The 56419-nt window shown below is 67.0% G+C and carries 49 protein-coding genes and 1 pseudogene (1 of these 50 cut by a window edge); 17 read left to right on the top strand and 33 right to left on the bottom strand.

Features of this window, described 5'->3' with window-relative positions:
• Positions 1 to 3 precede the first annotated feature (3 nt).
• Both VPH47_RS14545 and smrA read left to right on the top strand, forming a co-directional pair.
• Positions 4 to 1563: a serine hydrolase gene (locus VPH47_RS14545; protein ID WP_368851103.1), complete on the top strand. Its 1560-nt coding sequence runs from the start codon at positions 4 to 6 to the stop codon at positions 1561 to 1563.
• Positions 1564 to 1762: 199 nt separating this feature from the next.
• Positions 1763 to 3595: a multidrug efflux ABC transporter SmrA gene (gene smrA / locus VPH47_RS14540; RefSeq protein ID WP_197610370.1), complete on the top strand. Its 1833-nt coding sequence runs from the start codon at positions 1763 to 1765 to the stop codon at positions 3593 to 3595.
• 51 nt (positions 3596 to 3646) lie between these two features.
• On the opposite strand, the gene VPH47_RS14535 is transcribed toward smrA, so the two are convergent.
• The gene (locus VPH47_RS14535; protein ID WP_368851102.1) at positions 3647 to 4429 is read right to left on the bottom strand and encodes a hypothetical protein; all 783 of its coding nucleotides are present in this window, start codon (positions 4427 to 4429) and stop codon (positions 3647 to 3649) included.
• A 124-nt stretch (positions 4430 to 4553) separates the two neighbouring features.
• On the opposite strand from VPH47_RS14535, the gene agp reads away from it, so the two are divergent.
• The gene (agp, locus tag VPH47_RS14530; RefSeq protein ID WP_368851101.1) at positions 4554 to 5774 is read left to right on the top strand and encodes a bifunctional glucose-1-phosphatase/inositol phosphatase; all 1221 of its coding nucleotides are present in this window, start codon (positions 4554 to 4556) and stop codon (positions 5772 to 5774) included.
• Positions 5775 to 5783: 9 nt separating this feature from the next.
• Here agp and VPH47_RS14525 read toward each other — a convergent pair whose 3' ends face one another.
• Positions 5784 to 6782 (bottom strand): polysaccharide lyase, encoded by a 999-nt coding sequence (locus VPH47_RS14525; protein ID WP_368851100.1) that lies wholly within the window; start codon positions 6780 to 6782, stop codon positions 5784 to 5786.
• A gap of 164 nt (positions 6783 to 6946) precedes the next feature.
• Between VPH47_RS14525 and VPH47_RS14520 the strand changes: the two genes are divergently transcribed.
• Positions 6947 to 7183 (top strand): hypothetical protein, encoded by a 237-nt coding sequence (locus VPH47_RS14520; RefSeq protein WP_049399572.1) that lies wholly within the window; start codon positions 6947 to 6949, stop codon positions 7181 to 7183.
• Positions 7184 to 7267: 84 nt separating this feature from the next.
• Here the strand turns inward: VPH47_RS14520 and VPH47_RS14515 are convergent, their stop codons facing one another.
• Positions 7268 to 9076 carry a DUF885 domain-containing protein gene (locus VPH47_RS14515; RefSeq protein ID WP_014036483.1) on the bottom strand — a complete coding sequence of 603 codons (1809 nt, stop codon included), beginning with the start codon at positions 9074 to 9076 and terminating at the stop codon, positions 7268 to 7270.
• A gap of 112 nt (positions 9077 to 9188) precedes the next feature.
• On the opposite strand from VPH47_RS14515, the gene VPH47_RS14510 reads away from it, so the two are divergent.
• Positions 9189 to 9545 (top strand): GFA family protein, encoded by a 357-nt coding sequence (locus tag VPH47_RS14510; RefSeq protein ID WP_110711692.1) that lies wholly within the window; start codon positions 9189 to 9191, stop codon positions 9543 to 9545.
• Between the two features lie 32 nt (positions 9546 to 9577).
• Positions 9578 to 10357 (top strand): DUF4349 domain-containing protein, encoded by a 780-nt coding sequence (locus VPH47_RS14505; RefSeq protein ID WP_180860184.1) that lies wholly within the window; start codon positions 9578 to 9580, stop codon positions 10355 to 10357.
• Positions 10358 to 10388: 31 nt separating this feature from the next.
• Here VPH47_RS14505 and VPH47_RS14500 read toward each other — a convergent pair whose 3' ends face one another.
• Both VPH47_RS14500 and VPH47_RS14495 read right to left on the bottom strand, forming a co-directional pair.
• Complete coding sequence (locus tag VPH47_RS14500) at positions 10389 to 10682, bottom strand: hypothetical protein (RefSeq protein WP_005408721.1); 294 nt, start codon at positions 10680 to 10682, stop codon at positions 10389 to 10391.
• A 68-nt stretch (positions 10683 to 10750) separates the two neighbouring features.
• On the bottom strand, positions 10751 to 11695 hold the full coding sequence (locus VPH47_RS14495) for a LysR substrate-binding domain-containing protein (RefSeq protein WP_110711693.1): 945 nt from the start codon (positions 11693 to 11695) through the stop codon (positions 10751 to 10753).
• A 115-nt stretch (positions 11696 to 11810) separates the two neighbouring features.
• Between VPH47_RS14495 and VPH47_RS14490 the strand changes: the two genes are divergently transcribed.
• Positions 11811 to 12683 carry a DMT family transporter gene (locus VPH47_RS14490; protein ID WP_049461770.1) on the top strand — a complete coding sequence of 291 codons (873 nt, stop codon included), beginning with the start codon at positions 11811 to 11813 and terminating at the stop codon, positions 12681 to 12683.
• A gap of 590 nt (positions 12684 to 13273) precedes the next feature.
• Here the strand turns inward: VPH47_RS14490 and VPH47_RS14485 are convergent.
• A complete protein-coding gene (locus VPH47_RS14485) occupies positions 13274 to 14176 on the bottom strand; it encodes a peptidylprolyl isomerase (RefSeq protein WP_197610380.1) in 903 nt (300 codons plus the stop codon).
• A 136-nt stretch (positions 14177 to 14312) separates the two neighbouring features.
• Between VPH47_RS14485 and VPH47_RS14480 the strand changes: the two genes are divergently transcribed.
• Together VPH47_RS14480 and VPH47_RS14475 are read left to right on the top strand one after the other, a co-directional pair.
• Positions 14313 to 14678, top strand: coding sequence for a PadR family transcriptional regulator (locus VPH47_RS14480; RefSeq protein ID WP_014036489.1), 366 nt, complete (start codon positions 14313 to 14315; stop codon positions 14676 to 14678).
• Entirely contained in the window at positions 14675 to 15664 is a 990-nt protein-coding gene (locus tag VPH47_RS14475) for a sensor domain-containing protein (RefSeq protein WP_197610382.1), read from the top strand. The genes VPH47_RS14480 and VPH47_RS14475 overlap by 4 nt, the downstream gene beginning before the upstream one ends.
• A gap of 168 nt (positions 15665 to 15832) precedes the next feature.
• Here the strand turns inward: VPH47_RS14475 and VPH47_RS14470 are convergent, their stop codons facing one another.
• Together VPH47_RS14470 and VPH47_RS14465 are read right to left on the bottom strand one after the other, a co-directional pair.
• A complete protein-coding gene (locus VPH47_RS14470; RefSeq protein WP_368851099.1) occupies positions 15833 to 17140 on the bottom strand; it encodes a polyhydroxyalkanoate depolymerase in 1308 nt (435 codons plus the stop codon).
• A gap of 93 nt (positions 17141 to 17233) precedes the next feature.
• A complete protein-coding gene (locus VPH47_RS14465) occupies positions 17234 to 17824 on the bottom strand; it encodes a class I SAM-dependent methyltransferase (protein ID WP_019337630.1) in 591 nt (196 codons plus the stop codon).
• A gap of 153 nt (positions 17825 to 17977) precedes the next feature.
• Between VPH47_RS14465 and VPH47_RS14460 the strand changes: the two genes are divergently transcribed.
• Complete coding sequence (locus VPH47_RS14460; RefSeq protein ID WP_014036492.1) at positions 17978 to 18433, top strand: CopD family protein; 456 nt, start codon at positions 17978 to 17980, stop codon at positions 18431 to 18433.
• A gap of 139 nt (positions 18434 to 18572) precedes the next feature.
• Here VPH47_RS14460 and VPH47_RS14455 read toward each other — a convergent pair whose 3' ends face one another.
• The 24 genes and pseudogenes from VPH47_RS14455 to VPH47_RS14340 all read right to left on the bottom strand — a co-directional run bounded on the left by VPH47_RS14455 (position 18573) and on the right by VPH47_RS14340 (position 46743).
• Positions 18573 to 19532 (bottom strand): acetyl-CoA carboxylase carboxyltransferase subunit alpha, encoded by a 960-nt coding sequence (locus VPH47_RS14455; RefSeq protein ID WP_110711700.1) that lies wholly within the window; start codon positions 19530 to 19532, stop codon positions 18573 to 18575.
• Positions 19533 to 19645: 113 nt separating this feature from the next.
• A complete protein-coding gene (locus VPH47_RS14450; RefSeq protein WP_368851098.1) occupies positions 19646 to 20515 on the bottom strand; it encodes a hypothetical protein in 870 nt (289 codons plus the stop codon).
• Between the two features lie 55 nt (positions 20516 to 20570).
• Complete coding sequence (gene dnaE / locus VPH47_RS14445; protein ID WP_110711702.1) at positions 20571 to 24161, bottom strand: DNA polymerase III subunit alpha; 3591 nt, start codon at positions 24159 to 24161, stop codon at positions 20571 to 20573.
• Between the two features lie 268 nt (positions 24162 to 24429).
• On the bottom strand, positions 24430 to 25095 hold the full coding sequence (locus VPH47_RS14440; RefSeq protein ID WP_248859801.1) for a ribonuclease HII: 666 nt from the start codon (positions 25093 to 25095) through the stop codon (positions 24430 to 24432).
• A pseudogene (gene lpxB / locus VPH47_RS14435) lies at positions 25092 to 26255 on the bottom strand (lipid-A-disaccharide synthase); the annotation flags it as partial. The gene VPH47_RS14440 and the pseudogene lpxB, both read right to left, overlap by 4 nt.
• Before the next feature lie 92 nt (positions 26256 to 26347).
• On the bottom strand, positions 26348 to 27139 hold the full coding sequence (gene lpxA / locus VPH47_RS14430; protein WP_110711704.1) for an acyl-ACP--UDP-N-acetylglucosamine O-acyltransferase: 792 nt from the start codon (positions 27137 to 27139) through the stop codon (positions 26348 to 26350).
• 16 nt (positions 27140 to 27155) lie between these two features.
• The gene (gene fabZ, locus VPH47_RS14425; protein ID WP_005408737.1) at positions 27156 to 27614 is read right to left on the bottom strand and encodes a 3-hydroxyacyl-ACP dehydratase FabZ; all 459 of its coding nucleotides are present in this window, start codon (positions 27612 to 27614) and stop codon (positions 27156 to 27158) included.
• Entirely contained in the window at positions 27611 to 28633 is a 1023-nt protein-coding gene (gene lpxD / locus VPH47_RS14420; RefSeq protein ID WP_049455670.1) for a UDP-3-O-(3-hydroxymyristoyl)glucosamine N-acyltransferase, read from the bottom strand. Before lpxD ends, fabZ begins: the two co-directional genes overlap by 4 nt.
• Before the next feature lie 381 nt (positions 28634 to 29014).
• A complete protein-coding gene (bamA, locus tag VPH47_RS14415; protein ID WP_197610388.1) occupies positions 29015 to 31378 on the bottom strand; it encodes an outer membrane protein assembly factor BamA in 2364 nt (787 codons plus the stop codon).
• 74 nt (positions 31379 to 31452) lie between these two features.
• Positions 31453 to 32811 carry an RIP metalloprotease RseP gene (gene rseP, locus VPH47_RS14410; protein ID WP_164161655.1) on the bottom strand — a complete coding sequence of 453 codons (1359 nt, stop codon included), beginning with the start codon at positions 32809 to 32811 and terminating at the stop codon, positions 31453 to 31455.
• Positions 32812 to 32866: 55 nt separating this feature from the next.
• Positions 32867 to 34057, bottom strand: a complete 1191-nt coding sequence (locus tag VPH47_RS14405) for a 1-deoxy-D-xylulose-5-phosphate reductoisomerase (protein ID WP_368851096.1) — start codon at positions 34055 to 34057, stop codon at positions 32867 to 32869.
• A 2-nt stretch (positions 34058 to 34059) separates the two neighbouring features.
• Positions 34060 to 34896 (bottom strand): phosphatidate cytidylyltransferase, encoded by an 837-nt coding sequence (locus tag VPH47_RS14400; protein WP_110711707.1) that lies wholly within the window; start codon positions 34894 to 34896, stop codon positions 34060 to 34062.
• Entirely contained in the window at positions 34893 to 35660 is a 768-nt protein-coding gene (gene uppS / locus VPH47_RS14395; protein ID WP_110711708.1) for a polyprenyl diphosphate synthase, read from the bottom strand. Before uppS ends, VPH47_RS14400 begins: the two co-directional genes overlap by 4 nt.
• A 5-nt stretch (positions 35661 to 35665) precedes the next feature.
• On the bottom strand, positions 35666 to 36220 hold the full coding sequence (frr, locus tag VPH47_RS14390; RefSeq protein ID WP_014036506.1) for a ribosome recycling factor: 555 nt from the start codon (positions 36218 to 36220) through the stop codon (positions 35666 to 35668).
• Between the two features lie 96 nt (positions 36221 to 36316).
• Positions 36317 to 37045: a UMP kinase gene (gene pyrH / locus VPH47_RS14385; protein ID WP_005415854.1), complete on the bottom strand. Its 729-nt coding sequence runs from the start codon at positions 37043 to 37045 to the stop codon at positions 36317 to 36319.
• 121 nt (positions 37046 to 37166) lie between these two features.
• Positions 37167 to 38705, bottom strand: coding sequence for a GGDEF domain-containing protein (locus VPH47_RS14380; RefSeq protein ID WP_110711709.1), 1539 nt, complete (start codon positions 38703 to 38705; stop codon positions 37167 to 37169).
• Between the two features lie 236 nt (positions 38706 to 38941).
• Entirely contained in the window at positions 38942 to 39817 is an 876-nt protein-coding gene (gene tsf / locus VPH47_RS14375; RefSeq protein WP_088025411.1) for a translation elongation factor Ts, read from the bottom strand.
• A gap of 126 nt (positions 39818 to 39943) precedes the next feature.
• Positions 39944 to 40750, bottom strand: a complete 807-nt coding sequence (gene rpsB / locus VPH47_RS14370) for a 30S ribosomal protein S2 (RefSeq protein ID WP_005408748.1) — start codon at positions 40748 to 40750, stop codon at positions 39944 to 39946.
• 220 nt (positions 40751 to 40970) lie between these two features.
• The gene (locus VPH47_RS14365) at positions 40971 to 41669 is read right to left on the bottom strand and encodes a molecular chaperone (RefSeq protein WP_368851095.1); all 699 of its coding nucleotides are present in this window, start codon (positions 41667 to 41669) and stop codon (positions 40971 to 40973) included.
• Complete coding sequence (locus VPH47_RS14360; protein ID WP_110711712.1) at positions 41669 to 41887, bottom strand: hypothetical protein; 219 nt, start codon at positions 41885 to 41887, stop codon at positions 41669 to 41671. Before VPH47_RS14360 ends, VPH47_RS14365 begins: the two co-directional genes overlap by 1 nt.
• A 201-nt stretch (positions 41888 to 42088) precedes the next feature.
• Positions 42089 to 43126 (bottom strand): spore coat protein U domain-containing protein, encoded by a 1038-nt coding sequence (locus VPH47_RS14355; protein ID WP_368851094.1) that lies wholly within the window; start codon positions 43124 to 43126, stop codon positions 42089 to 42091.
• Entirely contained in the window at positions 43123 to 45501 is a 2379-nt protein-coding gene (locus VPH47_RS14350; RefSeq protein WP_368851092.1) for a fimbria/pilus outer membrane usher protein, read from the bottom strand. The genes VPH47_RS14355 and VPH47_RS14350 overlap by 4 nt, the downstream gene beginning before the upstream one ends.
• Before the next feature lie 7 nt (positions 45502 to 45508).
• Complete coding sequence (locus VPH47_RS14345; RefSeq protein ID WP_368851091.1) at positions 45509 to 46258, bottom strand: molecular chaperone; 750 nt, start codon at positions 46256 to 46258, stop codon at positions 45509 to 45511.
• Complete coding sequence (locus tag VPH47_RS14340; RefSeq protein ID WP_263469109.1) at positions 46258 to 46743, bottom strand: spore coat U domain-containing protein; 486 nt, start codon at positions 46741 to 46743, stop codon at positions 46258 to 46260. The genes VPH47_RS14345 and VPH47_RS14340 overlap by 1 nt, the downstream gene beginning before the upstream one ends.
• A 223-nt stretch (positions 46744 to 46966) precedes the next feature.
• Here VPH47_RS14340 and map point away from each other — a divergent pair, with 223 nt between their 5' ends.
• Genes map through dapE form a run of 6 tightly spaced genes read left to right on the top strand, consistent with a single transcriptional unit; the run spans position 46967 to position 53923 of the window.
• Entirely contained in the window at positions 46967 to 47809 is an 843-nt protein-coding gene (gene map, locus VPH47_RS14335; protein WP_368851090.1) for a type I methionyl aminopeptidase, read from the top strand.
• Positions 47810 to 47811: 2 nt separating this feature from the next.
• Positions 47812 to 50439, top strand: coding sequence for a [protein-PII] uridylyltransferase (locus VPH47_RS14330; RefSeq protein WP_197610398.1), 2628 nt, complete (start codon positions 47812 to 47814; stop codon positions 50437 to 50439).
• Positions 50439 to 51527 carry a 2,3,4,5-tetrahydropyridine-2,6-dicarboxylate N-succinyltransferase gene (dapD, locus tag VPH47_RS14325; protein WP_368851089.1) on the top strand — a complete coding sequence of 363 codons (1089 nt, stop codon included), beginning with the start codon at positions 50439 to 50441 and terminating at the stop codon, positions 51525 to 51527. The genes VPH47_RS14330 and dapD overlap by 1 nt, the downstream gene beginning before the upstream one ends.
• A gap of 2 nt (positions 51528 to 51529) precedes the next feature.
• Positions 51530 to 52396: a hypothetical protein gene (locus VPH47_RS14320; protein WP_368851088.1), complete on the top strand. Its 867-nt coding sequence runs from the start codon at positions 51530 to 51532 to the stop codon at positions 52394 to 52396.
• Between the two features lie 31 nt (positions 52397 to 52427).
• Positions 52428 to 52799 (top strand): arsenate reductase, encoded by a 372-nt coding sequence (locus VPH47_RS14315; protein WP_180847611.1) that lies wholly within the window; start codon positions 52428 to 52430, stop codon positions 52797 to 52799.
• The gene (dapE, locus tag VPH47_RS14310) at positions 52796 to 53923 is read left to right on the top strand and encodes a succinyl-diaminopimelate desuccinylase (RefSeq protein ID WP_368851087.1); all 1128 of its coding nucleotides are present in this window, start codon (positions 52796 to 52798) and stop codon (positions 53921 to 53923) included. The genes VPH47_RS14315 and dapE overlap by 4 nt, the downstream gene beginning before the upstream one ends.
• A gap of 49 nt (positions 53924 to 53972) precedes the next feature.
• Here the strand turns inward: dapE and VPH47_RS14305 are convergent, their stop codons facing one another.
• The gene (locus tag VPH47_RS14305; RefSeq protein ID WP_368851592.1) at positions 53973 to 54851 is read right to left on the bottom strand and encodes a tetratricopeptide repeat protein; all 879 of its coding nucleotides are present in this window, start codon (positions 54849 to 54851) and stop codon (positions 53973 to 53975) included.
• A gap of 339 nt (positions 54852 to 55190) precedes the next feature.
• Here VPH47_RS14305 and asnB point away from each other — a divergent pair, with 339 nt between their 5' ends.
• Positions 55191 to 56419, top strand: partial view of an asparagine synthase B gene (gene asnB / locus VPH47_RS14300; protein ID WP_368851086.1) — the 5' portion only. 463 nt of this gene lie beyond the right edge of the window; the window shows 1229 of its 1692 coding nt (coding positions 1-1229); it begins with the start codon at positions 55191 to 55193; its stop codon lies beyond the right edge, outside the window.

Raw genomic sequence — 56419 nt, 5'->3', positions numbered from 1 at the left:
TGGATGAAAACCTGGATTGGAGGAGCCGTGCTGCTGGCATGCACGACCATGGCAAGCGCGGCGACCCCGGCGCAGCTGCAGGACCTGGATGCGACCGTCGAGCGCGTGCGCGCGCAGTTCGACGTGCCCGGCGTCGCCGTGGCCGTGGTCAAGGACGGCCAGGTGGTGCTGGAACGCGGCTGGGGCGTGCGCGAGCAGGGCAAGCCGGAGCCGGTGCAGGCCGATACGCTGTTCGCGATCGCCTCCAATACCAAGGCATTCACCGCCACTTCGCTGAACCTGCTGGCCGAAGACGGCAAGCTGAAGATGGACGACAAGGTGATCGACCACCTGCCGTCGTTCCGCATGTCCGATCCGTTCGTGACCGGGCAGATGACGATCCGCGACCTGCTGTCGCATCGCAGCGGGCTGAGCCTGGGTGCCGGTGACCTGCTGTTCTGGCCGACCACCTCGTACAGCAATGCCGAAGTGGTGGAGCGGCTGGGCCAGGTGCCGCTGAAGGGTGGTTTCCGCGAGAGCTATGCCTACGACAACATCCTGTACGCGGTCGCCCAGCAGGTGATCGAGCACGTTTCCGGCATGAGCTACCAGCAGTTCCTGCAGACCCGCATCTTTGACAAGGTGGGCATGGTTGGCACGCGCTACAACGCCGACCACCTGAAGCCGGGCGACAAGGCGGCGGTCGGCCACGCCAAGTACGATTTCAAGGACCTGCGCACTGTCGCGCCGCTGACCTGGTCGAACAATGCCGGCGCTGGTGGCATCTATTCAAGTGCGCACGACATGGCACGCTGGATGCAGGTGCAGCTGGCCGAAGGAAAGCTGGCCGGCGGCACTGCGCTGTTCAGCGAAAAGAGCCAGCAGCAGATGTGGCGGATGATCACCCCGCAGTCGATCCCGGCGCCGAGCGTGCCGGAGCTGGCACCGGCGCGGGCCAACTTTGCCGGTTACGGCGAAGGCTGGAGCCTGAGCGATTACCGCGGGCAGAAACTGGTCTGGCACACCGGTGGCTGGCCTGGCATGGTTTCGCGGCTGACCCTGATGCCGGGCGAGAAGCTGGGCGTGGTGGTGCTGACCAACCAGGAAGTGGGCGCGGCGTTCAACGCGATCACCCTGAGCGTGCTTGATGCCTATCTGGGCGGCGAGAAGCACGACTGGGTGGACGCCTATGCCAAGGCCGTGGCCAAGGGCCAGGACAAGGCCGACGAGGCCTGGGCCAAGCACCAGAACGCGCGCGACAAGGGCAGCAAGCCATCGCTGGCACTGGCCGGCTACACCGGCACGTTCCGCGACCGCTGGTATGGCGACATGCAGATCAGCGCCCAGGGCAAGGGCCTGCGCCTGCGCTTCATGAAGACCGCACAGCTGAGCGGTCGGCTGGAGCACTGGCAGCACGACACCTTCATCGTGCGCTGGGACGACCGTTCGCTCAACGCCGACGCGTTCGTGAACTTCAGCCTGGATCCGGACGGCAAGGTGCGTGAGGTGCGCATGCAGTCGATCTCCGACCTGACCGATTTCAGCTTTGATTTCCAGGACCTGCTGTTCACCCCCGTGAAATGACGCCGCCGGGCGTGGCCCGGCGCTGCCGTTTGACGAATCCCATCGGTAGTGCCGGCCGCTGGCCGGCAACCTGATGATCCCCGGAAGCGTCGCGAGGGGGCCGGCCAGCGGCCGGCACTACCGGAACCGCGGCGATCATCGGCTGGCGTACACATCCGGCGTGGGATACTCCGCCGCTTGCAAGAGGCGAGGGAATGCGATGTTCCGTTGGTTTGAATCCCTGATTCCGGTGTTCCCGCCCGTGGATGGGCGCATGCCGCCGCGCAAGGTGCTGCCGTTCTACCTGCACTACCTGCGCCCGGTGTGGCCGGTGCTGCTGGCGACCCTGATCGCCGGCCTGCTGCTGGCGCTGGTGGAAGTGGCGATGTTCGACTACCTGGGCCGCATCGTCGACATGGTCGCCGAGCAGCCGGGGGCCGATTTCTTCAAGCGCCATGCCAATGAACTGGGCTGGATGCTGTTCATCACGGTCATCGCGCGGCCGATCCTGGTCGGCCTGCACAACCTGCTGGTCAACCAGGCCATCGTGCCCGGCCTGAGCAACCGCTCGCGCTGGCTGATGCACAACTATGTTGTGAGGCAGAGCCTGAGCTTCTTTCAGAACGACTTTGCCGGCAGCGTCGCCAACCGGGTGATGCAGACCGGTACCTCGCTGCGCGAATCGGCGGTGCAGATGGTCGATTCGCTCTGGTACATCGTGGTCTACACCGGCACGGCGCTGTACCTGTTCGCGCAGGCCGACTGGCGGCTGATGGTGCCGCTGATCCTGTGGCTGCTGGCCTACGCGGTGATCCTGGTCTACTTCGTGCCGCGCGCGAAGGAACGGGCCTGGATTGCGTCCGAAGCGCGTTCCAAGGCGATGGGCCGCATCGTCGATGGCTACACCAACATTCCCACGTTGAAGCTGTTCGCCCATGGCGGGCGCGAGCAGGCCTACGTGGCCGAGTCGATCCAGGAACTGGCGGTCAAGCACCGCGCGCAGACCCGGGTGACCACCGGCATGGACCTGACCATCGCCATCGTCAACGGTTTCCTGATTGCCGGTACCTGTGGGCTGGCGCTGTGGCTGTGGAATGGCGGCCACATCACCGTCGGTGCGATCACCCTGGCCACCGGCCTGGTGATCCGCATCCACAACATGTCCGGATGGATCATGTGGACCATCAACGGCATCTTCGAGGACATCGGCACGGTGCAGGACGGCATCACCACCATCGCGCAGCCGCTGACGGTGCAGGATCGCGAGGATGCGGTCCCGTTGCAGGTGACCCGTGGTGGCGTGCATTTCCAGGACATCCACTTCCACTACGGCAAGAAGGGCGGCGTGATCGCAGGCCTGGACCTGGTGGTGAAGCCGGGCGAGAAGATCGGCCTGGTCGGTCCCTCGGGTGCCGGCAAGTCGACCCTGGTCAACGTGCTGCTGCGCCTGTACGACCTGGAAAGCGGCCGCATCCTGATCGACGGCCAGGACATTGCCTACGTCACCCAGGAAAGCCTGCGCCAGCAGATCGGCGTGGTCACCCAGGACACCTCGCTGCTGCATCGCTCGATCCGCGACAACCTGCTGTACGGTCGCCCCGACGCGACCGATGCGCAGTTGCGCGCTGCCGTGGCCAAGGCGCGTGCCGAAGCCTTCATCGATACGCTGGTGGACGGGCAGGGGCGTCGTGGCTACGACGCACATGTCGGCGAGCGTGGCGTGAAGCTGTCCGGTGGCCAGCGCCAGCGCATCGCCATTGCCCGCGTGCTGCTGAAGGACGCACCGATCCTGGTGCTGGACGAAGCGACCTCGGCACTGGACTCGGAAGTGGAAGCGGCGATCCAGGACAGCCTCGACCAGCTGATGGGCGGCAAGACGGTGATCGCGATCGCACACCGGTTGTCGACCATCGCGCGCATGGACCGGTTGGTGGTGATGGACCAGGGGCGCATCGTCGAGACCGGCAGCCACGCCGAATTGATTGCGGCCGGTGGCCTGTACGCACGGTTGTGGGCGCGGCAGACCGGTGGCTTCGTGGCTGCCGATCAATGAGGGTTTGCGGGCGGATCCTTTCCGCAGGAGAGGATCCGCTCCGCTGCGGCGTTATCGACCTTCCTGCTCGGGTTCGATGCTGACCTTGATCAGAGCCACGCACTTCGACGCTGGCTCGCGCCGTTGTTCGACAACGTCCCCCTGCAACTGGACGCGAATGCTGCGGTCGTCCCGGGTGAACACGTAGGAGAGCCCGTCCTCAATGAACGCGTACTGCGCTGGCGGCGGCTCTTCCCCAATAATCTCCTGTGCGTAGCCGGCCTGAAGCAGGCGTTGTTGCAGTGCACCGGCACGCAGGGGGCAATGCGCGCCAACATCCTCGTACACGAGTGGGTTGTCACGGGGCCGCTCCTCGCCCAGTGGTCTGATCTTCATCACCGTATAGCTCAGGTAGACCGCTGCGGGGTAGTAGGTGACGTCGAGGTGCTGGCTGAACTGGTTTCCTTTGGGAAGGTTCATTGCGGAGACCTGCAATGCACGTTCCGGCGCCGGGTCGGGGTTCCAGGGCTCGGCGCGCGGCTGTGGCATCGGCGACTGGTTCAGGTGCAGTCGCAGGCCGTCGCAGAGCGCCGGCAATCGCAGCGCGTGCAGATCGGTTGGCTTGCCTTGCAAAGACAACAGCAGGTTCACCACCCTGTCGGAGACATCCTGCGGGTCGCGTACGTCGAACAGCGTGTTCGGTTGCGACAATGCCGAATGTGGCATTGGGCAGCTGCCCGGTGCCGCCCATTGCTGGAAGTCATAGTCATCGGCGGCAAAGGCCGTGGCTGACACCAGAGTGGCGGCAAGTACTGTTGCGATGGCGAAGAGGGTACTGTGCCTTTCCCTGGGCATGATCCGGATCCTTGTGTTGGCCAGTGGCCGATATCGGCACTGTAGCGCGGCAGCCTGCGGCTCGCTTGCAGCAAGGGCCAGAGCTTATGCTGCCTGCGCCCTGTCCACCCCACAAGGTGCTTCCATGTTCCTGTCCGCGCGTTGCGCCCTGTTGCTGGCCCTGCTGTCTCCCTGCACGGTGTGTCCCGCCGCCGGGGATACCGGCGACCAGCTCGAGCAGGTCGTCCTGCTCAGCCGTCATAACCTGCGCGCGCCGGTGGTGGCGTCGGGCGCGCTGGCCAATGCCACTCCGGAGCGCTGGCCAGGCTGGGACGTAGGCGCAGGCGAGCTGACCACCAAGGGCGGCGTGCTGGAGGCCTACATGGGCCGTTACATGGGCCAGTGGCTGCGCCAGGCGCAGCTGTTGCCGGCCTCGGGTTGCCCCCGGCCGGCTGACTTCCATGCCCATGCCAACAGCCTGCAGCGCACCCAGGCCACCGCGCAGTTCTTCGTTGCCGGTGCCTTCCCGGGCTGCCATGTTGCGGTCGAGCAACGCATGCCGCTGGGCGCGATGGACCCGCTGTTCAATCCGGTGATCCACCGCGATGACGCGGCGTTCCGCGCACGTGCGGCATCGGCGATGCAGCAGGCGCTGTCCGCATCCGATCTGGCACCGGCACTGTCCGTGGTGGAGGAGATCACCCGCTATCCGCAGTCGGCGGCATGCAAGGGGCACAGCGACTGCCATCTGGCGCTGTCCGACACCAGCTTCAGTGCAGCCGCGGGCAAAGAGCCACGCGTCTCCGGATCACTGGCCCTGGCCAGCGGGCTGGTCGATGCCTTGTTGATGGAGCACTACCAGGGCAGTGGCATCCCCCGCGAAGGCTGGGGCCGGTTGACCACCGAGGCGCAATGGCAGGCGCTGGCGCAGATCCGCAACCGCTACCAGGACATCCTGTTCGGAACGCCCGAGGTGGCGCGGGATGTGGCCGGACCGCTGCTGGCACGCGTGGATGCGTTGTTGGAAGATCCCGCATCGCCGAAGGTGAGCCTGCTGGTCGGTCACGATTCCAATATCGGTTCGGTGCTGGCGGCGTTGGGAATCACGGACTACACGTTGCCGGGCCAGTACGAGAAGACGCCGATCGGCGGCCTGCTGCAGTTCGAGCGCTGGCGTGATCGCCACAGTGGGGTGGAACGGATCCGCCTGGCCTACGTCTACCCGACCACCGCGCAGCTGCGCGATGCGCTGCCGCTGGCCAACGCGCAGCCGCCGGGCCGCGTCGCGCTTCGTGTGCCGGGGTGCGCGGCACAGGGCTGCACCGTCGCCGAGTTCCAACGTCTGCTGCATCCGGCAGCCCGCTGAGGCACGCCGCTAACGCAGCGGCGCGCGCACGATGCCATGCGTGGCCATCAGCGTAAGGTCGCCGCCCAGCCGTGGCGAGTGGAACGGGCCGCGTGCATGCGCGGCATCAAACAGGCCGCCATCCGGTGATCGCAACCGGTAGAACTCGACCCAGCCGCTGGCCTGCAGGGGCAGCTGTGCAACGCCGGTGTGTTCGTTGAACCATGCAGGGTCCTTGCTGCCTTCGATGACGCGGCGGGCAAGGCGGTCGATGGCGTGATCCCCGCTGGCGTACCCGTCCTGGCCGTGCAGCCGTGCCAGCTCAGCCATCATCACCAGCGGCGCCAATGCGTAGTCGTGGTAGTGCAGGGCACGCTGTCCACGGGTCATCTCCAGCGGCAGGCTGCCATCGTCCTGGATGTCATCGATGCCCTTCTGGAAGGCGGCGTGGCCGGCCTGCCACAAGGCCTCGTCGTCGGTGGCCAGGCCGGTGGCCAGTACGCCCAGACCGCCCCAGTAGTAGTGGTTGTTGCGGCGCCGTTTCGGGTTGTCCCAGTACGCCAGGTTGGCCCGTGCCAGCTTCTGCAGCCACGGATCGATACGCGCGCGCTGCTGCAGGTTGGCCTGGTCATGCACCTTCAGGTAGGCCATGGCTACCGCATCAAGCATCCACTGCCGCATGTAGAACGACTGATCGTTGTTGACCCGGATCATCTGCCCGAGCATGGCGCCATCGTCGGCCCACGCACCCAGCCAGCTCAGCGTGCACTGTGCCGCTGCCGGGTCACCGGTGCGCAGGTAGTCGTCGCTCATGCGCGCCACGTCGGCGGCATAGCGGTCCAGCGGCGCAGTGGCGTCCTTGTTCTGCTGTTGCAGTACCGGGTCGATCACCGAACCGGCCTTGTCGGTGTAGTAGCCCAGGGCGCGGATGTCGGGCTGTCCCGCCGGTGGCGAGGGGCAGGCGGCGTAGGCAGGGGCGGCCGCCAAGGCAGCGGAGAGGAGGCCAAGGCGTAGCACCAGGGAGGGCATGGGAACCTGCAGGGACGGGGAGGCGATGCGAACGATGCGCCCGGAGTCGTTTGCCAGTTGTGAGGCCGCACAGGCCCGGTTTGCAGGTGTTCAGGACCGGAGTGGCGCCTGAAGCTCAAGAGTCGGCTAGTCTGTCGTCATCAATTCAGCCGGAGGGAGTGGCGATGAGAATCACGGATTTTCTCGTGATGGACGGTGAGGGTGACGAGATCCCTGCTGATCCGCATGGCAATCATGTGGCTTTCAACTGTTTCGAGTGCGGATACCCGGTAGTGGCTGGCTCATTGGAAAACGAGCGGGGCAGCGATGAGGATTGCCCTGCAGCCTGTCGTGGCTGTGGTGCCGAGTACTTCGTGGATCTGCGGCTGGGCTCAAAGAAAATGTACATCCATCTGCTCTGACCCGGCAGTAGCCCAAGCAGGGGCGAATAAATAAAGCGGCCCGGGTTTCCCCGGGCCGCTCCGCTTCATCTCACACCTGCGCGATCACTCGATCGGCTGGTCCAGCATCAGCTGGCGTGCGAAACGCACCGGAGGGGCGCCGTAGGACAGTACCTGGTCGTGGTAGGCCTTCAGGTTGAACTTGTCGCCCAGCTTCTCCTGCACCGCCTTGCGGGTGTCGAAGTGTTCCTGCGCACCGACGAAGTAGGTCGGCAGCTGCGCCGACGTCAGCTGCGCGCGCACCCACTTGCCGGCGGCTTCGCTTTCCTGCTGGAACGCGTCGTGGGTCATCAGGTGCATCGCCTTCTCGCGATCCCAGTTGTCCACGTGCACGCCCTGGTCGAGGATCGCGTTGGAGATCGTGCGCAGGTAGAACTTCAGCTGCACCAGGTGGAACAGCGGGTCGTTGTTGAGGTAACCCTGCTCCTGCATCATGCGCTCGGTGTAGACCGCCCAGCCTTCGGCGAACAGGCCCGAACGCAGCACCGCACGCAGGGTCGAGGGGAACTTGGCCGAGTGCCAGCCTTCCAGGTAGTGGCCCGGGGTGCCTTCGTGGATGCTCAGCAGGTGGATCATGCGCGAGTTGTATTCACGCAGGAACGAGTCGACCTGCTTCTCGTTCCAGTCGTCCGGAATCGGCGACACGGCGTAGAAGGTCTTCAGGTTCTTGTCCAGCGGGCCCGGCGAATCGCAGTAGGCCACGGCCACGCCACGCTGGAATTCCGGCATCAGGATGATGTCCACCGGCGCATCGGGCAGGGTCACCAGGTCGTGCTCGCGCACGAACGCGGTGGACTGCTCCAGCGCGGCCTTGGCGTCGTCGACCACCTTGTCGCGCGCCGGCTTGTCGGCGTAGGCCAGTTCCAGTGCCGCCTCGATCGCCTTCTGCTGCTGCTCGTCGGTCGGCTGGGCCGGCATTTCCGGCGCACCGGGCTTGTCCTTCAGCACGGTCTGCGCGATGCCGTACATGTCTTCGCGCACGCGCTTGAGTTCGGCGCGTGCACGCTCACCGATCTCCTGGCGCGACAGCGAGGAGCTCAGCGCGAACTTCAGCTTCTGATCGTACTTTTCCGCACCGATGCGGAAGTCGCCCTTGGCATTCGGCACCAGGGTCTTGTCCAGCCAGGTCTGCTGCTCGTCCACCGCCTTCTTCAGGCCATCGATGGCGGCCTGCAGGCGCTGCTGGTCGGCCTGCGGCAGTTCACCGATGTGCGGGGTGATGAAGGTATCGACGATGCTGAGGATGCCCTTGTTCTGCTTGGCCACCGTCTCGGCGTGGATCTTCGGCACGCGGGCCGGATCCAGGTTCTCGCGTGCCTGGGCGAAGATCGCCGGCAGCTTTTCCATACGCGCGGTGGCCGACTTCAGGCGCTCCGGCAGCGGCGCGAACTCGCGCGCCATCAGGCCGTAAATCGCGCTGCCGGCGATGCCGTTGTACAACTGCGGGTCCCACTTGCCGGACTGCAGCACTTCGGCATTCCAGATTTCCGACTGCAGCTGGTTGCGCAGGATCGCTGCGTCCACCTGGTTCTCGCGGCCCAGCTTGGCCACCTCGATCTTGTCCAGCTCGCCCAGCAATGCCTTGTAGGCGGCCACGGTCTTCTGCTGGCCGGCGGCGCTCAGGTCGTCCAGCTCGCTGTCGTAGCGGTGGTCACCGATCTGGGTGGCGCTGACCGGCGAAAGCTGCATCCAGGTGTCCAGGGCGCGCTTGGACAGGTCGGCGAAGGCGGCATCGACCGCCGCGTCACCGGCCTGCTGGCTGGCGGCCGGGGTGGAACCGTTGGTCGGGGCGTCGGCCGGCTGGCAACCGGCCAGGGCGGCGACCAGGGCGAGGGCAAGGAGATGCGGGCGCATCGGCGTTCCTGTACAGGGTCAAACCCCGAGCATAGGGCCCCGGGGCTGCTTTGTCCCCGTGCCATAGGATTACCATGGGCGCAGACAGGGACTCTCCAGCGGAGCGCAGGACATGGAATACCAGGGAAGCTGCCATTGCGGCAGGATCGCATTCACCGTACAGGCCGAGGCGCCAATCAGCGATGTCATCGACTGCAACTGCTCGATGTGCCGCCGCCGCGGCAGCCTGCTGTGGTTCGCCCCGCGCGAGGCGTTCCAGCTGACCACCGATCCGGCGGACGTGGCCACCTATCATTTCAACAAGGCGCATATCGATCACCACCACTGCCGCGAGTGTGGCGTCGCGCCGTACAGTGAAGCGGTGGATCCGCGCACCGGCACGCCGATGGTGGCGGTGAACGTGCGCTGCGTACCGCAGGTGGATCTGGCCACATTGGCCGTCATGTCCTACGACGGAGCGGCACTGTGAGGCCGCTGCACGCGTGGACGCGCGTGGTGGCGATGCCGGTGCTGCTGCTTGCATTGGCAGCCTGCGCCAAACACGGCGATGTGGCGGCCGATGCAGGCGCTACGGCCGCCGAAGCGGCCGTTGCTTCACCGGAGGGCGCATTCCTCGCCTACGAACACGACGTGCAGGTGCAGCTGGAAGCGGCGCAGATCGCACCCCGCATCCAGCAGGTGGCACAGGCCTGCCAGAGCGCGAAGTTCGGTGACTGCGCGGTGCTGCAGGTCGACCAGCGCAGTGGCGAGCAGCCCAGCGGCGAGGTCAAGGTACGCATCGCGCCGAAGGGCGCCGAGCCGTTGATCGCGATGGCCGGTGAAGGTGGCAAACTGCAGTCGCGCAACACGCGTGCCGAGGACCTCGCGCAGGCGGTGGCCGATACGGCACTGACCAAGGCGCGGCTCGAGAAGGAACACGCGCGGCTGCTGTCCTACCAGGACCGCAAGGACCTGAAGATCGAAGACCTGATGGCGATCACCACGCGGCTGTCGGAGATCGAGGCGGGTGTCGAGCAGGCCAACAAGGATGCCGCGCAGCAGCGCCGGCGCATCGATACCCAGCTGGTGACGATCCACTTCGATACCACCTCCGGCCAGCGCAGTCGCAGCGAGATCGGTGAGGCGCTGAGCGAGTCGGGCAGCATCCTCAGCACCAGCGTTGCGTTCCTGATCCGCGCGGTCGCAGCGTTGCTGCCGGTGGGCGTGCTGGCCCTGGTCGTGGCCTGGGGTATCCGGGCGTGGTGGCGTCGCCGCCGTCGCACGCTGCCGCCCACCCTTTGAGGAAAAGGTCGATGCCGGCAGCCCGCCGGCATCAGCCCTCGTCGGTCTCGTACTCGACGAACACATCCAGCTCCAGCGCCAGTTCCTGCACCGCATCGCGCACCTTCTGCGCGGTACTTTCGTTGCCGACTTCCACTTCCAGTTCGTGGATGCCCGGGCCGATGTCATCGGACAGCCCGGCCGAACTGGAATCGTCGTCGTCCATGTGCGGCATCAGGTCGTCGGTTTCCTCGACATGTTCGATGCCCTCCAGGCCGAGCAGCAGGTCGCTGATCGCGCGGGCGTCGTCTTCGGTTCCGGTGATGCGCAGTCGCAGCATGGCCATGGCGTTGATACGGTGTGGGGTTGCCTGCAGCCTAGCCAGCGTGAAGCAAAGAGCGGGTGAGGGCGCAGTCAGCCGTGCGTGGCCGGGCGCCCGAGCAGGCTTTCCGGCAATGCGGGAATCGGCGTGCGTTCGTCCTGCGCCTGTTCCAGCAACCAGTCGATGAACAGGCGCGCGGCGTGGCTCGGCGGTTGCCCTTCGGCGTGCACTACGTGATACGCATAGCGCGCTTTCAGTGCCGGGCCGGGCAGGCGTACCACTTCGTAGCGCTGCAGGTAGGGCTGCGCGATGTGGGTGCGTGCCAGCACCGCGCCCATGCCGTACACCGCAGCACGCATCGCATCGGTACTGTCGGCGAAGGTGTGCATCGGCGGCAGTGGCGACGGCGGGCGCACGCCGGCATGGCGGAACCAGTCACGCCAGCCCTGCGGCGACAGATCGGTCAGCAGCGGCAGGTCGGCGATGCGCGCCGGATCGACCAGCGCTTCGACTCCGGCCAGTGCCGGTGAGGCCACCGGGAACAGGTAGTCGTCCATCAGGTGCTGCGCACGCAGGCCCGGCCATTGGCCCAGGCCATAGCGGATACCGACTTCCGGACCGTTGTCGTCGTAGCGGTCCAGCCCGCTGCCGGTGTGCAGTTCGATGCGGATGTGCGGATAGGCCTGGGTGAAGCGTGGTAGCCGTGGCAGCAACCAGCAGTAGGACAGCGAGCGCAGCGTGGTGATCCGCAACGGCACGCTGTCGGCATCCGGTTGCAGGTGATGGGCGACGGCCGCGACATCGGAGAAGGCGGCGCTGGCGGCGTCGGCCAGCTGCCGGCCCTCGGCAGTCAGGCGCACGCCACGGGCGTGGCGCAGGAACAGCCGGGTCTCCAGCACCTCCTCCAGGCGGCGCACATGGTGGCTGACCGCGCTGGCGGTCAGGTGCAGTTCCTGCGCGGCCTGGGCGAAGTTCTGGTGGCGCGCGGCGACCGCGAACACGGCCAGTGCGGGGAGCAGGGAAGGGCGTAGCTGCATGTCGAGCCTCAAACCATATTTGTGGCTGGCAGCGATACTACGCGCTTGTGCGGCGGGCGTCTGCGCCCGATCCTGTCTGCCTTGGCGAGGAACAGACGATGGACGGAGGCAGGGCATGAATGCGGTCCCACAGGTGGCCGAGCGCGACTGGCGCACGCCGCTGGAATTGACCCTGCTGGGCGCCATCTGGGGCTGCTCGTTCCTGTTCATGCGGGTGGCGGTGCCGTCATTCGGCCCGTTCGCGCTGGTCGAGGTGCGGCTGGTGCTGGGTGCGCTGGTGCTGCTGCCGTTCCTGTGGCGGGCGCGTGCGCAGTTTCCGCCGCGGCGCTGGCTGTGGCTGGCACCGATCGGCTTGATCAACTCGGCGCTGCCGTTCGTGCTGTTCGCCTATGCCGCCGAACAGGCACCGGCCGCGATCGGTGCGATCTGCAATGCGATGACGGTGCTGTTCGCCGCGCTGATCGCCTTCCTGTTCTTCGGTGAGAAGATCGGCATGCGCCGTGCTGGCGCGTTGCTGGTCGGATTCGCCGGCGTGGTGGTACTGGCCACGGCCAAGGTCTCTGGCCTGAGTATCGGCACCGCGGTGCTGGCCGGTGCGGCGGCCTCGCTGCTGTACGGTCTGGGCGTGAACCTGGTGAAGCGGCACATGACCGGGCTGCCGTCGGCGGCTGCTGCGGCGGCAACGCTGTCCTGCGCTTCGCTGTGGATGCTGCCGATGGCGGTCAGCCACTGGCCGCAGGCGGCGATTCCGGCCAAGGCGTGGGGCGCGGCGATTGCCCTGGGCGTGGCCTGTACCGGCCTGGCGTTCCTGATGTTCTATCGTTTGATCGGCCGTATCGGCCCGTCGCGTGCGTCGACGGTGACCTACCTGATTCCGCTGTTCGGCGCGGCGTTTGCGTGGTTGTTCCTCGGGGAAGCGGTGACGGTGCAGATGCTGATTGCGGGTGCGTTGATCCTGGGGAGCGTGGCGGTGAGCCAGAAGGGCTGAGGGTGCCGAAGCGCTGGTAGTGCCGGGCGCTGCCCGGCAGGCCTTTTCCGCGCCTGCGGAGAGGTGTCACTTTCTTTGCTCGTGCAAAGAAAGTAACCAAAGAAACACGCCGCCAGGTCGCGAGCCGGTGCTGCGCACCGGTACCCTGCGCTTCTCGGTGAATCAGGGGACGGTGCGCAGAAGTCAGCCGACTAACAGTCGGCTCTACAGGACATCGGTACCTCTTCGCCCCTGATTCCCCTGCGATGCTCGGCTCACGCAAGGCGGACCCAGATCAAAGGCCACAGCCGCGAGTGCGGGCAGCGACAGTGCCGGACCATGCACGGCGAATGATGCGGCCGCTTTGGACGTTGGGTCCGCCTTGAGCGAGCCGAGCACCGCAGGTCCGGCGAGGGCGAAGAGGCGCGGGTGTCTGAGCGCAGCGAGTTCCCGCGCCGTCCCTCGACGGGCCGAGGAGCGCAGGGCACCGGTGCGTAGCACCGGCTCGCGGCCGGCGGAACGTTTCTTTTGGTTACTTTTCTTTGCGTACAAAGAAAAGTAACGCCCATGAACGATGAAGCGCCTTCAGCACGCGTAACGTGCGGAAACCATCACCGCACCGGCACCGGAATATTGCAGAGATCGATATGCCCCGCCGGGCGCTTGTAGAAATCATCCACGCGATTGCGGCGCGCCTCCACCGTATCGGCGAAGGTCTTCGAATCGGTGCGCAGCACCTGGATCGGCGTGCGCTCGGCTGCCGGCACGTCGCTGGCACGGCGGATCGACACGATCGGCGTGCGCAGCTTCGGGTCGGTGTAGAAGCCCATCGGCGCCGGGCCGCGCGGGATCGCGCTGAGCAGTTCCATGCCCTTCAATACGCGACCGACCAGGGTGATGTTGCGGTCCAGCTGGCGCGGCGACTGGCCGGTTACCACATAGAGTTCGGCGCCGATGCTGCTGTCTTCCTCGTTGCTGCGGCCCGCGCCGAGCATGCCGTAGCAATGCGCCAGCCAGGCCTTGCCGGCCTGCGGGTCCTGGCCGACCGGGAAGCCGTCGACGAATCCAGTCTGCGCCGCCCAGCCATCGCGGTCCGGCAGCACGTTCACCTTCAGTCCGGTGCTGGCGCGTTCGAATTCGGCCGGCAGCTTGCGCGCGGCGCTGCCGAACGGTTTGGCCCTGGTCGCGTCATCGGCGTCGGCATCGCCGAACTGCACCACGAAATTATCCTGCGAGCGGTAGATGCTGGTGCCGTCCCAGAAGTGCTCGTGGGCGAAGGTCTGGATGTTGGCGACATGGCGCGGGGCGAACTGCGGCGCCAGCTCGATGATCACCCGCCCGGCCGGCAGGTCCATGTACAGCAGGTTGGCCGGGTCCGGGGTGCGCCAGTCGCTGGCCGCCGAAGCATCAAGAATCTGCTGCGGGCTGCGGTAGGGCGTGGCCGAACTGGCCATGGCGGGCAGCAGGCAGGACAGGGCGAGGGCGGTCAGGGCAAGGCGACGGCGGTGCGGCATGGGATCCCCGGAACATGAACGAGGCTTCGATTCTGCGTGAGCGGCCCGGCCACGCCAACCGGCACGATGACTAACGACACATTCGCTATACCGAACTTCGCACTACTGTGGACTTCAACGTAGTGGAGGGCCGGTCATGTCCGAGGACGATGTCCAGCTGAAGAAGTTCCAGAAGGAGCTCAGCGCCGGGACGGTGTCGCTGGCCCTGCTGGCGGTGCTGGCCCGGGCCGGCGAGCCGCTGTACGGCTACCTCATTGCCAAGGAGCTGGAGCGGGTGGGCGAGGGGGTGCTGAGCGGCAAGCAGAGCGCGCTGTACCCGGTGCTGCGCAACCTGGAGGGCGCCGGCCTGCTGGAAAGCCATGTGGAGCCGTCCAGCAGCGGGCCGCCGCGGCGCTACTACCGCATCAACGAACGTGGCCGCGACGTGCTGGCGCAGTGGCGCCAGGCCTGGCAGGCCACCCGCGATTCCGTCGATTCCGTGTTGGAGGGGGTACCGCAATGAACGACCCGAGCCTGGCAGGCCGTGCCCTGCCGACCACCATTCCGCAGTACCTGGCGCAGCTGCGCGCGGCGCTGGAAGGCGCCGATCCGGCGATGGTGCAGGACGCGCTGTACGACGCCGAGGAGTACCTGCGTTCGGAGCTGGCCGCGCAGCCGGGCCGCAGCGAGGCCGAGGTGATCGCCGACGTCGCCGGCAGCTATGGCGCACCGGACGAAGTGGCCGAGATCTACCGCGAGACCGAAGTGACGGTGAACCGCGCGCTGCGTACACCGCGTGCGGATACCGCGCCGGTGCTGCGTGCGGCGGCGGAAGCCAGTGGTGTCGAGCCGGCCGCGCCGCCACCAGCGCCGGTACAGCGCTCGCTGCTGGCCCGCTTCTTCGGCGTGGTGGCCGATCCGCACACTTATGGCGCGCTGTTCTACATGCTGCTGTCGCTGGCCACCGGCATCTTCTTCTTCACCTGGGTGGTGACCGGCCTGTCGCTGTCGCTGGGCCTGCTGATCCTGATCATCGGCATTCCGCTGACCGTGCTGTTCTTCGGCTCGGTGCGCGGGCTGGCGCTGCTGGAGGGGCGGCTGGTGGAAGCGCTGCTGGGCGAGCGCATGCCGCGCCGCCCGCGTTACACCGACCGCAGCCGCACATGGCCGCAGCGCATCGGCGACATGTTCACCGACGGCCGCACCTGGCTGACCCTGCTGTACTTCGTGCTGATGCTGCCGCTGGGCATCATCTACTTCACCATCGCGGTGACGCTGCTGTCGCTGTCGCTGGGCCTGATCTGGGCACCGGTCGCGGCGATCTTCAGTGGCGACATTCCGGGTGTGTACGTCGACGGCGTGAACGTGCTGCCGATGGCGGCCTCGCCGCTGGTGGCGATCGTGGTGGCGGCCGTGGGCGCGTTGCTGCTGGTGCTGACCCTGCATCTGGCACGCGGGATCGGCAAGCTGCATGGGCTGATCGCCAAGAACCTGCTGGTGCGGCTGTAAGCGGTCAGGGGTCGGATCCCTGTTCGCAGAACAGGGCTCTGACCCCGGATCTGATCGTGCTGGGGTCAGAGCCCTTTCCGCTGGAAAGGGATCCGACCCCGGGAGCGCCAACCAAGGTTGGCATCTACCAGGGCGCACCGACCAAGGTCGGTACCCACCCTGGGCGGTTTACCCCGCCTTGCGGCGCAACGGGGTGACGTTGCTCTTCTTCTTCGTGGCCTTCGCCGCCGGTGCTTCGGCATGCGCGGCGAAGAAATCGCGCACCTTCGGGTACACCACTTCGCGCCAGCGACGGCCGCTGAAGATGCCGTAGTGACCGGCACCTTCGACGATGAAATGCTCGCGGCGGTCAGCGTCGATGCCGGTGCACAGCGCCTGCGCCGCTTCGGTCTGGCCGAGGCCGGCGATGTCGTCCAGCTCGCCTTCGATGCTCAGCAGCGCGGTATCGCGGATGGCCGACGGGTCGACCTTCTCGCCGTTGACCACCCACTCGCCACGCGGCAGCAGGAAGTCCTGGAACACCACGGAAATAGTATCCAGGTAGTACTTGGCGGGCATGTCCAGCACCGCGTTGTACTCGTCGTAGAAACGACGGTGTGCGTCGGCGTCTTCCAGGTCGCCCTTGACCAGGTCGGTGTAGAAATCCCAGTGCGAGCTGAAGTGGCGGCTTGGGTTCATCGACAGGAAGCCGGCGTGCTGCAGGAAGCCCGGGTACACGCGACGACCGGCGCCAGGATAGCTGGCCGGCACGGTGTGGATGACGTTGTTCTCGAACCACGACAGCGGGTTCTGCGTGGCCAGATTGTTCACTGCGGTCGGGCTGCAGCGCGCGTCGATCGGGCCACCCATCATCACCAGCGTGCGCGGCGTCGGTTCGCCACGGCTGGCCATCAGCGAAACTGCCGCCAGCACCGGCACGGTCGGCTGGCACACGCTGACCACGTGCAGGCGCTCCACGCCGAGGTGGCGGATGAACTCCTGGATGTAGGCGATGTAGTCGTCCAGGCCGAACTCGCCTTCGCTGGACGGCACCATGCGCGCATCGACCCAGTCGGTGACGTACACGCGGTGGTCGCGCAGCAGGGTGCGCACGGTATCGCGCAGCAGCGTGGCATGGTGGCCGGACAGTGGCGCCACCACCAGCACGAACGGCTGGTTGAGCATGGTGTGCAGCTGGTCGGCTTCATTGCTGTGGCGCTTGAAACGCAGCAGCTTGCAGAACGGCTTGCTCACTTCCTCGTGCACGACGATCGGCACGCGCTCGCCATCGACGTCGATTTCGTTGATGCCCCACTCGGGCTTCTCGTAATCCTTGCCGATGCGGTGGAAGAGTTCATTGACCGCCGCCAGGCGATCAGCACCGGGCATCTGCGACCACCAGTGGCCCTGGTTGGCGAAGAACCTGGCGTTGGCCTGGGCCTGGTGCACCCAGGGGGCGAGCAGGTTGCGGGTCAGTTCGTGCAGTTGATAGAGCATGACGACCGAATATGTATGGTCATATGTTGCCGCGCAGCATATCCCATCCGGGTGTCCCGCAGGTTAAGTTGGCTGAAAATAATGAATCCGGATTCACATCCGTTCCAGCGCGGCCGCATCGCCTGCCAGGGCGGGGCCGAGCCAGCAATGCGACCCTACCGGCTGCAGGCCGTGCCGGGCCAGCGTCCGCCGGTACCAGCGCGCCGGGCGGGCCTGGAAGCCGTCATGGTCGCCCTCGAACGCGTCCTCGGCGGCGAAGGTCTCCAGGAAGGCCACGCCGCCGGTCAGCTCGGCCACGCCGGCCAGACCGGCGCGCAGCTCGCGGTCGGGCACGTAATGCATCACGTCCGAGCAGATCAGCAGGTCGACCGGGGCACAGGGCCGCAGCCAGGCGAAATCGCCGAAGCGGGCCAGGTGCAGGTTGCGGGTCCTGCCGTAGCGGCGCACAGCGTACTCGCTGCTGTCGAAGCCGAGGTATTCGACCTTCGGACGCAGCTTCAGCAGCGGTGCACGCCAGGCGCCTTCACCGCAGCCGATGTCCAGCACGCTGCGGATCGGCCGCTCCAGGTAGTACTCGGCGCTGGCCACGGCCAACGCAACCTTGCGCGCCAGGCGGGCGCTGCCGCCGATGTCGGCACGGCGGTACCAGCGTTGGAAATAGGCGGCGTCGTAGGTCTTGTCCATGGGCGGCGTGCGGTCAGGATCGGGAAAGCGGTGCCTATCGTACGGTGTTGCGGCGCGCCATGCGTCGATGTGTCGCGGCGCTGGCGCGTGGGGTGGCCCGTTCACGTCATGCGAGAATGACGGCCAACCTACGCCAGCCGCCGGAGCGAGCGCATGCAGAGCTACTACTGGGTCAAGACCTTCCACATCGTGTTCGTGGTGGCGTGGATGGCCACGGTGTTCTACCTGCCGCGCATCCTGGTGAACCTGGCCGAGACTGCAGGCCAGCCGGCGGTGACCGAGCGCCTGCAGCTGATGGGCCTGCGCCTGTACCGCTTCGGCCACTCGATGTTCGGCCTGGCGTTCCTGCTGGGTCTGGTGCTGTGGCTGGGCTACAAGGTCATTCCGGATTTCCCGACCATGGTCGCGCCCGGCGGCGCCGGTTGGCTGCATGCCAAGCTGGGGCTGGTGGTGGTGCTGCTGGCGTATTTCATCTGGATTGGCCGCCTGCTCAAGGGCGTGGCCAAGGGCAGGGCGCTGCCGTCGTCGCGCGCGCTGCGCTGGATCAACGAGATCCCGCTGCTGGCCTTCATCCCGATCGTGTGGCTAGTGCTGGCCAAGCCGTTCTGAGTGGGGTCATCTGTACCCGGTAGATCCACGCCATGCGTGGATGCCGCCAGGGCGCAAACGAAAGAGCCGGGCATCTGCCCGGCTCTTTCGTTTCTGCAATCACCTGCGTGTTGCCGGCCAGCGGCCGGCACTACCGGGCTTAGGCCGCTTCGTACGTGCCGTAGCTGCGCAGGCGGGTGTAGCGCTGCTCCAGCAGCTGCTCGGTGGACAGCTTTTCCAGCGCATCCAGTTCGTTCAGCAGCACGGCCTTCAGGCGCTTGGCCATCTGCGTCGGGTTGCGGTGGGCGCCACCGGTCGGCTCGCGCACGACCTTGTCGACCAGGCCCAGGCTCTTCAGGCGCGGGGCGGTCAGGCCCAGCTGCTCGGCGGCATCCTTGGCCTTGCCGGCGTCCTTCCACAGGATCGAGGCGCAGCCTTCCGGGGTGATGGTCGAGTACACCGAGTACTCCAGCATCACGGTGCGGTCGCCCACGCCCAGCGCCAGCGCGCCGCCGGAGCCGCCTTCACCGATCACGGTGCAGATGATCGGCACCTTCAGTTCGGCCATCTCGATCAGGTTGCGTGCGATCGCTTCGGACTGGCCACGCGATTCGGCATCGATGCCCGGCCAGGCGCCGGCGGTGTCGATCAGGGTCAGCACCGGCAGGCCGAAGCGCTCGGCCATCTTCATCAGGCGCAGGGCCTTGCGGTAGCCCTCCGGCTTGGGCATGCCGAAGTTGCGCTTGATCTTTTCCTTGGTGTCACGGCCCTTCTGGTGGCCGATCACCATCACCGCGCGGCCGTTGATGCGGGCCAGGCCACCCATGATGGCCTTGTCGTCGGCGAAGGCGCGGTCGCCTGCCAGCTCCTGGAACTCATCGCAGATGATGCGGATGTAGTCGGCGGTGTACGGGCGCGACGGATGACGGGCCAGCTGCAGCACCTGCCACGAGGTCAGGTTGCGGAAGATCTGCGCGGTGCGCATGCGCAGCTTGTCCTGCAGCGCGTGCACTTCCGCCTCGACATTGACCGCCGGCCCGGCACTGGCGTTGCGCAGTTCCTGGATCTTGGCTTCCAGGTCGGCGATGGGTTGCTCGAAGTCGAGGTAGTTCGGATTCATCGGAAGCCGTCGTGTAAAGAAGAGGGGAATTCTAGCCGAATGCGTGCAAACCACCCGTACGCCTTCGTCTGGAAGGCGACGGTAGCGCAGCCGGGCAGGGGGCGCCAGTCAGCTCAGGGCACCACCAGGGCGCTGCGGCCCATCAGCTGGCTGCGCTGGGAGACGAAGTCGTTGTAGGCCTCGTTGGCCTCCCGGCCCAGGTTGCCGCCGAGGGTGGCAGTGGCCGAGGTGAAGGCCATCTGTGCGGCGAAATCCTGCTTGCGCAGGGCCTTCTGTTCTTCGGCGGTGGTGGCCTTCAGCCAGCGCGCATAGACCTCGCGCAGCGGCGCGGCATGCGCCTCGAAGGCCGGCACCAGCGCCGGCAGGCTGGCCGGGGCCGGTTCCAGGCTGAATGCCGGCGCCACGTAGCCGGCGGGCTGCTCGCGCTTGAAGGCGCCGGGTTCACCCATGCCTTCTTCCACGTAGGCGATGAAATCCGGCGCGGTGAACACCTTGGCCACGATCTGCCCGCCGCTGGAATCGACGTGGGCGACCACCTTTTCCTTCGGGAACGGTTCGCGCACGCCGTAGGTCCAGGTCTTGTCGATGAACAGTTCGTGGCGCTTCTCGAACGGACCTTCGAAGTCGACCCCGCCAAGTTCGATGCCCTTGTTGCCGACGCCGAAGTTCTTCAGCTTGCTCTCGTCGGTGACATAGACCTCGCGGGCGATCACGTACTCGCTGAGGGTCGGATTGATCAGGCCGCCACGACCGTCGACGTAGACGATGAAGCGCACGTCGCCGAGCTTGTCGGTGTGCAGGCGGTGCTCGCCGATGGCCAGCGAGACCGGGCGCGAGCCCTGCGCGGCCACCTGCAGGTCCTGGCCGTCGATGCTCAACGCCAGCGGCGTGTCGGTCGGGTTGTCGATCTGGAACTCGATCTTCGACGGGGAGCAGGCGGCCAGGACCAGTGCGGCAGCGAACGGGAACAGCAGGGTCTTCATTGGCAATCGTCCTTGATACTTGGAACGGGGAAACAGCAACACGAGGGCGCCCGACTCAACTGGCCCACGGCGGGCTGTAGCGCACCTTCAGGGTGCGCACGGCCGGGTCGGCGCGCAGCGCCTCCATCAGCTTGGAGTCGATGCGTACCGCGCTCTGCCCGGACACATCGAGCATGCCGGCGACACCGCCGTGCGGTCCCTTCAGCAGCAGGTCCAGGCGCAGTGGCGTTCGCCCCGGGCGATGGCGGTCGAGCAGCGCATCGATGCGCTCCCAGACCGGGCGCTGCTGGCGCAGGTCCAGGCGCAGCGACAGGCGCGTGGCGTAGTTGGCGCAGACTTCGTCGAAGTCCCAGCACTGGCGGATGCGCAGCGCGAAGCCGCCGTTGAATTCGTCCTCGCGCAGGCCGCCCTTGACCACCAGGATGCGGTCCTTGGTCATCAGGTGGCCGAACTCGGCCATCGCGTCGGAGAATGCGCTGCACTCGACGCGGCCGCGGCCATCCTCGAGCTGGATGAAGATCTGGCTCTCGCCCTTGCGGCGCACGCCGACCACCTGGCCGGCCAGCACGGTCTGCACTTCCGGGCGCCAGCGCTTCTCACCGCCACCACCGCCGCCACTGTTGGCGCTCCAGATCTTCTCCACCGAGCCCAGGTCGTTGCCGACCAGGTCGCGCACATCGTCGCGCCACGGGTCGAACGGGTGGCCGCTGAGGTAGAAGCCCAGCGTGTCGCGCTCGCCGTTCAGGCGCTGGAGCAGCGGCCATTCCTCGGCTTCAGGCAGATCCAGCTGGATCGTGGTCGCGCTCGGGTCGGGGCCGCCGAACAGCGAGTTCTGGCCCGACGCACGTTCGCGCGCCATCTGGTCGGTGGCCTTGATCACCTCCGGCAGCTGCAGCATCAGCGAGGCGCGGTTATGGCCGAGTTCGTCCAGTGCGCCGCAGTTGATCATCGCTTCCAGCGTGCGCCGGTTGAGCTTGGCCGAACCGACGCGGGTACAGAAGTCGAGCAGGTCCTTGTACTCGCCGCCCTTCAGGCGTTCGTCGACCACCGCTTCGCAGGCACCCTGGCCGACGCCCTTGATTGCGCCCAGACCGTACTGGATGGTGTCCGGCGTCACCGCCTCGAACATGAAGGCCGATTGGTTCACCTTCGGCGGCAGCACGGTCAGGCCGAGATTGCGCACCTCGTCGAGGAAGCCGACCACCTTGTCGGTGTTGTCGAGGTCGGAAGACAGCGTGGCCGCCATGAACTCGGCGGGGTAGTGGCGCTTCAGCCACGCGGTCTGGTAGCTGACCAGTGCATAGGCAGCGGCGTGGGACTTGTTGAAGCCGTAACCGGCGAACTTCTCCATCAGGTCGAAGATCGCATCGGCCTTGGCTTCGTCCACACCATCCTTGGCCGCACCTTCGCGGAAGATCTCGCGGTGCTTGGCCATTTCCGCCGGCACCTTCTTGCCCATCGCGCGGCGCAGCAGGTCAGCGCCGCCCAGCGAGTAGCCGCCGACGATCTGCGCCATCTGCATCACCTGCTCCTGGTACACCATGATGCCGTAGGTGTCCTTCAGGATCGCTTCGGTGCGCGGATCGGGATAGATGATTTCTTCCTGGCCGTGCTTACGCGCGTTGAAGGAGGGAATCAGGTCCATCGGGCCGGGTCGGTACAGCGACACCAGCGCGATCAGGTCTTCGAAACGGTCGGGGCGCGCGTCCTTCAGCAGGCGGCGCATGCCCGAGGATTCGAACTGGAACACCGCGCCGGTATTGCCGTTGGCGAAGATGTCCTTGTAGGTGGGCGTGTCGTCCAGCGGGATCGCGGCGATGTCCACCGGCGGGATGCCGGCGCGCTCATGGCGCTTGTTGATCGCCTTCACCGCCCAGTCGATGATGGTCAGCGTGCGCAGGCCAAGGAAGTCGAACTTCACCAGGCCCACTTCTTCCACGTCGTTCTTGTCGAACTGGGTGACCGGGTTCTTGCCGAGTCCGTTCTCGTCGTGTTCGGCGTACAGCGGGCAGAACTCGCTCAGCGGCTCGGGACCGATCACCACGCCACCGGCGTGCTTGCCGGCGTTGCGGGTCAGGTCTTCCAGCTGCAGCGCCAGATCGATCAGGTCGCGGACATCGTCCTCGGTCTCGTAGCGCTGGATCAGTTCGGCCGAGGCCATTTCCGAGCTCGGGCCTTCCTTGCCCTTGCCCAGCGCATCCTTCAGGTGGATGCCGAGGATGTTGGGGATCAGCTTGGAGACGCCGTCGACCAGGCCGTACGGGAAACCGAGCACGCGGCCGGAGTCGCGCACCACCGCCTTGGCGGCCATGGTGCCGTAGGTGATGATCTGGCTGACGCGCTCGCGCCCGTACTTGCGTGCGACGTAGTCGATCACTTCGTCGCGGCGGTCCATGCAGAAGTCGATGTCGAAGTCGGGCATCGACACGCGTTCCGGGTTCAGGAAGCGCTCGAACAGCAGGTTGTACGGCAGCGGGTCCAGATCGGTGATCTTCAGCGCCCACGCCACCAGCGAACCGGCACCCGAACCACGGCCCGGGCCGATCGGAATGCCCTGGTTCTTGCCCCACTGGATGAAGTCGGCCACGATCAGGAAGTAGCCCGGGAAGCCCATCTTGATGATGGTGTTGAGCTCGAATTCCAGGCGCTCGAAGTACTCTTCGCGGGTCTTGCCCGGCGCCAGCGGATTCTTCTCCAGGCGCTCTTCCAGGCCGTCGCGCGACATCTTCTGGATCCAGGTGTCCAGGGTCTCGTCGTCCGGCACCGGGTAGTTGGGCAGGAAGTAGGTGCCCAGCCGCATCTCGATGTTGCAGCGCTCGGCCAGCGCCAGCGTGTTGTCGATCGCATCGGGAATGTCGGCGAACAGCGCGCACATCTCCTCGGCCGACTTCAGGTACTGCTGGTCGCTGTATTCGCGTGGGCGCTTGGGGTCGTCCAGCACGCGGCCGGTGGAAATGCACACGCGCGCTTCGTGCGCGCTGAAATCCGACGGCGACAGGAAGCGCACGTCATTGCTGGCCACCACCGGCAGCCCGCGCTGGCCGGCGGCCATCAGCGCGAACTGGTTGAAGGTTTCCTCGCCCTCGCGGCCGGTGCGGGTCAGCTCCAGGTGCAGGCCATCGCCGAACACGCGCTGCCAGTCGGCCAGCTGCTGCTCGGCCAGCTCATGCTTTCCGTCCAGCGCCAGGCGCCCGGCCAGGCTCTGCCGGCCGGCCAGCGCGAACAGGTTGGCATTGCCGGCCTTCAGCCAGTCCGGGTGCACGGCCACGCCGCCTTCCGGACGATGACCTTCCATCCAGGCGCGGGTCAGCAACCGCGACAGGCTCAGGTAGCCCTCGCGATCGCGGCACAGCAGGGTCATCCGCCACGGGTCCTGGCCTTCCTCGGCGATCAGCACATCGGCGCCGGCGATCGGCTTGATGCCCACGCCTTCGGCGGCCTTGTAGAACTTGACCAGGGCGAACAGGTTGTTGAGGTCGGTCACCGCCAGCGCGGGCATGCCGAGTTCGACCGAGCGCGACAGCAGGTTGGCCTGCTTGGCCTTCTTCGGGTCCGCCTGGTCCGGCTTGGCCGGCACACGGATGGTGGAGTCCGCCAGCGAGAACTCGGTGTGGACGTGGAGATGTACGAAGCGGGAGTTGGACATGCCGGACCAGGTTGGAGCGCGCGGGCCCCGGGTGCCGACGGAGGAATCGTCGCCGGGGTCGGGAAGCGCTGGAGTGCCCGGTCAGGGTAGCGAGGGCAGGGGGAGGCGACAAGCTCTTGACGGCACGCGATATCGCATTCGCGCTCTCGCTGCCCACGGTTCGCAGGCGAACCGCGGGCCCCGTCTCACCATGCTTCCACACCCCCGCGCCCTTGGCGCGTCCCCCTGACTCAGGGGGACTGTTCCCCAGCAGGGTTGCGGCAGCCGTTCAGGTGATCGCGATGGTGGTCGCCTGCGGGGTGTCCAGGCACTCGCGCACCGGGGCGAAGCTGCGCCGGTGCTCCACGCAGGGGCCGTGCTCGCGCAGGGCGGCCAGGTGGGCCGGGGTGCCATAGCCCTTGTGCTGCTCGAAGCCGTACTGCGGGTGGCGGGCATGCACCTCCTGCATGTAGCGGTCGCGCGAGACCTTGGCCAGGATCGAGGCGGCCATGATCGCGCGGTCGATGCCATCGCCACCGACCAGCGCCTGCGCCGGCAGTACCAGCCCCTTGGGCACCACGTTGCCATCGATGCGCGCGAAACCGGCCACGTGGGCGACCGCCGCGATCACGTCGCGCATGCCCTGCAGGGTGGCCTGGTAGATGTTCAGGCGGTCGATGGTGTCCACGTCCACCAGCACCACATGCCAGGCCAGGGCCCGCTCGATGATGCGGTCATGCAGCTGCTCGCGGCGCGCCGCGGTCAGCTGCTTGGAATCGTCCAGGCCGTTGATCCGCGGCCGTGCCGGGTCGAACACCACGGCCGCCACCGCGACCGGCCCGGCCAGCGGGCCACGACCGGCTTCGTCGACGCCGGCGACCAGGCGCTCCGGTTCGACCACCGCCGCGCCATCGAACAGGGTCAGGCTGGCCGCCGCGGCGTGGCGGCGGCTCATGCCTGGGCCTGGTCGCGCATCAGCAGCTCGCCGACGGCGTCGGCGGCACGTGCCGACGCATTGCGGCGCAGGCGCTCATGCAGGCGCGCGTAGGTATCCTGCAGGTCGGTCACCCGTTGCGGATGGTCGAACCATTGCTGGATGGCGGCGGCCAGCTTGTCCGGGGTGCAGTCGTGCTGCATCAGCTCCGGCGCCAGGTCCTGGCCGGCCAGGATGTTGGGCAGGGCAAAGCGGTCGACCTTGATCAGGCCCAGCGCCTTGACCAGGCGGTAGGTCAGTTCGTTGACGCGGTAACCAACCACCATCGGCCGCTTCACCAGCATGGCTTCCAGGGTTGCGGTGCCGGAGGCCAGCACCACCACGTCGGCAGCGATCATCGCGTTGCGCGCCTGGCCGTCCAGCACATGCGAGTACGCGACCGGCAACGCCGAGCGTGACAGCTGCTCTTCGATCAGGCGCTTGCAGGCGGGGTTGGCGGCAGGCACTACCACGTGCAGGCCGGGGATGCGCTCGGAGACCTGCCAGGCGGCCTCGAAGAACGGTTCACCGAGGCGCGAGATTTCGCCCAGGCGGCTGCCTGGCAACACCGCCAGCACCTTGGCCGACGTCGGCAGGCCAAGCGCGGCGCGCGCTTCCTCGCGGTTGCCCTGCAGGGGGATGTCATCGGCCATCGGATGGCCAACGAAGCGTGCGTCGATGCCGTGCTTGGCATAGATCGGGGGTTCCATCGGGAACAGGCACAGCACCAGGTCAGCGCTGCTGCCGATCTTCTCGGCGCGCTTCTCGCGCCAGGCCCAGACCGAGGGGCTCACGTAATGCACGGTGCGCACGCCGCGCTGCTTCAGCCAGCGTTCGATGCCCAGGTTGAAGTCGGGCGCGTCGATGCCGATGAACACGTCCGGCTGCCATTCCAGTGCACGCTGGCGAAACGCGGAACGCAGTTTCAGCAGGCGTGGCAGGTGGCGCAGTACTTCGGTCAGGCCCATCACCGCCAGCTCGCTGGCATCGTGCCAGGTCAGGCAGCCGGCGCTGCGCATGGCATCGCCACCGATGCCGGCGAATTCGGCATTCGGAAAGCGTGCCTTCAGCTCGCGCACCAGGCCCGCACCCAGCAGATCACCGGAGGCCTCACCGGCCACCAGTGCGATCCGCAACGGGCGCTCGCTGAGCACCCGCTGCGCGGGGACGCTGCCGGCCATCGAGGCCAGCGGAATCACGGCGGCGCCGGCCGGCGCCTGGCCGGTCGTGCTGCTCATCGCAGCAAGGGCCTCTCGGCGTGCTCGATGAAGTCCAGCATGGCCTTCACGTCATCGCTGTCGCGTGCCTGTTCGGTCAGCTGCACCTTGGCTTCGGCCAGCGGCAGGCCCGCCACGTACAGGGTGCGGTAGGCGCGCTTGATGGCGGAGATGCGCTCGGCGTCGAAACCACGACGCTTCAGGCCTTCGCTGTTGATGCCGCGCGGGCGGCCCAGCGAATCGGTGCCGACCATGGTGAACGGCGGAACGTCGCCGTTGGTCAGCGCGCCCATGCCGAGGAATGCGTGGGCACCGATGCGGCAGAACTGGTGGGCACCGGCGAAGCCGCTGATGATCACGTAGTCGCCCACGGTGACGTGGCCGGCCAGGGTGGTGTTGTTGGAGAACACGCAGAAGTTGCCGACATGGCAGTCATGCGCCACGTGCGTGTAGGCCAGCATCCAGTTGTCGTTGCCGATCGTGGTGATGCCGCCGCCGCCGCCGGTGCCACGGTTCAGGGTGACGAACTCGCGGAACACGTTGCGGTCGCCGATCACCAGTTCGGTGCGCTCGCCGGCAAACTTCTTGTCCTGCGGCTCGCCACCGATCGCGGCGTGGCCGATGAAGCGGTTGTCACGGCCGATCCTGGTCGGGCCGTGGATGCTGCAATGGGGGCCGACCACTGTGCCGGCGCCGATTTCCACATCGGCCCCGATCAGGGTGAAGGCGCCCACCTGGACGTCATCGGCCAGGCGCGCGGCCGGATCGATGACGGCGGTCGGGTGGATCCGCGGTGTGTTGTCAGTCATTCCTGCCTCCAGTGGATCAGCCCTTGGCGCCGGCGCACATGACTTCGGCCGAGGCAACGACTTCACCGTTGACCTTGGCTTCGCCGTAGTACCAGCCCATGTTGCGGATCAGGCGCTTCATCTGCACATCCAGCATCAGCACGTCGCCGGGGACGACCTGCTTGTTGAAGCGGGCATTTTCCACCTTGACCATGTAGAACAGCTTGGACTGCGCATCGCGGCCGAGCGTCAGCTGGGTCATCACGCCACCGGCCTGCGCCAGCGCTTCGATGATCAGCACGCCGGGCATGATCGGGCGGCCCGGGAAGTGGCCCTGGAAGAACGGCTCGTTGATGCTGACGTTCTTCTGCGCCAAGATGCGCTTGGCGTCGATGTCGAGTTCAAGCACCCGGTCCACCAGCAGGAACGGGTAACGGTGCGGGAGCAGTTCCTGGATCTGGCAGACGTCGATAGGAAGCTGCAGCGTGTCGTTCATTCTTTCTCCTTGCCAGCGGCCAGGACGCGGCGAGCCAATGCGTCCAGCTGCTTGAAGCGCGCGGCGTTCTTGCGCCACGTGCGGTTGTCGGTCAACGGGGTGCCGGACGAGTACTCGCCCGGCTCATGGATGGAATTGCGGACCACGGACTTGCCGGTGATCACGACCTTGTCGCAGATCTCGAGGTGGCCGACCACGCCGACGTGGCCGCCGAGCAGGCAGTAGCGGCCGATCCTGGCGCTGCCGGCGATGCCGGTGCAGCCGGCGATGGCCGAATGCGCGCCGATCTGCACGTTGTGCGCGATCTGCACCAGGTTGTCCAGGCGCACGTCTTCGTCCAGCACGGTGTCTTCCAGCGCACCGCGGTCGACGCAGGTATTGGCGCCGATCTCGCAATCGTCGCCGATGCGCACACCGCCCAGTTGCGGCACCTTGATCCACTTGCCGGCGTCCATCGCCAGGCCGAAGCCATCGGCGCCGAGCACGGCACCGGGATGCACGCGCACGCGCTTGCCAAGCTTGACCCGGGTAACCAGGGTGACCCGCGCGATCAGCTCGCAGCCGTTGTCCAGGCTGCAGTCTTCGCCGATCACGCTGCCGGTGCCGATGATGCAGTTCTCGCCGACCACGCTGCGTGCGCCGACGGAGACGAACGGGCCGATATGCGCGCTGGCGGCGACCTGGGCGCTGGGATCGATCACGGCGCTGGGGTGGATGCCGGGTGGCCGTGTCGGCGCGATGTCGAACAGCGCGGCGATCTTGGCGAAGGTGGTGTACGGGTCCTTGGCCACGAGCGCGGCGCCCGGAGCGGCCTCGGCGTCGTCGGCACGCAGGACCACCAGCGAGGCCTGGCTGTCGGCCAGCTGGGCGCGGTAGCGCGGGTTGGCGAGGAAGGTCAGCTGGCCAGGACCGGCATGGGCGAGGGTGGCCACGCCATGGATGGCGGTGGCGGGGTCGCCATGGACCTGCAGGCCGAACTGCTCGGCGAGTTGCTGGGCGGTGTAGGTGGGAGTATTCACGGCGGGAGTTTAACGTGTGACGCCATTGCGGTCATGCGGGGGCAGGGCTTGGCGCCTGCCTGGTACGGGCGGGAGGCGGCGGGTGGCCCTGGCCAGGACACGCAAAAGCCCCTCCATGGTGCTCGATGGCGCCATCCATGGCGCCAACGGTCCTGTCCAGGGCCACCCGCCGCCTCTGGACAGTTTCCCGCGAGCGCGGCCAAAAGCCCGTGCCGTGCAGTGTCATCTGAAAAACGAAAACGCCGGGCAGAGCCCGGCGCTTCGTACCCCGTCTGGTGGAGAGCCCCCCTTTGTTAAGGGGGGCGCGCCAGCGGCGCGGGGGATAGGTGAAATGCGCGGGCAATTCACCGGAGGTGGATCAGTTCTGAGGAACGTTGTTCCTCAGAACTGGCCACCGAACGTGAATTGCAGGCGTTCGATCTTGTCATCGTCTTCCTTCTTCAGCGGGAAGGCGTAGCTGATCGAGATCGGGCCGACCGGGGCGCGCCACAGCAGGGCCACACCGGTGGACACGCGCAGTTCGTTGGCCTTGAAGTTCTTGGTGCCGTTGTAGACGTTGCCGAAGTCGACGAAGGCCGACACGCGTGCCGACGGGCTGTCGAACAGGCGCGGGAAGTAGGCTTCAACCGAACCGACGGTCTTCAGCGAACCACCCAGCGGCTGGCCTTCCGGATAACCGGCGGTGACTTCGCGCGGGCCGAGGGTGTTGTCTTCGAAGCCGCGCACCGAATTGGTACCACCGGCATAGAAGTTCTCGAAGAACGGCAGGCCGCTGGCGGTCACCGTACGGGTGGTGCCGTCCGGATTGGTCAGCGTGCGGGTGTAGTCGTTGCCATAGGCATCGCCGTAGCCCACTTCGGCACGGGTGTTGATCACCAGCGACGGCATGATCGGCCAGTACTTGCTGATCTGGTAGTTCAGCTTGTAGTACTCGATGGTCGAACCCGGCAGCGTGGTTTCCAGGCCGATGCGCTGGTAGGTACCGCGGGTCGGCATGAAGTAGTCGTTGCGCGAGTCACGCGCCCAGCCCAGCTCGGTGCGCCAGGCATGGAACGTGCGCTTACCGACGGCGTTGATGTAGTCGATGATCGACTGCGGGGTCGAGCCCTGGTAGGTGGTGATCTGGTTGCTGTCGATGCCGAACATCAGCGAGACGGTATCGGTCTCGGTGATCGGCACGCCGAACACCACCTGCGCCGAACCGTTCGTGCTGTTGTACTGCGCGGTGTTGAAGTCGGAGTAGTCCAGCTCGCGCCAGGACAGGTTGTAGCCCAGCGACACGCCGTCATCGGTGAAGTACGGGTTGGTGTAGCTGAAGCCATAGCGTTGCAGGTAGCTGCTGCGCGAGGCTTCGACCGACACGCGGTTGCCGCCGCCGAGGAAGTTGTTCTGCGACAGCTGTACCGAGGTGGTCATGCCGTAGGACTGCGAATAGCCCAGGCCGAACACGAAGCTGCCGGAGGTGGTTTCCTTGACGTTGTAGACGACGTCGACCTGGTCGTTGCTGCCGCTGACGGCCGGAGTCTCGACGTCGACCGACTCGAAGTAACCCAGGCGCTGCAGGCGGATCTTGGAGCGGTCGATCGCGGCCTGCGAGTACCAGCTGTTCTCGAACTGGCGCATTTCGCGACGCATCACTTCGTCGGACGTGCGGGTATTGCCGCGGAACAGGATGCGGCGCACCGACACGCGCGGGCCCGGAACGACCTGCATGTTGATCGCCACGGTCTGGTCGGGGCGGTTGGTGGTCGGGATCGGGTTCACCTTGGCGAACGCGTAGCCGATGTTGGACAGCGAATTGGTGATGGTGTCCGAGCTGAACTCCAGCAGCGCACGCGAGAACGTGTCGCCCGGCTTCTGGATCACCATGCGCTCGACGTCCTCCTGCGGAAGGATGGTGTCGCCGCTGACCTTGATCTCGGAGATCTTGTACTGGGCGCCCTCGGTCACGCCGGCGGTGAGGAACATGTCGCGCTTGTCGGGGCTGATCGACACCTGGGTCGAGTCGATGCTGAAGTCGACATAGCCGCGGTCCAGGTACCAGGAATTGAGCTTTTCCAGGTCGCCGGACAGCTTTTCCTTGGAGTACTGGTCATCACGGCGGTACCACGACGCCCAGTTGTGCTCCTTGGACTCCCAGGTTTCCAGGATGTCCTTGCTCTCGAACTTCTCGGTGCCGACCAGGTTGACGTGACGGATCTTGGCCGCCTTGCCTTCCTTGATGGCGATCGCGATGTCCACGCGGTTGCGGTCCAGCGGGCTCACGGTCGGGGTGATCTCGACGGTGTACTTGCCGCGGTCGTTGTACTGGCGGCGAAGCTCCTGGGTCACGCGGTCCAGGCTCAGGCGGTCGAAGGTGCCGCCCTCGGTCAGGCCGATGTCGGACAGGCCCTTGAGCAGCTGCTCGGACTTGATGTCCTTGTTGCCGGTGACGGTCAGCTTGTTGATCGCCGGGCGTTCCTTGACGGTCACCACCAGGATGCTGCCCTGGCGGTCCAGCTGCACGTCTTCGAAGAAGCCGGTCTTGTACAGGGCGCGGATGGTCTCGCCGACCTTGTTGTCGGTGATGGTCTCGCCACGTTCCACCGGCAGGTAGGTGAATACCGTGCCCGAGCTGATGCGCTGCAGGCCATCCACGCGGATGTCGCTGACAGTGAAGGGCTCGGCTGCCTGGGCCAGGGCGGGAGCGCCGGTGACGGCGGCGAGGGCGAGGGCCAGCAGGCGGCGATTGGGGAGTCGCGTCATGTCACGTCCGGTAGGAAGGTCGATTTCATTGGTGCGGGATGCCGACGCTGTAGACGGCAACAACGTGGAAAAGTTCATCGCGGGACCAGGCCGAGGATGTCGTTGTAGAACGCCAACCCCATCAGCCCGGCCAGCAACGCCAGGCCGATGTATTGGCCGGCGGCGATGGCACGCTCGCTCAGCGGGCTGCCCTTGACCAACTCGATAAGGTAATACAGCAGGTGGCCGCCGTCCAAGATCGGGATCGGCAACAGGTTGATGATGCACAGGCTGAGCGACAGCAGGGCAAGGAACTGCAGGAACCAGTCGAGGCCGCGCTTGGCCGAGACATTGGCCACGCGGGCGATGGTCACTGGCCCGGAAACGTTCTGCAGCGAGGCCTTGCCGGTGACGATGCGGCCCATCATGCCCAGCGAATCGGCGGCCAGACGGCCGGTTTCGCGCACGGCCACGGTGACCGCGTCGAGCGGGCCATAGCGCAGCAGGGTGTCGTAGGGGGGGCTGAACGAGGTCGGGAACTGCACGCCGATCTGCCAGGTCGGCTCGCCCCTGGAATCCTTGCCCTGGCGCGGGGTGACTTCCAGCGCCAGGCGTTCACCGCCCCGCAGGACCTCGATCATGCCCGGGCCGCCAGCGCGGCCCAGCGTCTGGATCTCGCCGATGACCTGGTCGGCGCCGTCGATGCGCTGGCCGTCGATCGCCACGATCAGGTCGCCCGGCTGCAGCTGCCCGGCCACCACGGAGTCCGCGGTGAGCGAATCGACCAGCGCCGGTTGCAGCCACGACTGCCAGTACAGGCCGGCCAGGATCGGTACCCGCCGTTCATCGAAACCGGCCGGCAGCTGCGACAGCGGCAGGGTGCGCACGCGCATCTGGTCGGCCGGGTCCAGCACTTCCAGCTTCACGTCGCGGCGGTCCATCGCAGCGGCGGTCAGCGCCATGCTGGCCTCGCCGAGGGTGGCCACCGGGCGCTCGTCCACGCGCAGAACGCGGTCGCCGCTGGTCAGGCCAGCGCTGGCGGCAATGCCGCTGACACGGCCGATGGTCGGCGAATAATCCTGCTTGCCGATCACGAACATCGCCCACAGCAGCAGGATGCACAGCAGCAGGTTGGCGATCGGTCCGGCGGCGACGATGGCGATGCGCTGCCAGACGGTCTTGTGGTTGAAGGCCTGGCCGCGCTCGTGCGGGTGGACTTCGACCTCGCGTTCGTCGAGGAACTTCACATAACCGCCGAGCGGGATGGCGGCGATGGCGAACTCGGTGCCGTGCCTGTCGCGGCGCGACCACAGCGGCCGGCCGAAGCCGACCGAGAAGCGCAGGATCTTGACCCCGCACAGGCGCCCGACCCAGTAATGCCCGAACTCGTGGAACGTGACCAGCAGCCCGAGGCTGACAATCATCCACCAGACCGATCCGATGAAGTCAGTCATGCAGGCTCACAGTGGCGGGCAAGGGCGGCGTCGTCATGCGGGGCGAGGCGGTCGTTCAGGCGGCGTCGATGGCGTTCAGGGTCAGCTGGCGTGCCCGCTGGTCGGCGGACAACAGGACCTCCAGTGTATCGGCTGGGTGGGTCGGCAGTGTTGAAAGAGCGTTAGCAACCAGCTCCGGGATGGTCAGGAAACCGATCCGGCCCTGAAGAAACGCTGAAACCGCCTCTTCATTGGCGGCGTTCAGCACCGCCGGCGCGGTGCCGCCGGCCTGCATCGCCTGCCAGGCCAGGGCCAGGCAGGGGAAAGCGTCAGTGTCCGGGGCCTCGAAGTCCAGCCGGCCCTGGGCCAGCAGATCCAGCCCGGACACGCCCGATTCGATGCGCTGCGGCCAGCCCAGGCCAACGGCCAGGGTAGTGCGCATGTCCGGCAGACCCATCTGCGCCAGGGTCGAACCGTCCACGAACTCGACCAGCGAGTGGACCAGGCTCTGCGGATGCACGAGCACTTCGATGCGCTCACCGGGGATGCCGAACAGGTGATGGGCCTCGATCACCTCCAGGCCCTTGTTCATCAACGTCGCCGAATCGACCGAGATCTTCGGCCCCATCGACCACTTCGGGTGGGCAACGGCCTGCGCCGGGGTGACCGGGGCCAGTTCGGCGCGGCTGCGGCCACGGAACGGGCCGCCGGAGGCGGTCAGCAGGATCCGGCGCACGCCGGCCCCGTCGATGCTGGCGTCGCGCGAGCGCAGGCACTGGAAGATCGCACTGTGCTCGCTGTCGATCGGAATGATCTCAGCGCCAGCATGCTGGGCCGTGCGGGTCAGCAGCTCACCGGCCAGTACCAGCGATTCCTTGTTGGCCAGCAGGATCCGCTTGCCGGCGGCGGCCGCGGCCAGGGTCGAGGACAGCCCGGCGGCGCCGACGATGGCGGCAACCACGGTGTCACAGGCATCGCTGGCGGCCAGCTGGTCCAGCGCGGCATGGCCGGCATGGGCTTCGGTGGCCAGGCCGGCGTCGCGCAGGCCGTCACGCAGTTCGGTGAACAACGATTCGTCGGCGATCACCGCGTGCGCCGGCTTATGCTGGCGGCACAACGCCAGCAGCGCCTGCACCTGGCGGCCGGCGGCGAGCACCGTGGCCTGGTAGCGCTGCGGGTGGCGGGCGATCACGTCCAGCGTGGAGGCACCGATCGAGCCGGTGGCGCCGAATACGGCGACCCGGCGCAGGTCTGCGACAGCATTCATGGTCAGAACCCGAAGATTTCCTTGCCCAGTGCGAACACCGGCACCGCAGCGAGGACGCCGTCAACACGGTCGAGCACGCCGCCGTGGCCCGGGATCAGATGGCCCGAGTCCTTGGCGCCTGCATGGCGCTTGATCAGGCTTTCGAACAGATCGCCCAGCACCGAGGCGAATACCGCCACCACCGAGGTGATCAGCAGGCCCGGCAGGTGACCGGCATCGATACCTGCCAGCCAGCCGAGGCCAAGGGCCACGGCGACACCAGCCAGCAGGCCGCCGAACAGGCCTTCCCAGGTCTTGTTGGGGCTGATCCGCGGGGCCAGCTTGTGCTTGCCGAAGTGCCGACCGGCGAAATAGGCGCCTGAATCAGCCGCCCAGACCAGTGCCAGCGCAGCCAGCAGCCACAGGTGACCCTGCTTGCCCGGCGGATCGCCGCCCGCATGGATCAGCACCAGCGCGGCCCAGGCCGGGACGATGGCCAGGGTGCCGGCCAGCATCTTCACGATCCGCGAGGGCGCCGAGGGCTGTGCGCCGAAATTGAAGAAGCGCAGCCAGACCAGCGCGGCCAGCCACCAGGCGACGCCGGCCAATGTGGTGATCTGGAACAGCACCAGCGTGCTGCCATCTGCCCAGACCAGCAGCACCATCAGCAGCAGGTTCAGCACCAGCAGCACGGTGCGCGCCAGGGTGTCTTCGATGCCGGCCAGTTTCAGCCACTCCCACAGGCCGATCAGCAGCACGGCGGCGGCGGCGGCGGCCAGCCATTGCGTCGGCAGCAGCAGGATCGCGGCAATGGCGACCGGCGCCATGATCAGCGCGGCGAGGACTCGGGTCTTGGTCATGGGCTGGAGGTCTCGGTGGCCAGTGCGGCGATCTGGGCGCTGGTCAGGCCGAAACGACGCTCGCGGCTGCCATAGGCGTCCAGCGCCTGCTGCAGCAGTGCGGCATCGAAGTCCGGCCACAGCGCCTCGGTGAACCACAGCTCGGTGTATGCCAGCTGCCACAGCAGGAAGTTGCTGATGCGGGTATCGCCACCGGTGCGGATGAACAGGTCCGGCGGCGGCAGGTCGGCCAGGGCGACCTGGCTGCCCAGCAGCGATTCGTCGATCTGTTCGGGCAGCAGGCGGCCGGCGGCGACTTCAGCCGCCAGGGCGCGCGCGGCACGGGCGATGTCCTGGCGGCCGCCGTAACTGGCTGCGATCGACAGGGTCAGGGCGCTGTTGTCGGCGGTGCGTTGTTCGGCCAGCTGCATGCGGCTGACCAGGCCGGCGCCGAAGCGTTCGCGCTCGCCGATGAAGCGCACGCGCACACCGCGCCGATGCAGCTCGTCCACTTCGCGGTCGAGCGCGCCGAGGAACAGCTTCATCAGGGCATCGACTTCTTCCTGCGGCCGGCCCCAGTTCTCGCTGGAGAACGCGAACAGGGTCAGCGCCGGAATGCCCAGTTCAAGGCAGCGCTCGATGGTGCGGTTGACCGCGCGCGCGCCGGCACGGTGGCCGATCACGCGCGGGCGACGGCGCTGCTGTGCCCAGCGGCCATTGCCATCCATGATGATGGCAATGTGGCGGGGCAGGGCGGCCGGCAATGGAGGCGGGACTGAAGGCATCGACTTCAGACCGACAGCAGTTCTTTTTCCTTGTCGGCGACGACCTTGTCGACGTCCTTGATGTTGGCGTCGGTCAGCTTCTGGATGTCGTCTTCGCCACGCTTCTTCTCGTCTTCGCTGATCGCCTTGTCCTTGACCAGCTTGGCGATTTCCTTGTTCGCGTCCTGACGGATGTTGCGGATCGCGATCTTGGCGCCTTCGCCTTCCTTCTGCACCTGCTTGGCCAGCTCCTTGCGGCGCTCTTCGGTCGGCGGCGGCATGTTGATGCGGATCGCGGTGCCCAGGGTATTCGGGGTGAACTCGGCGTTGTAGAGACCCTTTTCGATCTCCTTGATCATGCTCTTGTCGAACGGCGTGACCAGCAGCGAGTGGGCGTCGGCGTTGGAGATCGACGCGACCTGGTTCAGCGGGGTGCTGGCGTTGCCATAGGCGCTGACCGTGACGCGGTCCAGCAGGGCCGGGGTGGCGCGGCCGGTGCGGATCGAGGTGAGGGTGTGCTTCAGAGCGTCGATGCTCTTGGCCATGCGCGTCTGCGCGTTGTTCTTGATGTCGTTGAGCATCGCCCGGTCCTGGGTGTAACTGGAATCGGGCGATTATAGGCGAATACGGGACGCTGCCGGGCCTGAATCGGCCCGGTTGTCGCCTGGGACTCAGGCTCAGGCCGGGTCGCGGCCCTGGACCAGGGTGCCGATGTTCGCGCCGTTGAGGATCTTCAGCAGCTCGCCCGGCTGGCCCATGTCGAACACGCGCATCGGCAGGTCGCTGTCGCGGGCCAGTGCGAAGGCGGCGGTATCCATCACTTCCAGGCCGCGACGGATCACTTCGTCGTAGCTCAGGCTGTCGAAGCGGACCGCGTCGCTGTGCTTGTTCGGGTCCTTGTCGTACACGCCATCGACCTTGGTGGCCTTCAGCAGCAGGTCGGCGCCGATCTCGATCGCACGCAGCGCGGCACCGGAGTCGGTGGTGAAGAACGGGCTGCCGACGCCAGCGGCGAAAATCACCAGGCGGCCCTTTTCCAGGTGGCGGATGGCGCGGCGGCGGATGTAGTCCTCGCACACGTCGTTGATCTTGATCGCGCTCATCACGCGGGCCTTGGCGCCCAGCTTCTCGAGGGCGTCCTGCATGGCCAGGGCGTTGATGACCGTGGCCAGCATGCCCATCTGGTCGCCGGTGACCCGGTCCATGCCGCCAGCGGCGAGGCCGGCGCCGCGGAAGATGTTGCCGCCGCCGATCACCAGGGCCACTTCGGCGCCGGCCTGCTGGGCTTCGATGACCTCGCGGGCCAGGCGGTTGATGATCTTCGGGTCGATGCCGTAGTCCTCATCTCCCATCAGCGCCTCCCCGGACAGTTTCAGAAGGATGCGGCGATAGGCGAGCTTGGACATAGGGACCTCGGGTGCGTGGAAATCGCGGGGGATTCTACGCGCATGCGGCGTCGGGCCAAAGTGTTTTGTGCACTGCGGCGCGAAATCCTGCCATCCGCCCCGGCCACGCGGGGCGTCCCGTTCAGCCCAGCTCGGCGCCGGCGGTGGCTGAAAGCTCGTCGTGGCCGAGGGCGCCGGGGGAGCGGGCAATCACCCGGTTGCGGCCCAGGTTCTTGGATCGGTACAGCACATCGTCGGCTGCGCGCAGCAGGTCCTGCACGTCGGCGAAGCGCTCGTAGCCGCCCTGGGTGGCCACGCCGGCGGAGAACGTGACGAACAGCGGTCCGCCCTCCAGCTCGGCCATCGGCGTGGCGACGATGTTGGCCAGCACCCGGCGGATCACGTCCAGGGCCACGCTTTCGCTGGTGTTGGGCAGCAGTGCGACGAATTCCTCGCCGCCGAAGCGGGCCACGGTATCGCTGTTGCGCAGCTGGCCCTGCAGCTTGCCGGCGAAGGCGCGCAGCACCTCGTCACCGGTCAGGTGGCCGTGGGCATCGTTGATCTTCTTGAAGTCGTCCAGGTCGATGAAGGCCACCGACAGCGGCCAGCCTTGCCGGCCGGCGCGCAGGAACTCCTGCTCCAGGACCGCTTCCAGCTGGCGGCGGTTGAGTACGCCGGTCAGGGCGTCGCGGTGGGCCTGGTCGGCCAGGCGCTTGGCCCGGGCCTCGAATTCGTCGGCGCGCCGGCGTGCCTGGTCTGCATCCTGCAGTTCGCGCAGGTTGCGCAGGGTGGCCAGTTCCTGCGCGTGGTCGATCAGCTCGCGCACCCGCAAGGGCGAGTTCAGGCCGGCCTCGAACAGGCTGGCGATGTCCGGCAGGGCTTCGCTGATGCGGGTGAGTACCTGATCGAAACGAGCGCTGTCCAGTTCCAGGCGGTCGTGGACCTGATGCAGGGCACGCTCGCGCGCGGCGTCGGCGTCGTCGTCCAGCCAGATGTCGGCGACCGCACCGGACAGCTGCACACAGGCCTGGAACGGCGATTCGGCAGCGCCCTCGTCCTCGCTGTGGCTGATGCTTTCCACCAGGTAGCGGGGCAGGCCCCACTGCTCGGCCACCCAGGCGCCGACATCTGCATGGCTGCAGCCCAGTTCCTCGCGCTCGCGGGCAACCAGATCCGTGTTGTCACGGGCTTCGCGCAACAGTGGCAGGTAGCGCTCCGATTCGGCCTGGGCCAGGCACAGCACGCCCAGGTCCTGCAGCAGGCCGGCCAGCATCAGTTCCTCCAGTCGGCGCAGGCCGCGGGCCTGGCCCAGCTGGCTGGCGGCCAGGGCGCTGAGGATGCTGCGCTTCCACGCACGCTGGCGCAGGTCGTGGTCGGCACCGCCGCCAGCGGTCAGGCCCTGGGTGACGGTGAAGCCGAGGGCAAGGCTGATCGTGGCATTCAGGCCGAGCATGGTCAGCGCCTGGCCGAGGTTCTCGATGCGGCGGCGGCTGGCATACAGCGGCGAATTGGCGATGCGCAGCATGCGAGCGCTCAGCGCCATGTCGATGGCGATGATGTCGGCGGCGGTGGCGATGTCCGCTTCCGGGTCCTGGGCCAGCTCGATGATGCGCAGGGCAATACCGGGTGGCGAAGGCAGGTTGCGGCAGAGCGCCAGGGCAGCTGTCAGCTCGGGAGGCATGTCGGGTCGTTCAATTCCATTAGGACAAGAATACCTAGGAATGCATCACAGTCCGCGATTTTCGTTCCTGCTATGCGATTGTGGATTCCCTGCGCCGAGTATCGGCTTGATTCGCGCGCAACGCAAAGGTGTGGGTGTGGGCACCAACGGTGCGCACCCACGGGCCCACCGGCATAAAAAAAGAGCCGCGGTTTCCCGCGGCTCCTTCTGGTCGCTTCACAGCCGGAAGGCTGCAATCAGACCTGCATCGCCTTGGCAACTTCGGCGGCGTAGTCTTCCACCACCTTCTCGATGCCTTCGCCGACGATCAGCAGCTTGAAGCCTGCCACGTCGGCGCCAGCGGCCTTGACCACCTGCTCGACGGTGGTGTCGCCCAGCACGTAGGTCTGGCCGTACAGGGTCACGTCGCTGACGATCTTGTTGATCTTGCCGCTGATGATCTTTTCCAGGATCTCGGCCGGCTTGGCCTTGTCCTTTTCGGACATCTTGGCCAGCTCGATTTCCTTTTCCTTCTCGACGAAGTCGGCCGGAACGTCCGCAGCCTTGTTGTGCGGCGGCTTCAGGGCAGCCACGTGCATGGCCAGGCCACGGGCCAGCTCGACGTCGCCGCCGATCAGATCGACCAGCACGCCGACCTTGCCGTTGGTGTGGACGTACGCACCGACGTTGCCGGTGGTGTCGACCTTGACCATGCGACGGATCTGGATGTTCTCACCCAGGGTCTGCACGGCGGTGGCGCGGGCTTCTTCAACGGTGCGGCCATCGGCCAGCTTGGCAGCCTTCACGGCTTCGACGTCGGTGGCGCCCGATGCCAGGGCAGCGGCGGCGACGGCGTTGACGAAGGACTTGAAGTTGTCATCGTTGGCGACGAAGTCGGTTTCCGAGTTGACTTCGACCAGCACGGCCTTGCCGCCGTCCTGGGCCAGGCCCAGACGGCCTTCGGCGGCCACGCGGTCAGCCTTCTTGTCGGCCTTGGCAGCGCCGGACTTGCGCATGGCTTCAGCAGCAGCGTCGATGTCGCCGTTGGCTTCGGTGAGAGCCTTCTTGCATTCCATCATGCCGGCGCCGGTGCGCTCGCGCAGTTCCTTGACCAGGGAAGCAGTGATTTCCACGGGATTACCTCACGAAAGAAAGGGGTTGGGCCGGCATGGTGGCCGGCCCGTGTGACACGGTCCTGTCACGCGCCAAAGGCTGCGCGCAGGGAGGGTGGACGCCGGGCGTCCACCCCGGGGCCTGGATCAGGCCTGGGCGTCGTCGCCCTTCTTGGCAGCCTTCTTGGCCGGAGCGCGGCGGGCCGGCTTCTCTTCGCCTTCAGCAGCGGCTTCGGCGAACTCTTCCTCACGCACCGAAGCGGCGTGCGGAGCAGCAGCCTTGCCTTCCAGCACGGCGTCGGCAGCGGCGCGGGCGTACAGCTGCACAGCGCGGATGGCGTCGTCGTTGCCCGGGATGGCGTAATCAACCAGTTCCGGGTTGTAGTTGGTGTCGACCACGGCGATGACCGGGATGCCCAGCTTCTTGGCTTCCTTGATCGCGATGTCTTCGTGGCCGATGTCGATCACGAAGATGGCGTCCGGCAGGCGGTTCATGTCCTTGATGCCGCCCAGCGAGGCTTCCAGCTTGTCGCGCTCGCGACGCAGGCCCAGCACTTCGTGCTTGACCAGCTTCTCGAAGGTGCCGTCGGTTTCACCGGCTTCCAGTTCCTTCAGGCGGGCAACCGACTGCTTGACGGTACGGAAGTTGGTCAGGGTGCCGCCCAGCCAACGCTGGTTCATGAACGGCATGCCGCAACGCTCGGCTTCTTCCTTGATGGTTTCGCGGGCGCTGCGCTTGGTGCCCAGGAACAGGACGGTGCCGCGCTTCTGGGCAACCGACGAGATGAAGTTCATCGCATCGTTGAACAGCGGGACGGTCTTTTCCAGGTTGATGATGTGGATCTTGCCGCGGGCGCCGAAGATGTACGGAGCCATCTTCGGGTTCCAGTAGCGGGTCTGGTGGCCGAAGTGGACGCCGGCTTCCAGCATCTGACGCATGGTGACCTGGGGCATTGCAATACTCCTGATATGGAACCAGCGATTCCGCCCGCGGGGATAGGTATGCGGGACGCGTGGAAGCGCGATCGGTTCCGGGGTTGGGCTTCCCTGTTGCCTCCGTGGCCGAACTCCTTGCGGAGCACCCCGGCACGGATGGGGGCAGCAGGTGTGGATTCACCGGTGACGTCCGGTGTGGACGGGTTCCCGCGCACGCAGGCGGCAGGAATCCGGTCGATTATAGCCCGCTCGGCGCGCTTGCTGCAATTGCCGGGTCCGGCGGGGTCAGGTCGATCATGCGGCCGTCCGGCAGCCGGGCCTGGAAATGGCCATCGATGTAGCCGTCGGCACGGGCCGGCAGGGCCCAGTGGCGCTCCCGGCCAGCCAGGACATAGCCGGCCAGACCCGGCAGCAGCACGGTACGCCGACCATCATTGGCGACGAAGGTGAGGTCCTGCAGGCGAGCGTGCAGTGTCCCTGTGTTGCTCAGTCGCAGCGAAGGTTGCGACGGTTTGAACTCAGTCCAGGCGCGCAGCCGTGGCTGTGCCAACGGCCCGGTCTTGCCCCGAAACAGGGGCAGCGAGTAGCGCGGCAGGCCGGGGATGCTGGGGGCGAGCACGACCCGGTAGGCCTGTTCGGCGGCCACGGGTGTGGGTTGGCGTGGCAGCAGCCAGATGCGCTGGCGGGTGCCGGGCGGGATATCGAGCCGGGTGGGGCTGGCCAGGACCTGATCGCTGGCACGCAGCTCTTCCGCGTCGGTCTGCTGTTCCCAGGCCAGGATCCGTACCTGGCCCTGCCAGCGGTGGGGGCCAGGGTTGTACAGCCACAGTTCGCCGTGACCGCCTTCGGCGGGCAGCTGCAGGGTGGTCGGCACCAGGTCCAGCGCCGCCGCGGGCAGTGCCAGCAGCAGGGCCAGCAGGCTCAGCAGGATGCGCATCAGTAGATGACGGTCACGGCAGGCGCCGCGTCGTCGCTGTCGGCCGGCGGCGCGAGGTCGTGGATCTGCTGCGGAAGCTCGGGCGTGTCGCTGCGCTGGTGCGGTGCCGTGCATCGGGTGTTGCCGCCATCGCCGCTGCAGCCCTCGACCACGGTCAGCCGGATCTGCAGGGAGGTGCTGCCGGGTTCGGCCCATGCCGGCGTGCTGGCGACCAGCATCGCCCCGATCAGAAGTGCGCGAACCACCTGCCATCCACCGTGCTGTAGGACCCGTTGCGCGGTATCGGCCGGATCGGCCGGATCTGTAGGGTCGACTGCCAGTCGACTGGTCGTGGCGCAGGAGTGATGCGCGCATCCACGCATGGCGTGGATCTACCGAAACCCACCCCGATGGGTGCCGACCGTTGGTCGGCCCACAGGTCAGTAAGTGATCGTCACCTGCACCAGATCATTGTAGGTACCCGCCGGGGGCTGGCCGGTGACGGGCGCTACCCGGCCATAGATGGTCAGCTGCTGCGCGCTGCCACTTCCGGTGCCGCCAACGGTATCGACGTTGAGGGTATTGCCCCAGCGCAGGCTGCGCGCGGCATCGCGGTACAGCTCATAGGGGAGGTAGTAGGTGCCGCTGCCAATGGTGGTGGCCATGCGCCGGGTGGTGGAGGCAGCAGGATTGTTCTGGCCGTTGTTGAGGCTGATCTGGTAGGCGGTGTTCTTCAGGCAGGTCAGCGTGAGCGTGGCGGTCCGGTCGATGTTGGCGGGAATGCCGCCGGTGACGTTGCCGAAGTCCATGTTGGTGGTGACGTAGCTGCCGCATTGCGGCAGCACATTGGCGGTGGCGGTGAAGCTGAAGGCTGCACTCGCGCTGTTTGTACCGGTGGCGCCGCCATTGCAGGTGGCGGGGATGGTGGCGGTGCCGAGCAGCACTTCGTTCCAGGCCCAGGTGAGCACTACGCTGGCGCCGCTGAAGGTGCTGCTGTACGCACCCGATGCCAGGACCTGGTTGGCCGGGATCTGTCCGAACAGCTGTACGGACTGCGCGCCGCTGCCGCCGGTCAGCAGCGGTACGTTGTAGCTCATGGTCAGCTCCTGTGCCGGTGGCGTGCCGTGCGGAACCAGCCCGGTGACCTGGCCGAAGCTGGCATTGTTGTACAGCTGGAAATTCATGGTGTCGCTGGTGGAGGTGGCCATTGTCCGGAAGCTGGAACTGCTGCCGCCGCCGGTGCCGGCACCGATGCCCACGCAGACGCGTACACCGGTGGTGGCCAGCAGGCTCAATGCGGCGGTGGTGCAGGTCACCGTGATGTTCAGATTGGCCGTGCTCGGGCCGGGGGCATTGCTGTTGATGTTGCCGAATGGCAGGGTCAGATTGGCGACGGCGGCGCAGACAGCCGTTGCGCGGGCGGGCGCCGCCGCCAGCAGGCACGCCATCAGCAGCAGGGCGGACAGCAGGATCCTCATGGCGCCACCTCCGGGATGCATTGCAACGGTGCCGGCTTCGGTCGAGCGCCAGATGCCACCACCCTGGGCATGTCCGGCACCTTGACCCGGCACTGGCCGCGGCTGGTAGTGATGTACAGCGTGCTGCCGGCGGCCACGTCCTCCAGGTACAGCAGGCCGTCATAGCCGACCGTCGCCTGGCGGCCATCGGGCAGCTGCACCTCGCTGCCAACCTCCAGCGGCTGTCCGTCCATTGCCAGCAGGGTCAGGCTGAGCGAGGGCCGCGAGCGCAGCTGGAACGTCACATGCGCACCTGCGCGCTGTCGTGGTGTCACCCAGTCCTCGATGCGGTCGGCACGCATGTCCTCGGGCAGGTCGAGGGTGTCGATCGAGACCCGGTTGCGCTGCCAGGACAGCAACGGACTGACCAGCAGCAGGCCGCGATCATCGGTGACGCCGATCAGGCGGTTCTCCAGCCGCACCGGCACGCCACCGACACCATTGGTGCTGATCACCGCGAACGCATCGGAGACCTCGCGGGTGGCGAAGGCATGCCCGCCCATCCAGACCAGGCTGCCACTGGCGCTGCCGTAGGCATAGTTGAGCCCGCCCTGGCGCGAGGCGCCGAACGAGTAACGGCCGACGTCATTGAGGATACCGACTTCGGCCAGCCCGCCATTGCCGTCCTCGCCGTGGCGCACCTGCGCGCGCCAGCCGATGCCGCCTGCGCTGCCGTCACCGGGCACCGGCTGGGTCACGTCGGCCACCCAGCTCTGGCTGTCGCCGTTGCGCTGGCTGGACAGGCTGGCCTGGCGGTTGTTGCCGAGACTGGCGGTCACCGACAGGTAGATGCTGCGGTCGTCGCTGCGGTCCAGGTTCTGGTTCACCGACAGGTAGGCCGACCAGCGCTGGCTCCAGGTGCGCGACCAGAACAGGCTGGCATAGCGGTTGTCCTCGCCATCCGGGTAGCGCAGGCGCAGGTAGCTGGCGCTGAGCGTGCCCAGCCGAAGCAGATCCGCGCCGACCGTGGCCTGTTCGCTGATGCTGGGTGGCAGGTTGCCCTGCAATGCCCCCAGGTCACGGTAGTCGCCGTGGCTGCGCACGCTGCGCAGGTTGACGTTGAGGCGGCGGTTGTTCCAGCTGTAACCCAGCGCCCACTGGCCGCCCTGCAGGCCCTGGTAGCTGCTGTGCGCATAGGCGGCGTTGAACACGCCGGCGCCACCCAGCAGCCACCAGCCGCCGATGCCGGCCTGGGCCAGGCCACCACCGCCTTCGGCATGAGCCTCGCCGGTGAACGTGTCACTGATGCCACCGCGCCAGCTGGCACTGGCCACGGTGCGGTCGTCGTAGGCGAAGGAGCGTTGGCCGAAGTCCTCACGCAGGTGGCCGATGCCGGCGGACCAGTCCGACAGGCCCTTGGCCAGCAGCTGCTGGGTGCCATAAAAGCTGAAATCCAGGGTCTGCATGCGGCCGAACGCATCGGTCACCACCACCTGTGCGCTGCCGGTGCCGCTGATGCCCGGCTGTGCCGCCAACTGGAACGGGCCGACCGGGACCTGGCCGCTGTACTGGCGCAGACCATCGACGTACAGCTCGACCGTGGACGGCACCACCGCCTGGCCGAGGAAACTGGGCGTGGGAGTCAGTACACGATACGGCTGCAGGCCGTAGTTGCGACCGATCTGCAGGCCACCCAGGCGTACCGGCCGGGTCCAGTCGACGAAGCCGCTGTAGAAATCGCCGACCTCCAGCGTCATCGCCTGGTCGGGGAAATCCAGGCTCCAGCGCGTATCCAGGCGCACGCTTTCACCGCGCCAGCGGCGATCACCGGGCTGCTGGTAGCGACGGCTGATCGCGGTGTTCTCGAAGGTGCCGTTGCCGATGCCGAACAGGCGCAGCTCCGAGCTCAGGCTGAGGTTGCCGAGCGTGTCCACCCGGCTGCCGTAGATGTCGTAGTTGAGCAGCACGCCGGGTGAGGCGCTGCCGGCAGGTGCACGCGTCTGTGGGCGGCTGAGTACGGTGGTCGGCAGGGTCAGCTGGTCCAGCGGCACGTCCAGCGCCAGGGTCTGCATGTGCGCGTCATAGCGCACCACCGCGCCGCTGATCTGGTCCAGGTAGACCGGTGCGTCGCCGCTGGCATTGAAGCCGAGCTGGCGCAGGACGTCGGGGCTGGCCTCCAGGCGGCCACGGTTTTCGACGAACGGCAGCAGGCCGCGCGGCGTGCTGTTGAGCGATACGTCCAGATACAGCGTCTGGCTGGCGGTCAGCGGGGTGGGGGGCGGCAGGATCGCATCGGCGGAGATTCCTGATACGTCGGCGGCTCCCGTGGCCGCGGCACCGGACACATCGGCGGCTTCGGTCGCCGCAGGAGCCAGGGCAGCCAGCAGCGCGCCCATCAACGCCTCAGCGAGCCGGTGGTGGCGACAGTGGCGTCTGTTCCGACTCGCCATTGAGCTTGGCCGTGATCTGGTCGTTGTCGCGGTCGATCGCCATGCGCTCGATCGGCCAGCGCATCACCTGGCCGGGCAGCACATAGCCCAGCAGGCCGGGGTGCACGATGCGCGGGCGCTTGGCGCTACCGAGTGCGAGGTCGGCAATCTGTGCATAGCTGTTGCCCGAATTGGCCACCTCGACGCCGTTGCGGCCATCGCCCAGCGTCACCAGGCGCGCCTGCAGCTGCGGGGCGAGCTTGCCGGACGCGGGCTGCACGAATACCGGGATCGAGTAGCGCAGGACGAACTGCATGCCCTCGGCACGGGTGGCCAGGTCCGGCACCTCGTCCACGATCAGGCGGTAGTACTGCTGTGCCGGCGGGGGCTCCCGGGTCGGGCGCATCACCCGCACCAGTTGCTGCTGGCCCGCCGCCAGCTCCTGCATCGGCGGGGAGGCCATCAGTTCATCGGTGGGCAGCAGTTGCTCCTGGCCACCCTGCTGCACCCAGCGGAAGACGCGTACCTGCAGCTTCACCGGTGAGGTGCCGCTGTTGGTCAGCCACAGCTCGCCGGCACGCTGGCGGGCTTCCAGCTGCAGGCTGGTGGGGGCGACCTGCAGGCTGGTGGCGCCTGCCGTAGAGGTCGCCAGCAGGCACAGGGCGAGCAGCGCCACGCCGGTGGCGCGCCACGGGCGGGGTCCGGCCATGCGGGCGTGCTCCATCAATAGGTGATCGTGGCGGTGACCGTATCCAGGTAGTTACCGGTGGCCGGGTTGTTGGTGCTCAGGTTGAGGATCTGGCCGTAGACGATGTAAGGCACGGCCAGGCCGGTGCCGATGCCGGCCTGCGTGTTGGTGCCGGAGGTGGAACCCCAGACCAGGGTGTGCGCGGCATCCTGGTACAGCTGGTAGCCCACGAAGTTGTTGGCGGTCACCGCGGCGTTGGTGTTCTTCATCCGGCGGGTGGTGACGTCATTGGCAGTGCCTGCATTGGCACCCGCATTCAGTGAAATCGTGTACGGGGTCAGGGCCGAGCACTGCGCGGTGACCGTGCCCTGGCCCAGGGTGGGGGTCGCCGTGGTCGAGGCCGCAGTGCCGAAGTCGACGTTGGTTGCCGCAGCGGCGGTGATGGTGCAGGCCTTGGTGACCACCAGGGTGACGTTGAAGGTGGTGGTGTCGGCGGCCTGGGCCAGCGCTGGGCCAGCCATCAGCAGGGCCAACAGGCCCCACGCACGCAGGGAACGAAGCGGGAATCGCATGGACAACCTCCCTGACCCGAAGGTCTGTTGAACAAGGCGAAGGCGGCACGTTCGGCACCGCTTCGGCGACGGTAGCCTCAGCTTGTGCGGGTAAGTGTCTGTAATCCGTGATAAATAGGCGGGCGAAAGAGTGGAGGTCATCACGCTTTCACTTTCCTTGCCGGAACCGTGCATGGCCCGGATCGCCAGTTGGGTGGCGTTCGTTCAGATTGTGGCCGGATCGGCGATAATGGGGCCCATGAGCGTGAATCTGAAAACCCCGCAGGAAATCGAGATGATGCGAATCGCCGGCCGCCTGGCCAGCGAAGTGCTCGACATCGTCACCCCCCACGTCAAGCCCGGTGTCACCACCGAGGAACTGGACCGCATCTGCCACGACCACATCGTGAACGTGCAGGGCGCCGTTCCGGCCAACGTCGGCTACCGCGGCTTCCCGAAGACCGTGTGCACCTCGGTCAACAACGTCATCTGCCATGGCATCCCCAGCGAAGGGAAGGTGCTCAAGGATGGCGACATCATCAATATCGACGTCACCGTCATCAAGGATGGCTGGCACGGCGACACCAGCCGCATGTACTTCGTCGGCACGCCTTCGGTGATGGCCCGCCGCCTGGTGGAAACCACCTACGAGGCGATGTGGCGCGGCATCCGCGCGGTGCGTCCGGGCGCCACCCTGGGTGACATCGGCCATGCCATCCAGAGCTATGCCGAAGGCGAGCGTTTCAGCGTGGTGCGCGAGTACTGCGGCCACGGCATCGGCAAGGTCTACCACGATGAGCCGCAGGTGGTGCATTACGGCCGTCCGGGCCAGGGCCTGGTGCTGCAGCCGGGCATGACCTTCACCATCGAGCCGATGATCAACGAGGGCACCCGTTACAACAAGGTGCTGCCGGACGGCTGGACCGTGGTGACCAAGGACCGCAAGTTGTCGGCACAGTGGGAGCACATGATCGCGGTCACCGAATCCGGCGTTGACGTGCTGACGCTGTCGCCGGGCGAGTCACAGGTCTCCTGACGATGCTGCCGGCGGGTTCGCTGCTGGACACGCCGGCCGCGTCGCTCAACGACCCGGACTGGGCTGCTGCCGCGCGACAGGCGCTGCAGCAGGCCGACGCGCGGCTGTACCGCCGCTTCGACCAGGGCGACAACATCGAGCGCCTGCTGGCGCTGCGCGCGCGTGCCGCCGACCATCTGATCCGCCTGGCCTGGCAGCGTTGCCTGCCGGCCGACAGTGGCCTTTCACTGTTCGCGGTGGGTGGGTACGGACGCGGTGAACTGTTCCCGCGTTCGGACATCGACCTGCTGGTGTTCGGTGATCCTGCCGTGCAGCTTGCCCACGAGGCGGAACTGGCGCGTTTGTTCGCGCTGCTGTGGGATTGCGGGCTTGCAGTGAGCCATGCCGTGCGTTCGGCGGCGCAGTGCCGCGAGGCGGCGGCTGACCAGACCGTGCTGACCGCGCTGATCGAGGCGCGCCCGATCCTGGCCGATGATGCGGCACGCCGCGCGCTGCGCGAGGCCATCGACGACCGCGAGCTGTGGCCGGCACGTGCGTTCTTCCTGGCCAAGCTGGAGGAACTGCGCAACCGCCACCAGCGTTTCGGCGATACCGCCGACAACCTGGAGCCGGACCTGAAGGATGGCCCGGGCGGCCTGCGCGATCTCAATACGCTGGGCTGGATGGCGCTGCGCGCATTCGGCGTGCGTGACCTGGAGGCGCTGGTCGGGCTCGGCCATCTGGGCGCCGACGAAGCGGCGGCGCTGAAGCGCGAACGTGCGGTGCTGGCGCGGCTGCGCTTCGGCCTGCACCTGGTGGCACGCCGTCCGGAAGAGCGCCTGCGTTTCGATTACCAGAAGACCCTGGCCGCGCGCCTGGGCTTCGAAGACGATGCCGAGAATCTCGGCGTCGAGAAGATGATGCAGGGGTTCTACCGTGCCGCATTGGTGGTGCGCCGGATCAGCGACCGCCTGCTGCAGCGCTTCGAGGAACAGTTCGATGGCGAGGCGCAGCCGGAGCCGCTGACCGTGGGTTTCTCCCTGCGCCGTGGTTACCTGGCGGCCAATGATGCGGATTGGCCGCGCGGCGACATCGGCCAGGTGTTCGCGCTGTTCGCCAGCTGGGCCAACAATCCGCAGGTGCGCGGCCTGCATTCGTTGACTGCGCGCGCGCTGGCCGAATCATTGCCGTTGCTGCCCGCCTATGACCAGGCCGACAGCGATGCGCGCGAGAATTTTCTGGCCCTTCTACGTGGCCAACGCCCGGTCGACACACTCTCGCGCATGGCGCGGCTGGGCGTGCTCGGGCAGTGGATTCCTGCCTTCGCCCAGGTCAGCGGGCGCATGCAGTTCGACCTGTTCCATGTCTATACCGTCGACCAGCACACGCTGATGGTCCTGCGCAACATCGGCCAGTTCGCCAGCAGCCGTGCCGACGAGCGCTTTTCGATCGCGCATGAAGTGTGGCCGCGCCTGCGCAAGCCGGAGCTGCTGCTGCTGGCCGGCCTGTTCCATGACATCGCCAAGGGCCGTGGCGGCGACCACTCGGAGCTGGGCGCGGTGGACGCGCGCGCGTTCTGCCAGGCGCATGCGCTGAGCACGTCCGATACTGAACTGGTGGCGTGGCTGGTCGAACAGCACCTGCGCATGTCGGTGACCGCGCAGAAGCAGGACATCGCCGACCCGGTGGTGATCCATCGCTTCGCCACCCTGGTGGGCAGCCGCGACCGCCTAGACTATCTGTACCTGCTGACCTGCGCTGATATCGCCGGCACCAGTCCGAAGCTGTGGAACGCGTGGAAGGACCGCCTGCTGGCCGATCTGTATTTCGCCACCCGGCGCGCGCTGCGCGAAGGGCTCGAGCATCCGGTACCGGCGGCCGAGCGCGTGGCCGAGGCGCGCGACAGCGTGCGCGCACTGGTGCGCGAACAGGGGTACGACGATGCCACCATCGACCGCCAGTTCGCGGTGATGCCCGACGAAGGCTTCATTCGCCTGCGTCCCGAGCAGCTGGCCTGGCAGACCGCCGCGCTGGTGCCGGTGAAGCAGGGCCACACACTGGTGAAGGTGCGCCGGATCAGCGTCGACGACCCGGCGCTGGAGGTGTTCGTGCACTCCCCGGACCGTGATGGCCTGTTCGCAGCGATCGCCATGACCCTGGACCGCAAGGGCTATGGCATCCATCGCGCACGCGTGCTGGACGGCCCTGCCGACACCATCTTCGATACCTTCGAAGTGAACCCGGCCGACAGCTTTGCCGATGGCAGCAGCGCCAATCTGGAGGCGGCGCTGCGCGAAGCGCTCAGTGGCGACCTGACCCGCCTGCGGCCGTCGCGCCGGGTGGTGCCACGGCAGCTGCGCCATTTCCGTTTCGCCCCCCGCATCGAGTTCCGCGATGAACCCGGCGCGACCCGTTTTGCCCTGGTCGCACCTGACCGCCCCGGCCTGCTGGCCGACGTGGCGTTCGTGCTGCGCAACCAGGGCCTGCGCGTGCATGATGCGCGCATTGCCACGTTCGGCGAACGCGCCGAAGACACCTTCGTGATCAGTGACGAACACGACCTCCCCCTGACTGAACCTGCCCGGCAGCAGCTGCATGACGCGATGCTGGCCTGCCTGGACCCTGATCGAAACGCCGGAGACCCCGCCTGATGGCCACCAAGCCTGCTAAGAAGACTGCTGCCACCGCCAAGAGCGCAGCGGCCAAGAAAGCTCCACAACAGCCGAAGGCTGGTCAAACTGCCGCCGTGCCGGCCGCGAAGAAGGCTGCCGCGCCGAAGAAAGCCGCAGCGGTGAAGGCCCCGGCGAAGAAGGTGGCGGCACCCAAGAAGGCCCCGGCCAAGAGTGCCGAAGCCGCACGCGCCGAAACCATCGCCCGCAAGTCGCTGCGCAAGCCGGCCGCGCCGGGCGTGGAAGAGCTGAAGTTCGGCATCGAGAGCGCCTTCGAGCGCCGTGCGACGCTGACCCTGCACGAACTGGAAGGCTCGACCAAGCCGCTGGTCAACCGCGTGATCGACGGCCTGGAAAGCGGTGAATTCCGTGTCGCCGAACCGGACGGCCAGGGTGGCTGGAAGGTCAACGAGTGGCTGAAGAAGGCGGTGCTGCTGTACTTCCGCGTCAACGACATGGCCGTGGTCGATGCGCGCCCGGCGCCGTTCTGGGACAAGGTCGAATCGCGCTTCGCCGGCTATGACGAAGCGAAGTTCCGCCGTGGCGGCGTGCGCGTGGTGCCGGGCGCGATCGCCCGTCGCGGCACGTACTTCGGCAAGGACGTGGTGCTGATGCCGAGCTTCACCAACATCGGCGCCTATGTCGGCGAAGGCACCATGGTCGATACCTGGGCCACCGTCGGTTCCTGCGCGCAGATCGGCCAGCACTGCCACCTGTCCGGCGGCGCCGGCATCGGCGGCGTGCTGGAGCCGCTGCAGGCCAGCCCGACCATCATCGAGGACCACTGCTTCATCGGTGCGCGCTCGGAAGTGGTGGAAGGCGTGGTGGTCGGCCACCACAGCGTGATCGGCATGGGCGTGTTCCTCAGCCAGAGCACCCGCATCTACAACCGCGCCACCGGCGAGATCAGCTACGGCTACATCCCGCCGTACAGCGTGGTGGTGTCCGGTTCGCTGCCGAGCAAGGACGGTACCCACTCGCTGTACTGCGCGGTGATCGTCAAGCAGGTCGATGCCAAGACCCGCAGCAAGACCAGCGTCAACGACCTGCTGCGCGGCCTGGCCGACTGAAGGTGGCTGCGCCGGAGGACCTGGCGCAGTCCGCGATCTACCGGCATCCGTCCGACACCCTGTTCGGGCGGATGCTGCCGCGCCTGCTGCACGCCCCGCGCTGGACCCGGCTGCGCCGCGCACTGTCGCGGCGCCGGCCGATGCCGGCGCTGGTCAGTGACGTGCGCGACGTGGTCTACGTGAGCTGGTGGGTCGACGTGCGCCACGCGCCGATGCCACCACCAGGCCATCACTATGTGGTCCATGCCGGACGCACGCCTTACACCATCCTCAGCTACCGTCACGGCCACTTCGGGCCCGCGCTGGCTGGGCCGCTGCGTTCCCTGATGCCGTCTCCGAGGCAGAGCAACTGGCGCTGGTACCTGCATCGTGACGACGATCCGGACGGGACACCGGTGGTGCTGTTCGACCGCAACGTGATGGATCAGCTGCCCTTCGTGGCCGGCGCGCGTGCCTTCAGCGATGCCATGCAGCCGCATCTGTCCACTCGCTTCGAGCATGTGGTGCGTGCCGATGGCGGAGGGTACACCCTGATCGAAGGCGGGCAGGGCAGTGCCCCGGCGCTGCACCTGCAGTGGCAGGCCGCTGCGGGCTGGGACGATGCCGGGTGGGCGGCGGCCTTCGGCGGCCACCAGGCCCTGCTGCGCTTCCTCTCCTGCCAGGACGAGGCCATCGCCCGTACCTGCGACCAGCGCTGGGCCAGCACCCGCATCGCGCTGCCGGTCGAGGTCGACAGCCTGCAGCCCCTGCGCCTGATCGGCGAACTGCAGTGTCCGCGGCTGCAGGCGATGGGCGTGGCGCTGCACGAGGGGCTGGCCTTCCGGCTGCCACGGGTGCCGTTCCGGGTCGTGTCCGAGCGCCTGTTGTGAGATTCTGGCCCTCTGTTTTCCAGCATCACAGATGGCCATGAGCACCACTGTCTACGGTTTGAAGAACTGCGATACCTGCAAGAAGGCGACCAAGTGGCTGGACCGCTTCGGCGTGCCTTACACCTTCGTCGACTACCGCGACAACAAACCCAGCCCGGAAATGCTGCTGGCATGGGCGGCGCAGCTGGGTGGCCTGGCCGCGATGGTGAACAAGTCGTCCACCACCTGGCGGCAGTTGCCGGACAACCGCAAGGCTGCCGATTCCGAGGCCGAATGGAAGCTGTTGCTGCGCGAGTATCCGCAGCTGATCAAGCGCCCGCTGGTGGTCACCGCCGACGGCGCGGTCAGCCAGGGTTTCAGTGACAACGGCTTCAAGGCACGCTTCGGCGTGGGCGACGCATGAGCGCTGTCCTCGACTTGACCTGTGAGCTGATCGCACGGCCTTCGGTGACACCGGACGATGCCGGCTGCCAGGCACTGCTGGCGGCACGCCTGAAGCAGGCCGGATTCCATTGCGATCACTTGCGCCTGGGTGACGTCGACAATCTGTGGGCGACCCACGGCCAGGGCGCGCCGGTACTGGTGTTGCTGGGCCACACCGACGTGGTGCCGCCCGGCCCGCGCGAGGCCTGGGCCAGCGATCCGTTCACGCCGCAGATCCGTGAGGGCGTGCTCTACGGCCGCGGCGCCGCCGACATGAAGGGCAGTGTCGCCGCGTTCGTGGTCGCCGCCGAGCAGTTTGTCGCTGCACATCCCGATCACCCGGGCACGCTGGCGGTGCTGCTGACCAGCGACGAGGAAGGCGATGCCATCGACGGCGTGCGCCATGTCGCACGCCTGTTCGCCGCACGCGGCCAGCGCATCGACTGGTGCATTACCGGTGAACCGTCGTCGACGGCCACGCTGGGTGATCTGCTGCGGGTCGGCCGTCGTGGCAGCCTGTCGGCCAAGCTGCGGGTGCAGGGCGTACAGGGCCACGTGGCGTATCCGGATAAGGCACGCAACCCGATCCACCAGACCGCTCCGGCCTTGGCCGAACTGAGTGCGCGACGCTGGGACGACGGCTACGAGAGCTTCCCGCCGACCAGTCTGCAGATTTCCAACATCCACGCCGGCACCGGTGCCAACAACGTGATTCCCGGCGAACTCGAAGTGGATTTCAACATCCGCTACAACCCGCACTGGGACGCACCGAAGCTGGAGGCGGAGATTACCGCAGTGCTGGAGCAGCATGGCCTGCAGTACACGCTGAAGTGGCACCGCAGCGGTGAGCCTTTCTACACCCCGGAAGGCACGCTGCGCGCCACCGCACGTGCGGTGCTGGCCGAGCACATCGGCCGTGCGCCGGAAGAAAGCACAGGCGGTGGCACGTCCGATGCACGCTTCATCGCGCCGCTGGGTGCGCAGTGCATCGAAGTGGGGCCGGTCAACGCCAGCATCCACCAGGTGGACGAGAACGTGCGCGTGGACGATCTGGAAGCATTGCCGGGTCTGTACCAGCGCCTGGTGGAACGGCTGCTGGCGTGACGCTGCGACGGTGGGTGCCGACCGTTGGTCGGCATGTCTCCTGCCGGCTCTATTCCGAAAAAATGAAGAACGGCGGCTCGACCGCCTTCTTCCAGTAGCTTGGTGCGGCCATGTAGAAGTGCTGCGCTTCGGCCCTGGCGAACCAGTGCGCCGCTGCTTCGGTGTCCTTCTCCACGCCCGGCGCACTGCGGCCCAGCAGCAGACCGGCGAAGTACTGGCCGAACACATTGCCCTTCTCACCGGCGCGCTGGTACAGCTGCAGCGCACGTGCCGGATCGCGCGGCAGTCCCATGCCTTTCTCCAGCAGCGCGCCCAGGTCGACCTGCGCTTCGGCGTCGCCGCGCTCGGCACGACGCTGGATCTGCGCCACCCGCGGATGCACGGCGCCACCCTGTGCGGCCACTGCATCCGGCAGTCGCGACGATGAACTCGGGTAGCGCTCGTAGATCATTCCGCGCAGGTCCCAGCGCAGCGCCTGCTGCGCGTCGCCTCGCTGGCGATAGGCCTTGGCGAGCCCGTAGAACGCATAGGGATTGCCGTGGTTGGCCGCCGCCAGATACGCACGTTCACCGCGTTGCCAGGAGGCGCGCAGCACCGGAGCCGGATTGATGTGGGGGCTGTCGGCATGCTGCAGCGTGCCGGAGGTCCAGATCCGGCCCAGTGCTTCTTCCGCTTTGGTGTTGCGGAAGGTCCAGGGCGTGATCGCGGCAGCACGCTCGTAGTAGGCGACGGCGCGCGGATCGTTGAAACGTTCGAAGGTCTGCGCGGTGTCCCAGGCACCGTCGAAGCTGCCGTCGGTGCCGCGTTGTTCCAGTGCCTGCTGCTGCGCCAGCGGCAGCGTGGAAGGCGGAGGCAGGGTCTGGCAGGCCGCCAGGCCCAGGCAGAGCAGGGCGGCCAGCGCCCCGGTGCATCCATTGTGGTGTTGCATTTCCATTACACGTTCCAGGGCGGGCCATTATGCGCTTCGGGAGTGGTTGCCAACGCAACGGTTGCGCCGTGCCGGAAACCGCGGTAGGGTCGATTCCATGTCGATCCGCCTGGCCACCGCCGTCAATAACAACAACCGCAATAATCTGCGCGCGAATAATCGTGCGCGGCCGATGCGGGACTGCGCCCTGGGTAGATAGACAGCAACACACGCCCGGACACCAGAAAACCCGCATCAGCCGATGCGGGTTTTTTTGTGCCCGGGCGCAGCCCCACCCGGGCCTGGATGGCCGGTCGAACACCTTCCCACCCGTGAAATCCCCCCAACAGGAGCTCCCCCATGTGTTCGATCTTCGGAATCTTCGGCCTGCAGGCCGGTGACGATCTTCCCGCTCTGCGCCGCCACGCGCTGGAGCTGTCGCAGCGCCAGCGCCACCGTGGCCCGGACTGGAGCGGCGTGTACCTCGACGAAGGTGCGCTGCTGGTCCACGAGCGGCTGGCCATCGTCGATCCTGCCGGTGGTTCGCAGCCGCTGCTGTCGGCCGATGGCCAGCTGGCGCTGGCGGTGAACGGCGAGATCTACAACCACCAGGCATTGAAGGCGGCGCTGACCACCACCTACGACTTCCAGACCGGCTCGGACTGCGAGGTGATCAACGCACTGTACCGCCAGGGCGGATCGCCGGCGCAGTGGCTGGAGCAGCTCAACGGCATCTTCGCCTTCGCGCTGTGGGACCGTGACAGCGGACGCGTGCTGGTGGCGCGTGACCCGGTCGGCGTGGTGCCGCTGTACTGGGGCCATGATGCCCAGGGACGCCTGCGCGTGGCGTCGGAAATGAAGGCGCTGGTCGACACCTGTGCCGACGTCGCGCAGTTCCCGCCGGGTCACTACTTCGACAGCGCCAGTGGTGAGCTGGTGCGTTATTACCAGCAGCCGTGGCGCGACTACGCCGACGTTCAGGGCCGCCAGGCCGACCTGGCCGAACTGCGCCAAGCCTTCGAGCACGCGGTGGAGCGACAGCTGATGAGTGACGTGCCGTATGGCGTGCTGCTGTCCGGTGGCCTGGATTCGTCGCTGGTGGCGGCCGTTGCCGCACGCTATGCGCGTCGGCGCATCGAGGATGGCGGGCAGACCGAAGCCTGGTGGCCGCGCCTGCATTCGTTCGCGATCGGCTTGAAGGGTTCGCCGGATCTTGCTGCTGCGGCGATCGCTGCCGAGGCTCTTGGCACCGTGCATCACGGCTTCGAATACACCTTCGAGGAAGGCCTCGACGCGCTGCCGGAAGTGATCCGCCACATCGAAACCTATGACGTCACCACCATCCGCGCCTCGACGCCGATGTTCCTGCTGGCACGGCGGATCAAGGCGATGGGCGTGAAAATGGTGCTCTCCGGCGAGGGCAGCGACGAGATCTTCGGTGGCTACCTGTACTTCCACAAGGCACCGGATGCGCGTGAGTTCCACGATGAGCTGGTGCGCAAGCTCGACGCCCTGCACAACTACGATTGCCTGCGCGCCAACAAGTCGATGATGGCCTGGGGCGTGGAGCCGCGCGTGCCGTTCCTCGA

Origin of the sequence: Stenotrophomonas sp. WED208 (assembly GCF_040984485.1) — a bacterium.
Classification (GTDB): Bacteria; Pseudomonadota; Gammaproteobacteria; order Xanthomonadales; family Xanthomonadaceae; genus Stenotrophomonas; species Stenotrophomonas riyadhensis.
Note: the sequence above shows the minus strand (reverse complement) of the source record. Positions and strands in the feature narration are given on the sequence as shown.

Excerpts from the sequence above, each read along its gene's own strand:
- VPH47_RS14545 (WP_368851103.1), top strand. The coding sequence starts at position 4 with ATGAAAACCTGGATTGGAGGAGCCGTGCTGCTGGCATGCACGACCATG.
- smrA (WP_197610370.1), top strand. The coding sequence starts at position 1,763 with ATGTTCCGTTGGTTTGAATCCCTGATTCCGGTGTTCCCGCCCGTGGAT.
- VPH47_RS14535 (WP_368851102.1), bottom strand. The coding sequence starts at position 4,429 with ATGCCCAGGGAAAGGCACAGTACCCTCTTCGCCATCGCAACAGTACTT.
- agp (WP_368851101.1), top strand. The coding sequence starts at position 4,554 with ATGTTCCTGTCCGCGCGTTGCGCCCTGTTGCTGGCCCTGCTGTCTCCC.
- VPH47_RS14525 (WP_368851100.1), bottom strand. The coding sequence starts at position 6,782 with ATGCCCTCCCTGGTGCTACGCCTTGGCCTCCTCTCCGCTGCCTTGGCG.
- VPH47_RS14520 (WP_049399572.1), top strand. The coding sequence starts at position 6,947 with ATGAGAATCACGGATTTTCTCGTGATGGACGGTGAGGGTGACGAGATC.
- VPH47_RS14515 (WP_014036483.1), bottom strand. The coding sequence starts at position 9,076 with ATGCGCCCGCATCTCCTTGCCCTCGCCCTGGTCGCCGCCCTGGCCGGT.
- VPH47_RS14510 (WP_110711692.1), top strand. The coding sequence starts at position 9,189 with ATGGAATACCAGGGAAGCTGCCATTGCGGCAGGATCGCATTCACCGTA.
- VPH47_RS14505 (WP_180860184.1), top strand. The coding sequence starts at position 9,578 with ATGCCGGTGCTGCTGCTTGCATTGGCAGCCTGCGCCAAACACGGCGAT.
- VPH47_RS14500 (WP_005408721.1), bottom strand. The coding sequence starts at position 10,682 with ATGGCCATGCTGCGACTGCGCATCACCGGAACCGAAGACGACGCCCGC.
- VPH47_RS14495 (WP_110711693.1), bottom strand. The coding sequence starts at position 11,695 with ATGCAGCTACGCCCTTCCCTGCTCCCCGCACTGGCCGTGTTCGCGGTC.
- VPH47_RS14490 (WP_049461770.1), top strand. The coding sequence starts at position 11,811 with ATGAATGCGGTCCCACAGGTGGCCGAGCGCGACTGGCGCACGCCGCTG.
- VPH47_RS14485 (WP_197610380.1), bottom strand. The coding sequence starts at position 14,176 with ATGCCGCACCGCCGTCGCCTTGCCCTGACCGCCCTCGCCCTGTCCTGC.
- VPH47_RS14480 (WP_014036489.1), top strand. The coding sequence starts at position 14,313 with ATGTCCGAGGACGATGTCCAGCTGAAGAAGTTCCAGAAGGAGCTCAGC.
- VPH47_RS14475 (WP_197610382.1), top strand. The coding sequence starts at position 14,675 with ATGAACGACCCGAGCCTGGCAGGCCGTGCCCTGCCGACCACCATTCCG.
- VPH47_RS14470 (WP_368851099.1), bottom strand. The coding sequence starts at position 17,140 with ATGCTCTATCAACTGCACGAACTGACCCGCAACCTGCTCGCCCCCTGG.
- VPH47_RS14465 (WP_019337630.1), bottom strand. The coding sequence starts at position 17,824 with ATGGACAAGACCTACGACGCCGCCTATTTCCAACGCTGGTACCGCCGT.
- VPH47_RS14460 (WP_014036492.1), top strand. The coding sequence starts at position 17,978 with ATGCAGAGCTACTACTGGGTCAAGACCTTCCACATCGTGTTCGTGGTG.
- VPH47_RS14455 (WP_110711700.1), bottom strand. The coding sequence starts at position 19,532 with ATGAATCCGAACTACCTCGACTTCGAGCAACCCATCGCCGACCTGGAA.
- VPH47_RS14450 (WP_368851098.1), bottom strand. The coding sequence starts at position 20,515 with ATGAAGACCCTGCTGTTCCCGTTCGCTGCCGCACTGGTCCTGGCCGCC.
- dnaE (WP_110711702.1), bottom strand. The coding sequence starts at position 24,161 with ATGTCCAACTCCCGCTTCGTACATCTCCACGTCCACACCGAGTTCTCG.
- VPH47_RS14440 (WP_248859801.1), bottom strand. The coding sequence starts at position 25,095 with ATGAGCCGCCGCCACGCCGCGGCGGCCAGCCTGACCCTGTTCGATGGC.
- lpxA (WP_110711704.1), bottom strand. The coding sequence starts at position 27,139 with ATGACTGACAACACACCGCGGATCCACCCGACCGCCGTCATCGATCCG.
- fabZ (WP_005408737.1), bottom strand. The coding sequence starts at position 27,614 with ATGAACGACACGCTGCAGCTTCCTATCGACGTCTGCCAGATCCAGGAA.
- bamA (WP_197610388.1), bottom strand. The coding sequence starts at position 31,378 with ATGACGCGACTCCCCAATCGCCGCCTGCTGGCCCTCGCCCTCGCCGCC.
- rseP (WP_164161655.1), bottom strand. The coding sequence starts at position 32,811 with ATGACTGACTTCATCGGATCGGTCTGGTGGATGATTGTCAGCCTCGGG.
- VPH47_RS14405 (WP_368851096.1), bottom strand. The coding sequence starts at position 34,057 with ATGAATGCTGTCGCAGACCTGCGCCGGGTCGCCGTATTCGGCGCCACC.
- VPH47_RS14400 (WP_110711707.1), bottom strand. The coding sequence starts at position 34,896 with ATGACCAAGACCCGAGTCCTCGCCGCGCTGATCATGGCGCCGGTCGCC.
- uppS (WP_110711708.1), bottom strand. The coding sequence starts at position 35,660 with ATGCCTTCAGTCCCGCCTCCATTGCCGGCCGCCCTGCCCCGCCACATT.
- frr (WP_014036506.1), bottom strand. The coding sequence starts at position 36,220 with ATGCTCAACGACATCAAGAACAACGCGCAGACGCGCATGGCCAAGAGC.
- pyrH (WP_005415854.1), bottom strand. The coding sequence starts at position 37,045 with ATGTCCAAGCTCGCCTATCGCCGCATCCTTCTGAAACTGTCCGGGGAG.
- VPH47_RS14380 (WP_110711709.1), bottom strand. The coding sequence starts at position 38,705 with ATGCCTCCCGAGCTGACAGCTGCCCTGGCGCTCTGCCGCAACCTGCCT.
- rpsB (WP_005408748.1), bottom strand. The coding sequence starts at position 40,750 with ATGCCCCAGGTCACCATGCGTCAGATGCTGGAAGCCGGCGTCCACTTC.
- VPH47_RS14365 (WP_368851095.1), bottom strand. The coding sequence starts at position 41,669 with ATGCGCATCCTGCTGAGCCTGCTGGCCCTGCTGCTGGCACTGCCCGCG.
- VPH47_RS14360 (WP_110711712.1), bottom strand. The coding sequence starts at position 41,887 with ATGCTGGTCGCCAGCACGCCGGCATGGGCCGAACCCGGCAGCACCTCC.
- VPH47_RS14355 (WP_368851094.1), bottom strand. The coding sequence starts at position 43,126 with ATGAGGATCCTGCTGTCCGCCCTGCTGCTGATGGCGTGCCTGCTGGCG.
- VPH47_RS14350 (WP_368851092.1), bottom strand. The coding sequence starts at position 45,501 with ATGGGCGCGCTGCTGGCTGCCCTGGCTCCTGCGGCGACCGAAGCCGCC.
- VPH47_RS14345 (WP_368851091.1), bottom strand. The coding sequence starts at position 46,258 with ATGGAGCACGCCCGCATGGCCGGACCCCGCCCGTGGCGCGCCACCGGC.
- VPH47_RS14340 (WP_263469109.1), bottom strand. The coding sequence starts at position 46,743 with ATGGCTGGCCCAGCGCTGGCCCAGGCCGCCGACACCACCACCTTCAAC.
- map (WP_368851090.1), top strand. The coding sequence starts at position 46,967 with ATGGCCCGGATCGCCAGTTGGGTGGCGTTCGTTCAGATTGTGGCCGGA.
- VPH47_RS14330 (WP_197610398.1), top strand. The coding sequence starts at position 47,812 with ATGCTGCCGGCGGGTTCGCTGCTGGACACGCCGGCCGCGTCGCTCAAC.
- dapD (WP_368851089.1), top strand. The coding sequence starts at position 50,439 with ATGGCCACCAAGCCTGCTAAGAAGACTGCTGCCACCGCCAAGAGCGCA.
- VPH47_RS14315 (WP_180847611.1), top strand. The coding sequence starts at position 52,428 with ATGGCCATGAGCACCACTGTCTACGGTTTGAAGAACTGCGATACCTGC.
- dapE (WP_368851087.1), top strand. The coding sequence starts at position 52,796 with ATGAGCGCTGTCCTCGACTTGACCTGTGAGCTGATCGCACGGCCTTCG.
- VPH47_RS14305 (WP_368851592.1), bottom strand. The coding sequence starts at position 54,851 with ATGCAACACCACAATGGATGCACCGGGGCGCTGGCCGCCCTGCTCTGC.